General features: G+C 74.0%; 49 protein-coding genes (1 of these 49 running past the window's edge). 24 read left to right on the top strand and 25 right to left on the bottom strand.

Going from position 1 to position 56,642, the window contains the following annotated elements; translation table 11 throughout:
- The 4 genes from O4J56_RS09520 to O4J56_RS09505 form a co-directional block, all read right to left on the bottom strand.
- Positions 1–471, bottom strand: the 5' portion of a protein-coding gene (locus tag O4J56_RS09520) for a helix-turn-helix domain-containing protein (RefSeq protein ID WP_270685238.1). It extends 378 nt beyond the left edge of the window; 471 of the gene's 849 nt are visible here — the first part of the coding sequence; it begins with the start codon at positions 469–471; the stop codon falls past the left edge of the window.
- Between the two features lie 19 nt (positions 472–490).
- The gene (locus tag O4J56_RS09515; protein ID WP_270685237.1) at positions 491–1,015 is read right to left on the bottom strand and encodes a DUF6879 family protein; all 525 of its coding nucleotides are present in this window, start codon (positions 1,013–1,015) and stop codon (positions 491–493) included.
- Positions 987–1,229 (bottom strand): hypothetical protein, encoded by a 243-nt coding sequence (locus tag O4J56_RS09510; RefSeq protein WP_270685236.1) that lies wholly within the window; start codon positions 1,227–1,229, stop codon positions 987–989. Before O4J56_RS09510 ends, O4J56_RS09515 begins: the two co-directional genes overlap by 29 nt.
- Positions 1,230–1,901: 672 nt before the next feature.
- The gene (locus O4J56_RS09505) at positions 1,902–2,318 is read right to left on the bottom strand and encodes an ATP-binding protein (RefSeq protein WP_270685235.1); all 417 of its coding nucleotides are present in this window, start codon (positions 2,316–2,318) and stop codon (positions 1,902–1,904) included.
- A 176-nt stretch (positions 2,319–2,494) separates the two neighbouring features.
- On the opposite strand from O4J56_RS09505, the gene O4J56_RS09500 reads away from it, so the two are divergent.
- Both O4J56_RS09500 and O4J56_RS09495 read left to right on the top strand, forming a co-directional pair.
- Positions 2,495–3,358 carry a helix-turn-helix domain-containing protein gene (locus O4J56_RS09500; protein WP_270685234.1) on the top strand — a complete coding sequence of 288 codons (864 nt, stop codon included), beginning with the start codon at positions 2,495–2,497 and terminating at the stop codon, positions 3,356–3,358.
- Entirely contained in the window at positions 3,349–3,558 is a 210-nt protein-coding gene (locus O4J56_RS09495) for a DUF397 domain-containing protein (RefSeq protein ID WP_333563790.1), read from the top strand. The genes O4J56_RS09500 and O4J56_RS09495 overlap by 10 nt, the downstream gene beginning before the upstream one ends.
- Positions 3,559–3,855: 297 nt before the next feature.
- Here O4J56_RS09495 and O4J56_RS09490 read toward each other — a convergent pair whose 3' ends face one another.
- Positions 3,856–5,142, bottom strand: a complete 1,287-nt coding sequence (locus tag O4J56_RS09490) for an APC family permease (protein ID WP_270685233.1) — start codon at positions 5,140–5,142, stop codon at positions 3,856–3,858.
- Positions 5,143–5,244: 102 nt separating this feature from the next.
- Here O4J56_RS09490 and O4J56_RS09485 point away from each other — a divergent pair, with 102 nt between their 5' ends.
- The 3 genes from O4J56_RS09485 (at position 5,245) to O4J56_RS09475 (ending at position 7,305) form a co-directional block, all read left to right on the top strand.
- Positions 5,245–6,234: a helix-turn-helix domain-containing protein gene (locus O4J56_RS09485; RefSeq protein ID WP_270685232.1), complete on the top strand. Its 990-nt coding sequence runs from the start codon at positions 5,245–5,247 to the stop codon at positions 6,232–6,234.
- An 81-nt stretch (positions 6,235–6,315) separates the two neighbouring features.
- Positions 6,316–6,744 (top strand): DUF4333 domain-containing protein, encoded by a 429-nt coding sequence (locus O4J56_RS09480; protein WP_270685230.1) that lies wholly within the window; start codon positions 6,316–6,318, stop codon positions 6,742–6,744.
- 141 nt (positions 6,745–6,885) lie between these two features.
- Positions 6,886–7,305, top strand: a complete 420-nt coding sequence (locus O4J56_RS09475; RefSeq protein WP_270685228.1) for a nuclear transport factor 2 family protein — start codon at positions 6,886–6,888, stop codon at positions 7,303–7,305.
- Between the two features lie 40 nt (positions 7,306–7,345).
- Here O4J56_RS09475 and O4J56_RS09470 read toward each other — a convergent pair whose 3' ends face one another.
- Both O4J56_RS09470 and O4J56_RS09465 read right to left on the bottom strand, forming a co-directional pair.
- Complete coding sequence (locus O4J56_RS09470; RefSeq protein WP_270685226.1) at positions 7,346–8,365, bottom strand: hypothetical protein; 1,020 nt, start codon at positions 8,363–8,365, stop codon at positions 7,346–7,348.
- A gap of 61 nt (positions 8,366–8,426) precedes the next feature.
- Entirely contained in the window at positions 8,427–9,257 is an 831-nt protein-coding gene (locus tag O4J56_RS09465) for a crotonase/enoyl-CoA hydratase family protein (RefSeq protein ID WP_270685224.1), read from the bottom strand.
- Between the two features lie 169 nt (positions 9,258–9,426).
- Between O4J56_RS09465 and O4J56_RS09460 the strand changes: the two genes are divergently transcribed.
- Genes O4J56_RS09460 through O4J56_RS09435 form a run of 6 tightly spaced genes read left to right on the top strand, consistent with a single transcriptional unit; the run spans position 9,427 to position 16,923 of the window.
- Positions 9,427–10,989 carry an acyl-CoA synthetase gene (locus tag O4J56_RS09460; protein WP_270685222.1) on the top strand — a complete coding sequence of 521 codons (1,563 nt, stop codon included), beginning with the start codon at positions 9,427–9,429 and terminating at the stop codon, positions 10,987–10,989.
- Positions 10,979–11,932: a Zn-ribbon domain-containing OB-fold protein gene (locus O4J56_RS09455; RefSeq protein WP_270685221.1), complete on the top strand. Its 954-nt coding sequence runs from the start codon at positions 10,979–10,981 to the stop codon at positions 11,930–11,932. Before O4J56_RS09460 ends, O4J56_RS09455 begins: the two co-directional genes overlap by 11 nt.
- Entirely contained in the window at positions 11,929–12,939 is a 1,011-nt protein-coding gene (locus O4J56_RS09450) for a lipid-transfer protein (protein ID WP_270685219.1), read from the top strand. The genes O4J56_RS09455 and O4J56_RS09450 overlap by 4 nt, the downstream gene beginning before the upstream one ends.
- Positions 12,936–14,093 carry a thiolase domain-containing protein gene (locus O4J56_RS09445; RefSeq protein ID WP_270685217.1) on the top strand — a complete coding sequence of 386 codons (1,158 nt, stop codon included), beginning with the start codon at positions 12,936–12,938 and terminating at the stop codon, positions 14,091–14,093. Before O4J56_RS09450 ends, O4J56_RS09445 begins: the two co-directional genes overlap by 4 nt.
- Positions 14,093–15,691, top strand: a complete 1,599-nt coding sequence (locus O4J56_RS09440; RefSeq protein WP_270685215.1) for an acyl-CoA synthetase — start codon at positions 14,093–14,095, stop codon at positions 15,689–15,691. The genes O4J56_RS09445 and O4J56_RS09440 overlap by 1 nt, the downstream gene beginning before the upstream one ends.
- Positions 15,688–16,923 carry a cytochrome P450 gene (locus tag O4J56_RS09435; protein WP_270685214.1) on the top strand — a complete coding sequence of 412 codons (1,236 nt, stop codon included), beginning with the start codon at positions 15,688–15,690 and terminating at the stop codon, positions 16,921–16,923. Before O4J56_RS09440 ends, O4J56_RS09435 begins: the two co-directional genes overlap by 4 nt.
- Before the next feature lie 25 nt (positions 16,924–16,948).
- On the opposite strand, the gene O4J56_RS09430 is transcribed toward O4J56_RS09435, so the two are convergent.
- The 6 genes from O4J56_RS09430 to O4J56_RS09405 form a co-directional block, all read right to left on the bottom strand.
- A complete protein-coding gene (locus O4J56_RS09430) occupies positions 16,949–17,347 on the bottom strand; it encodes a DUF3592 domain-containing protein (protein ID WP_270685212.1) in 399 nt (132 codons plus the stop codon).
- 311 nt (positions 17,348–17,658) lie between these two features.
- Positions 17,659–19,977 (bottom strand): YhgE/Pip domain-containing protein, encoded by a 2,319-nt coding sequence (locus O4J56_RS09425; RefSeq protein ID WP_270685210.1) that lies wholly within the window; start codon positions 19,975–19,977, stop codon positions 17,659–17,661.
- Positions 19,978–20,718 (bottom strand): ABC transporter ATP-binding protein, encoded by a 741-nt coding sequence (locus O4J56_RS09420; RefSeq protein ID WP_270685209.1) that lies wholly within the window; start codon positions 20,716–20,718, stop codon positions 19,978–19,980.
- Between the two features lie 132 nt (positions 20,719–20,850).
- Positions 20,851–21,438 (bottom strand): TetR/AcrR family transcriptional regulator, encoded by a 588-nt coding sequence (locus tag O4J56_RS09415; RefSeq protein WP_270685207.1) that lies wholly within the window; start codon positions 21,436–21,438, stop codon positions 20,851–20,853.
- A gap of 104 nt (positions 21,439–21,542) precedes the next feature.
- Positions 21,543–23,696: a YhgE/Pip domain-containing protein gene (locus O4J56_RS09410; RefSeq protein WP_270685205.1), complete on the bottom strand. Its 2,154-nt coding sequence runs from the start codon at positions 23,694–23,696 to the stop codon at positions 21,543–21,545.
- On the bottom strand, positions 23,693–24,472 hold the full coding sequence (locus O4J56_RS09405) for an ABC transporter ATP-binding protein (protein WP_270685204.1): 780 nt from the start codon (positions 24,470–24,472) through the stop codon (positions 23,693–23,695). The genes O4J56_RS09410 and O4J56_RS09405 overlap by 4 nt, the downstream gene beginning before the upstream one ends.
- 210 nt (positions 24,473–24,682) lie before the next feature.
- Between O4J56_RS09405 and O4J56_RS09400 the strand changes: the two genes are divergently transcribed.
- Complete coding sequence (locus tag O4J56_RS09400) at positions 24,683–25,168, top strand: nitroreductase family deazaflavin-dependent oxidoreductase (RefSeq protein WP_270685202.1); 486 nt, start codon at positions 24,683–24,685, stop codon at positions 25,166–25,168.
- Positions 25,169–26,341: 1,173 nt separating this feature from the next.
- Here O4J56_RS09400 and O4J56_RS09395 read toward each other — a convergent pair.
- Positions 26,342–27,781 (bottom strand): GuaB1 family IMP dehydrogenase-related protein, encoded by a 1,440-nt coding sequence (locus O4J56_RS09395; protein WP_270685201.1) that lies wholly within the window; start codon positions 27,779–27,781, stop codon positions 26,342–26,344.
- 241 nt (positions 27,782–28,022) lie between these two features.
- On the opposite strand from O4J56_RS09395, the gene O4J56_RS09390 reads away from it, so the two are divergent.
- On the top strand, positions 28,023–29,033 hold the full coding sequence (locus O4J56_RS09390) for a CDP-alcohol phosphatidyltransferase family protein (protein ID WP_270685200.1): 1,011 nt from the start codon (positions 28,023–28,025) through the stop codon (positions 29,031–29,033).
- Positions 29,034–29,133: 100 nt separating this feature from the next.
- Here O4J56_RS09390 and O4J56_RS09385 read toward each other — a convergent pair whose 3' ends face one another.
- Positions 29,134–30,282, bottom strand: coding sequence for an acyltransferase family protein (locus O4J56_RS09385; RefSeq protein WP_270685198.1), 1,149 nt, complete (start codon positions 30,280–30,282; stop codon positions 29,134–29,136).
- 473 nt (positions 30,283–30,755) lie between these two features.
- Between O4J56_RS09385 and O4J56_RS09380 the strand changes: the two genes are divergently transcribed.
- Together O4J56_RS09380 and O4J56_RS09375 are read left to right on the top strand one after the other, a co-directional pair.
- Positions 30,756–32,753, top strand: a complete 1,998-nt coding sequence (locus tag O4J56_RS09380) for an amidohydrolase (protein WP_270685197.1) — start codon at positions 30,756–30,758, stop codon at positions 32,751–32,753.
- Between the two features lie 118 nt (positions 32,754–32,871).
- Entirely contained in the window at positions 32,872–33,672 is an 801-nt protein-coding gene (locus O4J56_RS09375; RefSeq protein ID WP_270685195.1) for a M48 family metallopeptidase, read from the top strand.
- 25 nt (positions 33,673–33,697) lie between these two features.
- Here the strand turns inward: O4J56_RS09375 and O4J56_RS09370 are convergent, their stop codons facing one another.
- The 3 genes from O4J56_RS09370 to O4J56_RS09360 all read right to left on the bottom strand — a co-directional run bounded on the left by O4J56_RS09370 (position 33,698) and on the right by O4J56_RS09360 (position 36,539).
- Positions 33,698–34,435, bottom strand: a complete 738-nt coding sequence (locus tag O4J56_RS09370; protein ID WP_270685193.1) for an SDR family oxidoreductase — start codon at positions 34,433–34,435, stop codon at positions 33,698–33,700.
- Positions 34,436–34,530: 95 nt separating this feature from the next.
- Entirely contained in the window at positions 34,531–35,001 is a 471-nt protein-coding gene (locus O4J56_RS09365; RefSeq protein ID WP_270685191.1) for a TIGR03618 family F420-dependent PPOX class oxidoreductase, read from the bottom strand.
- Positions 35,002–35,363: 362 nt separating this feature from the next.
- On the bottom strand, positions 35,364–36,539 hold the full coding sequence (locus tag O4J56_RS09360) for an MFS transporter (RefSeq protein ID WP_270685189.1): 1,176 nt from the start codon (positions 36,537–36,539) through the stop codon (positions 35,364–35,366).
- A gap of 55 nt (positions 36,540–36,594) precedes the next feature.
- On the opposite strand from O4J56_RS09360, the gene O4J56_RS09355 reads away from it, so the two are divergent.
- The gene (locus tag O4J56_RS09355) at positions 36,595–37,446 is read left to right on the top strand and encodes an AraC family transcriptional regulator (protein WP_270685187.1); all 852 of its coding nucleotides are present in this window, start codon (positions 36,595–36,597) and stop codon (positions 37,444–37,446) included.
- On the opposite strand, the gene O4J56_RS09350 is transcribed toward O4J56_RS09355, so the two are convergent.
- A complete protein-coding gene (locus O4J56_RS09350; protein WP_270685186.1) occupies positions 37,364–39,535 on the bottom strand; it encodes an elongation factor G-like protein EF-G2 in 2,172 nt (723 codons plus the stop codon). The two genes, O4J56_RS09355 and O4J56_RS09350, sit on opposite strands and share 83 nt — an antisense overlap.
- A 185-nt stretch (positions 39,536–39,720) precedes the next feature.
- Here O4J56_RS09350 and O4J56_RS09345 point away from each other — a divergent pair, with 185 nt between their 5' ends.
- From O4J56_RS09345 to O4J56_RS09335, 3 genes are all read left to right on the top strand, one after another.
- Entirely contained in the window at positions 39,721–40,779 is a 1,059-nt protein-coding gene (locus O4J56_RS09345; protein ID WP_270685184.1) for a CPBP family intramembrane glutamic endopeptidase, read from the top strand.
- A gap of 90 nt (positions 40,780–40,869) precedes the next feature.
- Positions 40,870–41,664, top strand: coding sequence for an alpha/beta hydrolase family protein (locus O4J56_RS09340; protein ID WP_270685182.1), 795 nt, complete (start codon positions 40,870–40,872; stop codon positions 41,662–41,664).
- A gap of 35 nt (positions 41,665–41,699) precedes the next feature.
- Positions 41,700–42,911, top strand: coding sequence for an MFS transporter (locus tag O4J56_RS09335; protein WP_270685180.1), 1,212 nt, complete (start codon positions 41,700–41,702; stop codon positions 42,909–42,911).
- Between the two features lie 55 nt (positions 42,912–42,966).
- Here the strand turns inward: O4J56_RS09335 and O4J56_RS09330 are convergent, their stop codons facing one another.
- The 3 genes from O4J56_RS09330 to O4J56_RS09320 form a co-directional block, all read right to left on the bottom strand.
- On the bottom strand, positions 42,967–43,932 hold the full coding sequence (locus O4J56_RS09330; RefSeq protein ID WP_270685270.1) for a coiled-coil domain-containing protein: 966 nt from the start codon (positions 43,930–43,932) through the stop codon (positions 42,967–42,969).
- 160 nt (positions 43,933–44,092) lie between these two features.
- Positions 44,093–44,668, bottom strand: a complete 576-nt coding sequence (gene def, locus O4J56_RS09325) for a peptide deformylase (protein WP_270685179.1) — start codon at positions 44,666–44,668, stop codon at positions 44,093–44,095.
- 18 nt (positions 44,669–44,686) lie between these two features.
- Positions 44,687–45,493, bottom strand: a complete 807-nt coding sequence (locus tag O4J56_RS09320) for a nucleotidyltransferase domain-containing protein (protein ID WP_270685177.1) — start codon at positions 45,491–45,493, stop codon at positions 44,687–44,689.
- Between the two features lie 719 nt (positions 45,494–46,212).
- On the opposite strand from O4J56_RS09320, the gene O4J56_RS09315 reads away from it, so the two are divergent.
- Both O4J56_RS09315 and O4J56_RS09310 read left to right on the top strand, forming a co-directional pair.
- Positions 46,213–46,896, top strand: a complete 684-nt coding sequence (locus O4J56_RS09315; protein WP_270685175.1) for a sirohydrochlorin chelatase — start codon at positions 46,213–46,215, stop codon at positions 46,894–46,896.
- Positions 46,897–46,963: 67 nt separating this feature from the next.
- A complete protein-coding gene (locus O4J56_RS09310; RefSeq protein WP_270685174.1) occupies positions 46,964–47,188 on the top strand; it encodes a hypothetical protein in 225 nt (74 codons plus the stop codon).
- Here the strand turns inward: O4J56_RS09310 and O4J56_RS09305 are convergent.
- Complete coding sequence (locus tag O4J56_RS09305; RefSeq protein WP_270685172.1) at positions 47,153–49,258, bottom strand: heavy metal translocating P-type ATPase; 2,106 nt, start codon at positions 49,256–49,258, stop codon at positions 47,153–47,155. The two genes, O4J56_RS09310 and O4J56_RS09305, sit on opposite strands and share 36 nt — an antisense overlap.
- A gap of 240 nt (positions 49,259–49,498) precedes the next feature.
- On the opposite strand from O4J56_RS09305, the gene O4J56_RS09300 reads away from it, so the two are divergent.
- Together O4J56_RS09300 and O4J56_RS09295 are read left to right on the top strand one after the other, a co-directional pair.
- Positions 49,499–50,428, top strand: coding sequence for an aminoglycoside phosphotransferase family protein (locus O4J56_RS09300; RefSeq protein ID WP_270685171.1), 930 nt, complete (start codon positions 49,499–49,501; stop codon positions 50,426–50,428).
- 169 nt (positions 50,429–50,597) lie between these two features.
- Positions 50,598–51,707, top strand: coding sequence for a glycerophosphodiester phosphodiesterase family protein (locus tag O4J56_RS09295; protein ID WP_270685169.1), 1,110 nt, complete (start codon positions 50,598–50,600; stop codon positions 51,705–51,707).
- Positions 51,708–51,714: 7 nt separating this feature from the next.
- Here O4J56_RS09295 and O4J56_RS09290 read toward each other — a convergent pair whose 3' ends face one another.
- Both O4J56_RS09290 and O4J56_RS09285 read right to left on the bottom strand, forming a co-directional pair.
- Positions 51,715–52,392, bottom strand: coding sequence for a response regulator (locus O4J56_RS09290; protein WP_270685168.1), 678 nt, complete (start codon positions 52,390–52,392; stop codon positions 51,715–51,717).
- A complete protein-coding gene (locus O4J56_RS09285) occupies positions 52,392–54,953 on the bottom strand; it encodes a sensor histidine kinase (RefSeq protein ID WP_270685166.1) in 2,562 nt (853 codons plus the stop codon). Before O4J56_RS09285 ends, O4J56_RS09290 begins: the two co-directional genes overlap by 1 nt.
- A 402-nt stretch (positions 54,954–55,355) precedes the next feature.
- Here O4J56_RS09285 and O4J56_RS09280 point away from each other — a divergent pair, with 402 nt between their 5' ends.
- Positions 55,356–56,075, top strand: coding sequence for a hypothetical protein (locus tag O4J56_RS09280; protein ID WP_270685164.1), 720 nt, complete (start codon positions 55,356–55,358; stop codon positions 56,073–56,075).
- Positions 56,076–56,642 lie beyond the last annotated feature (567 nt).

The raw sequence follows: 56,642 nt of genomic DNA, 5'->3' as shown, positions 1-56,642 counted from the left end.
ACGCGCCTCGACCGCCTGCTCTACATCGTCGGGAATGCCCCTGAAGGCTGTGATCGCCGACAGCAGCGCGGTGGCGTAGGCCGGCCGTTGGAGGAACCCGGGGACGATGTCGGGCGAGTAGACCCGGAAGCGGCTGGTCTGCCGATACAGGGGGTTGTAGGAGGCTTGGAGGCGTTGGAGTCCCGAGCGCTGCTTGCGCTTCCACTCCACATACATCGACTCGGCGCTGCGCGAGGCGGCGATGAGATCGGCGACCTGCTCTTCGGCCCCGCAGGCCCGGCACCAGGCACGGATATCGTCGTCAGAGGGAGGCGTGCGAGCATTCTCGAGCCGGGAGGTCTTGGCCTTGTGCCACCCGCACGCCCCGGCGAGCTGTTGTCCGGTCAGTCCCGCCTCGATGCGCAGTTCCTTCAGACGCTCGGCGACCGCGCGTCTGGCTTCAAGGGCGCTGGGCGAAGGGACTGAGGGCATGGCAAGAGATCAGCGCTGGTCAGACCTGGTAGTCCTCATGCGCAACCGCACGCTCCCACACAGAGTCGAACGCAGCCGCGCAAAGCTTGACCACGGCAGGATCCTCGACGATCTCGCAGCCGAGCATGGCCCCGTCGCCGCTGAAGTGATTCACGCGCACTACCCGGTCGTCGAAGAGCCAGAAGTCGTTGCCCGGGAACGCGATGTCGGTGGCGCGGCTCCGCGGCAGCCACCTGACCTGCTCGCCCGCGATCAGGTTGGCCTGGGTGATGAAGTGCTCGTAGCGGATGTACTCCGACACCGGCTCCGAGACCACCCGGGCACGGCGGACGGCTACACCTCGCGCCACGGCGTCGGCAACGGCCTGATAGTAGGGGTGCCACCAGGACTCGTGGTCCTCCCAGTCGGTGCGTCGGCCGTTCCGCCAGGCCTCGAAGTCCTCCTTCTCATCCCCGACCGCGTAGGCGTCGCGCATCTCCAAGTGCACGGCGCTGTGCGTGCTCTGGGCGAGCATGTCAGTGAAGGCGGGAACGTTCTGCCTCATCACAGGCCTTCCTCAGGGCATCGATCATCCGGGTCGGCATCCGAACGATGTCCTCGTGGGGAGGGACCGGACCTGCTGCCCGGCAGCCCTGCCGTGTGTCCGCATCGACCTTCCATCCCTGCAGAACGAAGTCGCCGGTGGCATCGTCGATGAAAACGCTGGGTGAGCCGTCCTTGCCGGATTCGGGGTCTTTACCGATGAACCGAAGCTGCATAGCGCCCTCTCAGTGGACGTGGGGGTTGCATCCGGTTGCACCGACCATCGCATCTCTCTGACAGTAGGTCAACGGAGGGAGGGGCCCTCTATCGCGTGGCAGTAGGCCGCGGCTGTGCCCGAGGAAGCGCCCTTTGCGTAGTCATATCGCCGGGTGCCCGCTTCGTGGCTTCGCCCTATTGGAAGAGTCCCAGAAGGTATGCCCCCAGCATCATCCCGAGGATCGAGCAGGTGTGGATGGATCTCCAAACGGGATCAGTCACGGGGCGTGCCAAGGAGATGGCGTGGGGAAGGGCGTTACGGTCGCGGCCTGTGCCGGTGGGCTCTGGAACGGGGCGTCCCGTGTGCCGGAGGGATCGCACGGTGCGGACGTCGCGGATGGAGGAGTCGCCATCCGGACCCAGCTCCGTCCTGAGCTGGGTCAGCCACTCCGGCAGCGAGGGATCGGCGTTGGACGGCCACGGCTCTGGGCGGGCCACCGACATCCGCTCGGGCATCGTCGCGGGGCGCGGTGTCGTGTAAGGGCGGGCGCGGTTGAAGCGGCATCCCTTGGGGGCAGCGAGGACGGCGCGTATGTGCGGATCGGTTGCAGTGCTCGGGACGTGGTCGGGGGAGGTCATCTTTGCTGCTTCTCTCTGCTGTGACGGGCGACGTGGGAAGGAGTGAACGCGCCCTACTTGAGGAGGACTTCGAACCACACGGTCCGGCCGGTGGGACCGGTGTGCGTGTCCCAGGCGGCGGCAAGGGCGTCGACGAGGCCGAGCCCCCGACCGCCGCGGTGCAGGCCGAGAGCGGCGGGGTGTGCACGGATCACTGGAACGCCCGGGCCGCCCTGGTCATGGACGCTTACGCGGAGGCGCTCGGCGTCCACGACGGCGATGACGGAGAAGAGGCCTCCCGGCATGCCGCTGGCGGTGTGGCGGATCGAGTTCGTCGCCAGCTCGCTGAGCAGCAGGCAGGCCGTGAACGCGGTGTCCGAGGTGGCGGCGTCGGCGACGAGGGCGCGCTCCAGCCAGCGCCGGGCGGCCGGGACCTGGTCGGCGAGGCCGTGGAAGGTCGAGGAGTAGGTACGCGGCAGGGGCAGGTCCATGGCAGGACACCTCCTGGGTGAGGCCCCGGTGACGTTCGGTGTCTGCCATGGTGGACGAGTGAATCGTCCAGTGCAATTCTCACTGAGAAAATGACTACGATGAGCCATGGCCTAAGTGGTCACTTCGGGCGGGAGACTGGCCCAACGCCACGTGAGCAGGGAAGGAACCCTCCCAGATGCCCCCAATCCAGGCTCCGACCATCAGACTCCGCCAACTCGGTCTGGAACTTCGGCGGCGCCGGGAGGCCGCCGGGTTGAAGATCGAGGATGCGGCGTACCACCTCGAGTGCTCGATCGCCAAGGTCAGCAGGATCGAATTGGCGAAGGCCAAGCCCCGGGTCCGGGATGTCCGTGACCTGTGCGAGCTCTACGGGGTGGACGGCAACGACCGGGACCTGCTCGTCCGACTGGCCAAGGACGCCCAAGCGCCGGGGTGGTGGGACGAGTACCAGGACGTCTTGTCGGCCCAGTTCGGCTCGTTCATGGGCATGGAGCACGAGGCGAACTCGGTTCGGTGCTACGAGGCCCTGCTCGTTCCGGGCATCTTTCAGACACGGTCGTATGCCGAGGCTGTACTTAGAGGGACACTGCTGCCGCCCCAGAACACCGAGACGGAGATCGAGAGGCGTCTGGAGGTGCGCCTGCACCGGCAGCGGCTCCTGGAACGAGAACCGCGGCCCCGAGTGTGGGCGATCTTGGACGAAGCCGTCCTTCGGAGGCCGGCGGGTGGGAGGGCGGTCCATCGCGGCCAGCTTGAGCGACTGCTGGCCGAGTGCGAGCGGGACGGCGTCGACCTCCAGGTCCTACCGTTCGAGCGGGGCGTGCACGCCGCCCTCGACGGTCCCTTCTATCTCTTCGGATTTCCGGCACCTGCCCACCCTGACGTGGTCTATGTAGAGTCCCAGAGCGGCAACTCCTATCTGGAGAAGTCCGGGAACGTCGCCCGTCATGCGCAGATGTTCAGTCTTCTCGCCGCTCAGGCCCTGGACCCGGATAGGAGTCGACGGTTCATTGAAGAGCGGATCGAGGAGTGCCAGTGAGCCAGGGCTTCGGCGACAGGGCGATCGGGTGGAGAAAGTCCTCCTACAGCCAGGGGGCGAGTGGATGTTTAGAGTGCGCGGCCGTCGGTGTGCGCGGGCGTGCGGTGCGGGACACCAAGAACCGCGACCTCGGGCATCTGGCCTTCGGGAATGGGGAGTGGGCGGCCTTCCTCAGGTCTCTCCAGACTGAGGTCTTCTAGGGCCTGGTGCGGGAGAGCGGCTGGGAGCGATCGGCTACGGAGGACTGCCCTAGAGCAGAACAGTGCCGGTGGCCCGAGCTGGAGGAGAGCGCGACGAGCTTCCTACGCGGGGCAGAGCACATCGACGCGGCACCGCTCGTCGAGTTGGCGGATGCGCTCGCCGACCTTGCGGCCGGCGCACTTCCTCCCGCTCCGACTGGGCGGCACTGGTACTTCGGGACTCCGGAGGGTCGGGTCCTCCTAGACGGATAGGCAGGCGCTTCGAACGTGCCGGTGGGCGCGCGGCGCGGCCCGCGATCATCTGTGGCCTCCATCCGCTTTCGCGACAGGCCTTGGGGCCGTCTTCCAGCGGAAGAGCAGGGCCACTGCCGCCACCATCACTGGGACCGCGATGTACTCGGCGGCGAAGGGGGCGATCGCCGCTGTCAGGACCAGTGCCGTCGCCGCGTGCGCGCGGGCCCGGCCCCTCAGGAGGCGCGCTCCTGACCCCATCCCCACCAGGTACGTCACCAGCACCAGCGACGCGGGGATTCCCACCAGCGCCTCGGTGCCCCAGCCGCCGGCCCAGCTGACCGCCAGGCCCGCCGCGCCGCCGCCGGCCACCGTCAACACGCCCGCCACCGGCACCCCGCGCGTGTCGCGACGGGCCAGGAACCCCGGCGTCCAGCCGTCGGAGCCGAGCGCGTAGGCGAGCCGGGAGAGGGAGGCGAGGAAGGTGTTCGTCGTCCCCAGGCTGATCACCGTCGCCAGCACCGCCGAGGCGACGGCGGCGCTGAACCCCAGCCCCGTCCCCAGGACCTCGCCCACCGCGACCCGGTCCACGGCCGGGTCGCCGTAGGTGCCCGTCCCCACCACCGCGAACGCGACCCCCGTGTACAGCACCAGCACGACCGCCACCGTCGCCACGGTCGCCCGCCGCATGTCCCTGCGCACGTCCCGGAACTCGCCCGCCAGGTGTGCCACCGCCTCCCACCCGGCGAACGCCAGGAACAGCACCACGGCCGCCTTCGCCACGCCCGACACCCCGTGCGGCGCGAACCCGGTGGGCCCGGTGAAGGCCTCCATGCCGACGTGCGGCAGCGCGGCCAGCGTCGCGGCCAGCAGCAGGAGCGCCACCCCTCCCGCCAGCGCCAGCTGCACCCGCCCGCTCAGCCGCATCCCCGCCAGGTTCGCCGCCGTGGCCAGGGCCAGGATGGCGCCCGCGACCACGTACGCGGCCCACGGTCCGGCGCCCAGCGCCGCCGCCACGTAGTAGCCGCCGGTCAGCGGAACGATCGTCTGCCCGAGCACACCGGCGACGAGGTAGAACCAGCCCGATAGGCCCCCCGCCGTCGGTCCGAACGCCCGGGCCGCGTAGGTGGCGATGCCCCCGGCGTCCGGGTACCGCGTGGCCAGCGCCGCGAACGTCGTCGCCAGCGGCAGCCCCAGCAGCCCCATGAACAGCCACGCCAGCAGCGACGCGGGCCCCGCCATCGTGGCCGCCTGCCCCGGCAGCACCAGGACCCCCGCGCCCAGCACGGCTCCGGTGTAGAGCGCCACCGCCTGCCCGAAACCGATGGTGCGCTCCGGCGCGATGGTGCTCACCCTCGTTCCTCCTCACCGGATCGCCCGGCCGCACGGGGGTCCCGGCGGCAGGAACCAGCCTCGGGGTTCCACCTGGGCCCGGCCAGTGGCAAGCTTGCCGATATGCGAACGGATCTTGCCGCCCACCGCGTCGCCGTCACGGTCGTCGAGGGCGCACCGGTCTTCGAGGTGTCGGTCGCGTGCGAGGTCTTCGGCATCGACCGTCCCGACCTCGCCGACCCCTGGTACGAGATGTGGATCTGCGCGGAGCGTCCCGACACCGCGCTCGCGCACGGCCTGGCCCTGCAAGAGGCCCACCCCCTCGACAGCGTCGTGGAGGCCGACACCGTGCTGGTCCCCAACTGCACCGAGGTGGACCGGGCGCCCCGCGAGCTGGCCGAGGCGGTGCGCGCCGCCTACGACAACGGGGCCAGGGTCGCCTCCATCTGCACCGGCGCCTTCGTGCTCGCCGCCGCCGGGCTGCTGGACGGCCGCACCGCGACCACCCACTGGATGCACGCCGCCGAGCTGGCCGCCGCCCACCCCAAGGTGCGGGTCGACCCCGCGGTCCTCTACGTCGAGGACGGCGGCGTCTACACCTCGGCCGGGACCGCCGCCGGGATCGACCTCTGCCTGGAGCTGGTGCGCGCCGACCACGGCACCGCGGTCGCCAACGCCCTCGCCCGCCGCCTGGTCACCCCGCCCCACCGGGAGGGCGGGCAGGCGCAGTACGTGGAGGCGCCCGCGCTCGCCCACGACGACACCCGCCTGGCCCCGCTCCTGGAGTGGGCGCGCTCCCGGCTCGCCGAGCCGCTCACCCTCGACGACCTCGCCCGCCGCGCCAACCTGAGCAGGCGCACGCTGGCCCGCCGGTTCGAGGACGCCCTGGGCGTGCCGCCGCTGCGCTGGCTGCTGTGCGAGCGGGTCCGCCGCGCCCAGCTCCTCCTGGAGACCACCGGGCTGCCCGTCGAGCAGGTGGCGGAGGCGAGCGGCCTGGGCAGCGCGGCGAACCTGCGCCGCCACTTCACCCGGCACGTGGGGGTCGCGCCGCTCGCCTACCGGCGCGCCTTCCTCGCCTCCCGGGAGCGGAGGGCGTCCGCGGCACGATCGTGACCTCGGCCGCAGGAACCGGAGGCCGCCTCTGTACGTCGCAGACGGTATACCCCATCAACGAAAGAGAGCAGGAGAACGGCCATGGCAGGAACCGTAGGCAGGCGCGTGGCGGCGGCGGGCGGGTTGGGAGCACTGGCGGTGCTCCTGTCCGCGGGCTGCTCGTTCAACGCCAGCGTCGGGGACATGGAGCCGGTCGGGAGCCCGGACGCCGAGCAGGAGAGCGGCGGTGACGGCGGCGGCGCCGAGTCCCCCGAGGCGGGCGGCGGCGACGCGGGTGCCGTCCCCGCGGACGAGGTCGCCCGGCAGGCCTCCGACACCCTGGCGGAGACCGTCGGCCAGACGCCCGACTCCCTGACCTGCCCCGAGGACCTTCCTGCCGAGGTCGGGGCCTCCATCCGCTGCGAGCTCACCGCGGACGGCCAGACCTTGGGCGTGACCGTCACCGCGACCGCGGTCGAGGGCACGAACGTCGACTTCGACGTGGTCGTCGACGAGACGCCCATGGGCTGACGCCCGAACCGGGGCCGGGTGAACAGCGCGACCCGGCCCCGTCGGCTCCGCCGCGCGGCGGAGCCGGCGGGGGATGGCGCTCGCCTCAGTGGTGGTCCATCATCGGTGCCGGAACCGGCGCCCCCTCTTCGAGGAGCCGACATGACCGACCCCGCGCCCGGCGGCGGCCCCCTGGACGTCCTGGAGCGCATGCTGCCGCTCCTGCGTGACAAGGACCTCGACGCACTCGCCGACCTCTACACCGAGGACGCGGTGCACGAACTCCCCTTCGCCCCTCCCGGTGCTCCCCGCCGCATCGAGGGGCGCGAACGGATCCGGGAGTACTTCTCCTCGACGCTGGCCCATGTCCCCCTGGAGTTCCACGCGTTCCACCCGGTCGCGGTGAATCCCGCGGCGGACCCGCAGGTGGTCGTCGCCGAATACGACGCCGAGGGCACGGCCCTTCCCACCGGCCGCCGGTTCACCGTCCGCTACCTGTGGGTGCTGCGCGTCGTCGACGGCCGGATCGCCGAATGGCGCGACTACTGGAACCCCGCGGAGATCATCGACCTGCAGGGATAGGCGGACGCCCCTCCTCCGGCACCGGACACATCGCCGGTGTTCAGCCGCTGTAGTCCCTCCAGTTCTGGCAGTTCAGCAGGCACGACGCCTCACCGATCAGTTCCCCGGGGCCGTCGATCCCGCGTTCCCCGATGGAGCGCGACAGGTCGACCAGGTCCACGCCCCAGGAGTCCGTCCTCAGGCGGGCCGCGCGGCCGCCTGGGAACTCCACGCGGGCCTCCCTCCACCCGCGCGGCCACTGGAGGCGGTGGTCGGCCTCCTCGCTGTCCAGGTGGGCGGCCCTCATCCTGGTGATGATGACGCCCTCCCGTAGCACGCACTCCTCCACCCGCACCGTGGTCGCCCGTTCCCCCGGGCCGCAGGAGAGGAGCCCGTCCGCCGTGATGCCCGACGCCTCCGGATCGGGGTCGGGGGGCGTGGTGCCCAGCAGCACCGTCCGGCCGAACCAGTCGCGGTAGACGAGTTCGGTGAAGCCGTTCTTTCCATAGGCGTGGGTGAACCGCCAGCCCCGTGCCTCAAGGACCGCGACGCTCGGGTACCCGGCCAGCCCGGCCGCCGCCTCCTCCTGCTCGTCCTGTGCCTCGACGTGGTGCATCCCGCCGCGCGCCACGAAGACCATCGCGACGGCCGCCGCCCAGGCGGCGTATCGGCGGTGGTCCATGTCGCGGACCCCCGCTCCGAGGACCATCGCGACGAACACCGCCAGGGCCGGCGCCAGGACGACGGCCGGTGCCCAGAGGGGGACCGGCGGATCCAGGACGTACTCGATCCCGAAGGGGGCGGCGCACGCCGACACCAGGCCGACGAGTCCGCCGACGGCGTAGGGGTGCTCCACACGGCGCCTCTGGAGGTGGGCCCCCGCCGCCAGCGCCACGGCGATCGCGGGGACCACGGCCCTCATCGCGAGCGAGTCGATCGTGGGGTCGTAGGAGGGCGTGAGGACGAAGACCCCCGCCGTGCCGAGGACCGTGGCCACGGCCGCGGCCGGCGTGTAGAGGAACGCCGTGACGGCGGCCTCTTTGACGGGGCCCTGAGCGGGGGCGCCGTGGGAGTCGGGCATGGTGGATCGGACCCGCCGCCGCACCGGGGCGTTCCATCGCGGCCGGATGCGGTCCGCGGCCCTACTCTCCCGTGAACGTCGGCGCGCGCTTCTCGGCGAACGCGCGGGCGCCCTCCTTGGCGTCCTGGGACGCCATCACCTCCCAGCCGACCGCGTCGCTGACCTTGAGCGCCTCCTCCTCCGGCATGCCCTCGGTCTCGCGGTGGACGCGCAGGACCGCCTGCACGGCCAGCGGGCCGCACGCGGCGATCCGGTGCGCCACCCGCATGGCCTCCTCCAGCGCACCCCCGTCCGGGACGACCCGCGTCACCAGCCCGATGTCCGCCGCTTCCCGGGCCGTGTACGACCGGCCGGTCAGCAGCATCTCCATCGCGTGCGCGTACGGGATCTGCCTCGGGACCCGGATCGCGCAGCCCCCCATCGGGAACAGGCCGCGCCTGGCCTCGTACAGGCCCAGCACCGCCCCCTCCCCGGCGATGCGCACGTCCGTGCCGACCACCAGCTCGGTGCCGCCCGCCACCGCCGGGCCCTCGACCGCCGACACCAGCGGCTTGGGCGGGCGGTCCTGCCGCAGCAGCCCCTTCCAGTGGAAGTCCTCGATCTCGGCCGCACGCGCCCGCACCCGCGGGTCGTCCGACGGGCGCCCCATCCCCTTGAGGTCCGCCCCGGCGCAGAACACCCCGCCCGCGCCCGTGAGCACCCCGACCCGCACCTCCGGCTCGGCCGCGATGTAGGCAAAGGCGTCCGCCATCCCCACGAGCATGTCCGTCGACAGCGCGTTGCGCGCCTCCGGGCGGTCCATCTCCACGGTGACGATGGGCCCCTGCCGGCGCACCGCGCAGTGGGGGGTGGACAGGGGGAGGAGGGGCGCTTCCGTCGGGTGTTCGGTCATGGGGCCTCCCGGTCGGCGGGTGGTGTCCGGGCCCGCGCCGACGCCGCTCCAGGGGCCCAGGTGAGAACTGATTCTAGATCGGAAAAACGCTGCTGGACACGGTCTAGCCACAAAAAGGAGAACGTGCTCTACTTTTCGGGGAGTCAGCGTCCGTGTGACGGAGGTCTCCATGTCGGACACCGCACCCCTCGGCTTCTGGAGGACCGCCCGCGCCCACCCCGACCGCCTCGCCTGCGTCGACCCCGACGGGACCGAGCACACCGCCGGAGCCCTCCTGGCCCGCGCGAACCGCCTCGTCCACGCCCTGCGCGCGCTGGGACTGCGCGCCGGCGACGGCGTCTGCGGCCTGACCCCCAACGGGTCGGACGGCCTCACCCTCTACCTGGCCGCGCTCCAGGCCGGCCTCTACTTCACCCCCGTGAACTGGCACCTCACCGGCCCCGAGGTCGGCTACATCACCGCCGACAGCGGCGCCAAGGCCCTCTTCGTCCACGAGCGCTTCGCCGAACAGGGCGTGCACGCCGCCGACGCCGCCCGCCTCCCCAAGGAGGCCCGCATCGGCTTCGGCGACGTCCCCGGCTTCGTCCCCTTCGATACCTTCACCGGCGGCCACCCCGACCGCATGCCCGAGGACCGCACCGCCGGGCAGACCATGCACTACACCTCGGGCACCACCGGCCGCCCCAAGGGCGTGCGCCGCGCGCTCAGCGGCCTGGACCCCGACGACGCGGCCGAGCTGGGCACCGCCCTGTTCGGGTTCTTCGGCATCGAACCCGGCCCCGGCAACGCCCACCTGGTCACCGCGCCGACCTACCACACCGCCGTCACCCAGTTCAGCACCACCGCCCTGCACATGGGGCACACCGTCGTCTACATGGACGGGTGGGACGCCGAGGAGTTCCTCCGCCTGGTCGAGCGCCACCGCATCACCGGCACGCACATGGTCCCCACCCACTTCAAGCGCCTGCTCCACCTGCCCGAGGAGGTGCGCTCCCGCTACGACGTCTCCTCGATGCGCTGGCTCGTCCACGGCGCCGCCCCCTGCCCCGAGGAGGTGCGCGCGGCGATGTTCGCCTGGTGGGGCGAGTGCGTCTACGAGTACTACGCCGCCACCGAGGGCGGCGGCACCGTGCAGCGCCCCGAGGACCGGCACGGCCACCCCGGCTCGGTGGGCCGCCCCTGGCCCATCACCGAGCTGCGCATCGTCGGCGACGACGGCCGCACCCTCCCGCCGGGGGAGACCGGCACCGTCTACATGCGCATGCTCGGCCCCGACTTCGAGTACAAGGGCGACCGCCGCAAGACCGACGAGGCCCGCCTCGACGGCTTCTTCACCCTCGGCGACATCGGCCGCCTGGACGAGGACGGCCACCTCTACCTCAGCGACCGCACCTCCGAGGTGATCATCTCCGGCGGCGCCAACATCTACCCCGCCGAGATCGAGAAGGAGCTGCTCACCCACCCCGAGGTCATGGACGCCGCCGTCTTCGGCGTCCCCGACGACGACTGGGGCGAGCAGGTCAAGGCGGTCGTCGAGCCCGCCGCCGGGTCCGAGCCCGGGCCGGAGCTGGCCGAGCGCATCCGCGCCCACCTGCAGGGCCGCCTGGCCCGCATGAAGCACCCCCGCACCATCGACTTCATCGCCCAGATGCCCCGCGAGCCCAACGGGAAGCTGCCCAAGCGCCGCCTCCGGGACCCCTACTGGGAGGGCCGTGAGAAGAATGCCGACTGAGCCCCCTGGGGCCGACCCCCTCGCCCCCCTCGTCGGAGCGCACACCGTCGCCTTCCCCGGCGGCTACACCCGTAGCACCGGGCCGGTCATCGGCCGGTTCCTCACCGAGCTGCGCGACGGCCGCCTGGTCGGGGTCCGCGCCGCGTCCGGGCGGGTGCTGTTCCCGCCCACCGAGTACGACCCCCGCGACGGCTCCCCGGTCACCGACGACTTCCCCGAGGTCGGCCCCGCCGGGACCGTCCAGGCCTGGTGCTGGGTGCCCGACCCGCGCCCCGCCCACCCCTTCGACCGCCCCTTCGCCTGGGCGACCGTGCTCTTCGACGGCGCCGACACCGCCCTGCTCCACGCGCTCGACATGGGTCCGGACGCCGGGGCCGACCCGCCCCGCGGCCTGCGCGCCGGGCTGCGCGTCCGCCCCCGCCTGCGCCCCGCCGGCGAGCGCACCGGATCCATCACCGACATCGCCTGCCTGCGCCCCGAGGTGACCGCGATCCGCGACACCGGCCGCCTCGACTACACCATCCGCGCCGACGCCGCCCTCACCCGGTACCTGGAGGCCCAGACCGAGGGCCGCATCATCGGCTCCCGCGCCCGCAGCGGGGCGGTGTACGTGCCCCCGCGCGACCTCGACCCCGCCGACGGCACCCCCGTCACCGGGGACGTGGAGCTGCCGCCCACCGGGACGCTCACCACCTTCTCGGTCAACCACGTGCCCGACCCCCGCGCCCCGCAGGTCCCCTTCGTCACCGGATACGTCCGCCTCGACGGCGCCGACGTGGACCTGCTGGCCCTGGTCAGCGGCGTCGACCCGGAGCGGGTCCGCCCGGGGATGCGCCTGCGGGCCGAATGGCTCCCGCCCGAGGAGCGCAGCCGCACCCGGCCGAGCATCCGCTGGTTCGTCCCGGATGAAGGAGCCGAAGCGGGGACGGGGGAGGCGCCGTGAGCGCCGCGGCCCCGGCCCGCGTCGCCGTCGTCGCCTACGCCGCCGAGGTGCACCCGGGCGGCACCCCCGCCGCCGAACCCGCCCTGGTCCACTGCGCCGTGACCGCCGTCCTCGACCAGGCCGGGATCGACCGCGCCGACGTCGGCTTCACCTGCTCGGGCAGCTTCGACTACCTCGCCGGGGCGCCCTTCTCCTTCGTCGGCGCCCTCGACTCCCTCGGCGCATGGCCGCCCATCAGCGAGAGCCACGTGGAGATGGACGCCGCCTGGGCCCTCTACGAGGCGTGGCTGCACCTCCTCAGCGCCGAACAGGGAGACAGCGGCAGTACCGGCAGCGGCGGCATCGCCCTCGCCTACGGCTTCGGCAAACCCACCCAGGGCTCGCTCCCCGACATCCTCGCGCGCACCCTCGACCCCTATTACCTGGCCCCGCTGGGCGTCGACGCCGACGACCTCGCCGCCCTCCAAGCGCGCGCGGCCATCGACGCCGGTGTCTGCGCCGAGGACGCGGCCGGTGCCGTCGGCGGCGCCCCACCGGCGGACGGCGCGGCCGCGGTCCTCCTGGCCACCGAGCCCGCCGCCTCCCGCATCGCCCGCGCGCGCGGCGTCCGCCCCGCCTGGATCACCGGCCTCGAACACCGCATCGACGTGCACAGCCCCGCCGCGCGCGACCTGTCCCGGTGCGCCTCCGCCGCGCAGGCGGCCGCCGCCGCGGGCGTCGACAAGGGACCCGTGCACGTCGCCGAACTCCACGCCCGCCACCCCCACGAGGAGGCCCTGCTGCGCGCCGCCCTCGGCCTGGGCCCGAACACCGAGGTCAACCCCTCCGGCGGCCCCATGGCGGCCGACCCCGTCATGGCCACCGGCCTGGTCCGCATCGGCGAGGCCGCGCGCCGCGTCGCCGACGGCACCGCCGACCGGGCCGCCGCCCACGCCGCCCAGGGCCCCTGCCTGCAGCACAACCTCGTCGCGGTCCTGGAGGCCGCACCGGAAGGAGGCCCCCGATGAGCCGAGCGGCCGCGGTGATCGGCGTCGGCCAGACCCACCACCGCAGCAGGCGCACCGACGTGTCCATCCCCGGCCTGGTGCGCGAGGCCGCCCTGCGCGCCCTGGAGGACGCCGGGCTGGGGTTCGCCGACATCGACGCCGTCGTGCTGGGCAAGGCCCCCGACCTGTTCGAGGGCGTGGCCATGCCCGACCTGTTCCTCGCCGACGCCCTGGGCGCCCGCGGCAAACCCCTGCTGCGCGTGCACACCGCCGGCTCGGTCGGCGGCTCCACCGCCATCGCCGCCGCCCAGCACGTGCGCTCCGGCGCCTTCGGCCGGGTCCTCGCCCTGGCCTGGGAGAAGCAGTCCGAGTCCAACGCCACCTGGGCGCTCACCGTCGGCCAGCCCTTCTCCGCCTCCCTCGTCGTCGGCGCCGGGGGCTACTTCGCGCCCTTCATCCGCGCCTACATCGAGCGGTCGAAGGCGCCCGAGCACGTGGGCTGGGAGGTCGCCGCCAAGGACCGCCGCAACGCCCTGCTCAACCCCTACGCCCACCTGCGCATGCCCGGCATCACCCCGGAGGCGGTCGCCGCCAGCTCCATGCTCTGGGAGCCGCTGCGGTACCTGGAGACCTGCCCCTCCTCCGACGGGGCCTGCGCCATCGTGCTCGCCTCCGAGGAGGCGGCCCGCGCCGCCCCCGGCCCACCCGCCTGGATCCGCGGCGCCGCCGTGCGCAGCGAGCCCATCGCCTTCGCCGGGCGCGACGCGGTCGACCCCCGGGCCGGGCGGGACTGCGCCGCCGACGTCTACGCCCAGGCCGGGGTGGACGACCCCCGCCGCGGCATCGACGCCGCCGAGGTGTACGTCCCGTTCAGCTGGTACGAGCCCATGTGGCTGGAGAACCTGGGCTTCGCCGGGCCGGGGCAGGGGTGGCGGCTGACCGACGGGGGCGCCACCGCGCTGGACGGCGACACCCCCTGGAACCCCTCCGGCGGCGTGCTGTCCACCAACCCCGTCGGCGCCTCCGGCATGATCCGCTTCGCCGAGGCCGCCCAGCAGGTGCGCGGGCGCGCCGGCGGCCACCAGGTGGAGGGCGCCCGCACCGCCCTCGGCCACGCCTACGGCGCCGGGTCCCAGTTCTTCGCGATGTGGATCGTCGGATCGGAGCGCCCCTGATGGAGTTCAACCTGGCCGACCTCTTCGAGGGCGTCGCCGCCCGCGTCCCCGACCGCACCGCGCTGGCCTGCGGAGACGAGCGCCGCACCTACGCCGAGCTGGACGCGCGGGCGGGACGCCTGGCCCGGGGCCTGGCCGCCGCAGGGGTGCGCCCCGGCGACCGCGTCGCCCAGTACCTGTACAACGGGCCACACTACGTCGAGGCGCTGCTGGCGGCGCTGAAGATCCGCGCGGTCCCGGTCAACGTCAACTACCGCTACGTCGCCGGGGAACTGCGCTCCCTGCTCGCCGACGCCGACCCCGCCGCCCTGGTGCACGACGCCGCCTTCGACGGGCGGGTCGCCGAGGCGTCCCCCGCGGCCCCCTCGCTGCGCTGCACCGTCCGGGTGCCCGACGGGTACGAGGAGGCGCTGGCCGCCGCCCCGGACGGGCCGCCGTTCCCCGCCCGCTCCGGCGATGACCTTTACATCATCTACACCGGCGGCACCACCGGCATGCCCAAGGGCGTCATGTGGCGCCAGGAGGACCTGTTCTTCGCCGGGCACGGGGGCGGCAACCCCGGCGGGGAGCCCGCCGCCACCCCCGGGCAGGCGGTGGAGCGGGCCGCCGCCACCGAGGGCGTGGTCATGCTGCCCGCTGCGCCGCTCATGCACGGCGCCGCCCAGCTCGCCGCGTTCATCACCTTCTGGGCCGGCGGCACCCTCGTGCTCGTCCCCTCCTTCGACGCCGCCGAGGTGCTGCGCGCGGTCGAGCGCGAACGGGTGCTGACCATGAACATCGTCGGCGACGCCATGGCCGCGCCCCTGGCCGAGGAGATCGAGCGCGGCGGGTACGACCTGTCCTCGCTGCTGGTGGTCAGCTCCACGGGGGCGATCCTGTCCGGGTCGGTGCGCGAGCGCCTGGAGCGCGCCCTGCCCGGCCGCATGGTGATGGACAACTACGGCTCCACCGAGACCGGCCTGGTCGCCTGGGGCGTTGCGGGGTCCGTCCCCGAGACCGGGCTGCGCTACCGGTTCGAGGACGACCGCATCACCGTGCTCGGCGCCGACCTGCGCCCCGTGGCGCCGGGCTCGGGGGAGGTGGGCACGGTGGCGCGGGCCGGGCGCGTCCCGCTGGGCTACTTCAACGACCCCGAGAAGACGGCAGCCGTGTTCGTCGATGTCGGCGGCGTCCGCCACACCCTCACCGGCGACATGGCCACGGTCGAGGCCGACGGCACCGTGGTGCTCCACGGCCGCGGGTCGGTCTGCATCAACACCGGCGGGGAGAAGGTCTACCCCGAGGAGGTCGAGGCGGTCCTCAAGGGCGCCCCCGGCGTCGGCGACGCGGTCGTCGTGGGCGTGCCCGACACCCGCTTCGGTGAACGCGTGGCCGCCGTCGTCGCCGCCCCCGACGGGGCGCCGCCCCCCGCCCCCGACCGCCTCGACGCCCACGTCCGCGCCCGCCTGGCCGGGTACAAGGCGCCGCGCCTGTACCGGATCGTCCCGCGGGTGCAGCGCTCGCCCAGCGGCAAGGCCGACTACCGCTGGGCGCGCGCGGCGGCCTCCGAAGGCCGCGGTCCCGCCCCCTCCCAGCCGAGGAAGGACGCACCCCCATGACCGCACCGAGCCCGCGCCCCGTCCCCGACGGCTTCGACTTCACCGACCCCGACCTGATCGCCGCCGGCGTGCCGCACGCCGAGTTCGCCGAACTGCGCCGCACCCGCCCGGTCTACTGGAACCCCCAGCCCCCCGGCCTCGGCTTCGACGACGGCGGGCTGTGGATCCTCACCCGCCACGCCGACGTGCGCGCCGCCTCGATCGACTCCCGGCTGTTCTCCACGCACGCCAACACCGCGCTGATCCGCTACTTCGAGGGCATCGACGCCGACGCCATGGACGTGCAGCGCAAGCACCTGCTCATCAACATCGACCCGCCCGACCACACCAAGCTCCGCAAGATCGTGCAGCGCGGCTTCACCCCGCGCGCGATCGAGCGCATGTCCGACGCCCTCGCCGAGCGCGCCGACCGCATCGCCGCGCGCGCGGCCGACAAGGGCGGCGGCGACTTCGTCACCGACGTCGCCATGGAACTCCCCCTGCAGGCGATCGCCGACCTCATCGGCGTGCCCCAGGAGGACCGGGGGCGGCTGTTCGCCTGGTCCAACGAGATGCTCGGCTACGAGGAGCCCGAGTACACCGTCGACCCGGCGGTGGCCTCGGCGCAGATCCTCGAATACGCCATGGCGCTGGCCGCCGAGCGGCGCGAGGCGCCCCGCAAGGACATCGTCTCGGCGCTGGTCAACGCCGACGTGGACGGGCGCGGGCTGACCGACGACGAGTTCGGCTTCTTCGTCATCCTGCTGGCGGTGGCCGGGAACGAGACCACCCGCAACGCCATCACCCACGGCATGCTCGCCTTCCTGGACCACCCCGGGCAGTGGGAGCGGTTCCGGAGGGAGCGGCCCTCCACCGCCGCCGACGAGGTGGTGCGGTGGGCCACCCCCGTGATCGCCTTCCAGCGCACCGCCACCGAGGACACCGAGATCGGCGGCGTGGCCGTGGAGAAGGGGCGGCGCGTGGGGCTCTACTACAGCTCGGCCAACTTCGACGAGGAGGTGTTCACCGACCCGTTCCGCTTCGACATCGGCCGCGACCCCAACCCGCACCTGGGCTTCGGCGGCACCGGGGCGCACTACTGCCTGGGCGCCAACCTGGCCCGGCTGGAGATCGACCTGATCTTCAACGCCATCGCCGACCGGATGCCCGGCCTGCGCGCGCAGGGGCCGCCCGAGCGGTTCCGCTCGTCGTGGATCAACGGCGTCAAGCACCTGCCGGTGCGCTACCGGTGAGCGGGACGGTGGGCGGACCGGGGCCTCACACCACCCAGTGCAGGTAGCCCAGGTACATCCCGACCAGGATGAGGACCGCGCCCACCACGGCGAACATGATGTGCACCCAGTTGCTCAGCCAGGGCGCCTCCACGATCCGCGCCACCTCGGGGCGGTTCGGGTGGTAGGTGACGGTCACCGTCTCGCCGTGCTTCGAGGCGGTCCACCCCGTGCTCTCGTGCTGGGCGTGGACCTCCTCGCCCAGGTGCGTGGTGAACCGCACGATCATCCGGGCGGTCGTGTTGGACTCGGCGTAGCCGACGATCTCGCCCTCGGCCCGCAGCCCGTTGCGCATCAGCAGGGCCGTCCACAGCGCGTGGCGGAAGTAGGCGTAGAGGACGGCCATGCCGGCGGCGATCGGCAGGAGGGGGTATATCTCGGCCACGGCGGCTCTACTCCACTGGGTCGGTCGGCACCAGGGCTCAGGCTAGAGCACGCGGCGGGCCTCCGATAGCCGTCCGCCCCGTGACACGCGCCCCGATCCGCCCTCCTCCGGGACGAGGTGGGCCCCGCCTTTCGTCGTAGGCGCGGATACGCTCCCGGGCCGATGCGGCGCCGCACCGCCCGTCGGTAGCGTCGGACACGGCCGATGGCGGGGAATACGGGGCCGCGCCGGAGGCCGCGCGGGGCCCGGCCGGGCGCGTTCGGGCCCGTACGGCGGGGCCGGAGTCCGTGGTGGGACCCGGCCCCTCACCGTCACAGCTCCAGCGCCGGGTGCAGCCGGGACATGGTCCACGTCCGCTTCCCGGCCACCGCCGCCCAGCCCAGCAGCAGCCCGGCCGCCGTATAGGCGCCCAGCACCAGGCAGGCGTGCAGCACCGCCTGCGGGTCGCCGCCGCTGATCAGGTGGCGGCTGGCGGTCACCGCCTGGTACATCGGCATGTACGGCGCGACGGCCTGGAGGAGCCCCGGGCTGGTCTGCAGCGGGTAGGTGCCCCCGGCCGAGACGATCTGCACGATCAGCATCACGAGCACGATGACCTTGCCGGGCGCGCCGAACTGTGCGTCCACCCAGTGCACGATCGAGGTGTAGGCGGCGGCCACCAGCACCAGGAAGGCGATGAGCCCCGGCCAGTGCACCGCGTCCAGCCCCAGCAGCAGGTGCAGGGCGGCGACCATCACCACCGCCTGCGCCGCCCCCAGGGCCAGCCCGGGGATCCAGCCGGCCACCGCCACCCGCCAGGACGGTGCGGTGGAGGCCAGCGCCCGGCCCGGGGCGGTCGGCAGCACCATGTACACGACCATGGCGCCCACCCACAGCGACAGGCCCAGGAAGAACGGGGCGAAGCCGGTCCCGTAGTCGGGCACGGGGTTGGAGGTGGCCGAGGCCAGCCGGGTCGGCGCGCTCATCATCGCGTCGCGGGCGCTCCGGGAGTCCTCGTCGAACACGGGGATCTCCTCGGCCCCGTCCCGGAGCCCGCCCGCCAGCTCGCCCGAGCCGTCCTCGAGGTCGCCGAGACCGTCGTCCAGGTCCCCGGCGCCGATGCGCAGCTCGGTGATGCCCTCGTCGAGCGAACCGGCCCCGGAGGCCAGGTCGCCCAGGCCCGAGTCCAGCTCGTCGGCGCCCTCCCGGAGCCCGCCCAGGCCGTCGGCGAGGTCGCCGGCCCCGTTCTCCAGGTCGCCGAGCCCGTCGTGCAGGTCGGCCGCGCCGTCCTCGGCGCCGGACAGGCCGTCGCGCAGCTCGCGTGACCCGGAGGCCAGCTCCTCCAGCCCCGAGGCGAGCTCGTCGACCTGCTCCCGGGCGTCCTCGGCGTCGTCCGCCAGGTGGGGCGCCTCGTCCTTCAGCTCCTGCGCCAGGTCCCGCACCGCGCGCGCGTCGTCGGCGATCCCGTCGATGCGGTCGCGGTGGTCCTCCACGTACCGGTCGGCCTCAAGGGCGAGGTCGATCCCCTGCTTGAGGGCGTCCCGCACCTCCGGGGGGATGTCCGGGTACTTCGCCGGGTCGTCGAGGTCCTCCTTGAACGCCTTGAGACGCGCGGTCTCCTCGTGGCAGATCTCGGGCAGCTCGTCCAGGGCGGTCGCGAGCGCGTCGGCGGCGTCGGCCACGTCCCCCGCGTCCTTCTCGATCTCGGGGGAGTGCTCCTTGAGGAGGGGGATCCACTCGTCGGCGAGCGCGTCGATCTCGTCAGCCTTGTCGTTCACCCGGTCCGAGGCGGAGGCGGCGCCGTCGGCCAGGTCGGCCGCGCCGGAGTGCAGCTCGCCCAGACCCGACTCCAGGTCGGCCGCGCCGTTCTCGGCGGTGGAGGCGCCGTCGGCCAGGTCGTCCGCGCCGTCCTTCGCGGTGGCCGCGCCGTCGGCCAGCTCGCCCGCCCCCTCCTCGGCGTCCGAGGCGCCGCCCGCGACCTCCCCGGCGCCGTCCTCGGCGTCGCCCAGCCCGTCGTAGAGCCGCCCGGAGCCGTCCTTGGCGTCCGAGGCGCCGTCGGCCAGCTGCCCGGCGCCGTCGGCGGCCTCCTCGGTCTTGGAGTGGATCTCGTTGAATCCGACGAACATCGCGTCCAGGTACCGGGAGACCGCGGACTCGTCGACCGCCTTCTCGATCTCGGTGAGCCCCATGGCCAGCAGCTCGGAGGCGATGTAGTTGGTGGCGTCGTTGTAGTGGACCTCCAGCCGCGCGCGCGTGGGGTCGTTCCCGGTGTCGGCGGGGGAGACCAGGTCGGCGCTGAAGTCCTCGGGGATGGTGACGGAGGCGTAGTAGCGGCCGTCGGCGACCCCGGCGGCGGCGTCGCGGGCGTCGGTGACCCGCCAGGCCAGGTCGCCGCGCTCGACCAGTTCGTCGGTGAGGTCGTCCCCGGCGGTGACGGTCTCCCCGTCGGCGGTGGCGGGTTCGTCCTCGTTGACCAGCGCGACCGGCAGGTTGCTCAGCTTGCCGAAGGGGTCCCAGAACGCCCACAGGTACATGCCCGTGTACAGCAGCGGGATGACCGTCAGGGCGCACAGCGCGGCGATGGTCAGCGGGTGGCGCAGGAAGGAGCGGGTCGACAGCCATCCCAGGCGCAGGGTGGGCAGGAAGCGCATCTAGGCCCCCTTGCGCGCGAACAGCTCCGACAGGTGGAGCGCGCGCTTGCGTGCGGGGCCGGTGCGCCTCTTCGGGCCTGTGCGCTCGGGGCGCGGCGGGCGGCGCAGGCGCACCACGGCGGTGTCCTCGTCCGCCCCGGCGGGGTCGCCGCAGGCGGCGACGACGGTCAGCCCGGTGTCGGCCAGCGCGCGCAGGGTCCCCCAGAACTCCCGGCGGTGCTCGTCGGTCAGGCCGTCGTCGGCGTCGTCGACCAGCAGCAGGCGCGGCTCCTCCAACAGGGCCAGCGCCACCCCCAGGCGGAGGCGCTCCAGGCCGGTGAGGTCCTTGGCGAGCGTGTGCGTGTCCAGGTCGCCGAGCCCCGCCTCTTCGAGGGCGGGGGCCACCGCCGACTTGGGGGCGGGGCGGAAGCGCAGGAGCATCCGCTCGGTGAGGTGCTCGGCGACGCGCAGCCGCTCGTCGAGGTCGTTGACGCCCTGGGACAGCCCCAGGGCGGCGATGTCGCGCACCTTCCGGGCGCGGCGGGGCAGTGGGTGCCCGTCCACGGCGAGGCGCCCGCCGGTGGGGCGCATTCGCCCGGCCAGGGCGAGCAGCAGCGCGGTGCGCCCGCTGCCCGAGTCGCCCGCGACGGCGGTCAGGGAACCCGGGGCGGCCTCCAGGCCCACCCCGGAGAAGACCGTTCCCTCCCCGGTGCGCAGCTCCACGTCCTCGGCCACCACCCGGACCCCCGTCGCACGGCGCATCCGCCCCCCTCGGTTCGCCTACGTCCGCCCTGGGCACGAGCCTGGGCACGGGGGCGGGCAGGGGGCAACGCGCCACGCTCGGACTTGGCGATGTCCGGGCGATATCCGGACGAAGCGCGCGCTCGGGCGGGGTCAGGCGCGCTCGGCGCGCAGGATGTCGTCGACCAGCCGCATCAGGACCGCGTGCACCTCCTCCAGCGGCCGGTCCGGGGCGAGCGTGCGCCACTCCAGGGCCGCGGTCAGCGCCATGCCGAACAGCGCCGACCCGGCCACCCCGGTGTCCAGGCCCGGGCGCATGCCGCCCTCGGCCCGCACCGCGTCCAGGAGCTCGGTGAACACGTCGATCGCCTGGCGCCGGATGCGCAGCGCGGTGGCCTCCCAGGCCTGGTTGGTGCGCCAGGACTCCGACAGCAGCAGCCGGGCCAGGTCCTCGTACTCGGCGATGAACTGCAGCTCGGCCCGGATGAGCCCGGACAGCGCCTCGCGCGGCGGACCCGCCGCGCCCTCCCGGAGCATGGCGGCGAACCGGTCCACGCCCCATTCCAGGAAGGCGGAGAACAGCTCGTTCTTGCCGCCGAAGTTGTAGTAGACGGTGCCCTTGGCCAGGCCGGCGCGCTCGGCGATCCGGTCCACGGTCACACCGTCCAGGCCGTGGGCGGAGACCTCCTCCAGGGTCGCCTGGAAGAGGCGCTGCCGGGTGGCCTCGCGTCGCGCGCTCACGGGTCGCTCCTGCGTACGGGGGATGGGTGCGACCGCCATTATCCCGCCTTCCCCGGGCGGAGGCGCCGGTCGCGGCGCCCCCGCCCGACGTGTCAGAGGACGCCTCAGAGCTTGAGCGCCGGGTGCAGGGCGCTCATCGTCCACATCCGCTTGCGGGCCACTGCCAGCCAGGTCAGCAGCCCGAAGACCACGGTGTAGGCGGCCAGCACCCCGCACGCCTGCACCACCACCGTGGTGTCGCCGCCGCTGATCAGCACCCGCAGCGCGGAGACCACCCAGCTCATCGGCAGGTAGGGGGAGATCGCCTGGAAGAAGCCCGGGCTGGTCTCCACCGGGTAGGTACCCCCGGCCGAGGTGAGCTGGAGCATCAGCAGCACCAGCGCCAGGATGCGCCCGGCCGAGCCGAAGCGGGCGTTGGCCCACTGCACGACCGCGGTGTAGGCGGCCGTGGTCAGCAGCAGCAGGCCGACGGTGGCCGGCCAGCGCTCGGCCTCCAGCCCCGGGTACAGGTGCAGCGCGGCCAGGCTGATGCCCACCTGGGCGGCGCCGATCGCCGCCGCCGGGACCCACCCGGCCAGGGCGATCCGCCAGGACGGGGCGGCCGAGGCCAGCGCCCGCCCGGACATGGGCGGCAGCACCATGTAGATCATCATGGCGCCCACCCACAGCGACAGCGGGATGAAGAAGGGGGCGAAGCCGGTGCCGTACTGGGGGGCCTCGTTGGCGATGTCGGAGCTGAGCCGGACCGGCTCGCTCATCATGTCGCCGCGGCCCTCGCGGTCCTCGGAGTCGAAGGTGGGGATGGCGTCGGCGCCCTCGTCGAGACCGGCGGCCAGCTCGCCGGAGCCGGACTTGAGCTGGCCCAGGCCCTCATCGAGCTCGTCGGCGCCGTCGTCGAGTTTGCCGATGCCGTCGTCCAGCGCGTTGGCGCCCTCGTCCAGGTCGCCCGCGCCGCCGGAGGCCTCCTCCAGGCCGTCGCGCAGGTCGCGGCTGCCGTCGGCGAGCTGCTGCAGGCCCTCGTCCAGGTCGTTGATCTTGTCCTGGGCGTCCTCGGCCTTGTCGGCCAGGCCGGGGACGGTGTCGGCGACCGTCCCGGCGATGCCGGCGACCTCGTCGGCCTTGGCCTTGACGGTGTGGATGCGGTCCCAGTTGTCGGCGACGAAGCCGGCGTAGTCCGCCCCGGTGTCCGCATACGTCTGCGCGTCGTTGAGCAGTTCGTACATGGCCGGGTCGGTGGTCTGCAGGTCCGGGTCCTCCTCCAGGCGGGCGGCGACCCGATCGGAGAAGGCGCGTGCGTCGGCGGCGTCCTGCTGCACCTGCGTGGGCTGGTCGGGGAGCCCGTCCAGGGCCTCGGAGAGGGCGTTGGCGGCCGTCTGCGCGTCCTCGGCGGCGGTCTGGATGTCCTCCTCGTGGTCGCGCAGGTAGGGGATGGCCTCGTCGGCCTTGGGATTGAGCTGGTCGGCGGCGTCGGAGACCTGCTGGGAGGCGGTGCCCAGGCCGTCGGCGAGCGTCTTGGAGCCGTCGTAGAGCTGGTCGATGCCGGTGCTCAGCTCCCCGGTGCCCGAGGAGAGCTGGGAGGAGCCGTCCTTGGCGTCGTCGAGCCCGTTGCTGAGCTGTTCGGAGCCGTCCTTGGCGTCGGCGTTGCCGTCGGCGATCTTCCCGGCGCCGTCGGCGGCCTCCTCGGTCTTGGAGTGGATCTCGTTGAAGCCGAGGAACATCTTGTCCAGGTAGTCCGCCACGGCGGTGCTCGCGGCGGCCGCCCGCACCTCCTTGAAGGCGGAGGTGAGCAGCTGGCGGACGGTGAAGCCGTTGGCGTCGTTGAAGTCGGCCTGGAGCATGGCGGGGACCGGCTCGGCGCCGTCCTCGTCGGGGGAGGCCAGGCGCTCGCTGAAGTCCTCGGGGATGGTGAGCGAGACGTAGTAGCGGCCCTGGGAGACGCCCGCGGCGGCCTCGTCGGCGTCGACGACCTTCCAGTTGAGGTCGCCGCCCTCGAGCAGTTCGTCGGTGATCTCGTCGCCGGCGCTCAGCTCCTCGCCGCCGACCTCGACCGGCCGGTCCTCGTTGACCAGGGCGACCGGAAGGTTGCTCATCCGGTCGAAGGGGTCCCAGAAGGAGGCCAGGTACAGGCCGGAGTAGAGCAGCGGGACGATGCTGAGCGCGACGATGGCGGCGGTCGTCAGGCGCGCCCGGAAGAACGAGCGGACGGACAGGCCGCCCAGGCGGAGCGAGGGGAGGGCCCGGGGCTTCCGGAGCTTCACGCGGTCTCCTTCGCGGAACGGTTCGGGGAGGCGGCGGGGGAGGCGTCTGCGGGGGCGTCGTCCTCGCCGTCGGCACGGGGGTCGACGACCGGCAGGCGCCCGGCGTGGTGGCGCCCCTCCGGCGGTGGGCCCGCCTCGCCGATCTCGACCACGTCGGCCAGGCCGCGGGCGGCCTCGGCGTCGGCACAGGCGGCGACGATGGTGGGCCCGGTGTCGGCGACGGTGCGCAGCCGCTTGAAGAAGGCGCGCCGCTGTTCGGGGCCCAGACCGGTGTCGGCGTTGTCCACCAGCACCAGGCGGGGCTCGTCCAGCAGGGCGAGCGCCACGCCCAGGCGGCGCGTCTCGGCCATGCTCAGGTCGCCGACCAGGCGCTGGGTGTCGAGGCCGTCGAGCCCGGCGGCGGCCAGGGCGGGGCCGGTGATCGAGCGGGGGGCGGGGCGGAAGCGCATGAGCAGCCGCTCGCGCAGGTGCTCGGCGACGCGCAGGCGCTCGTCCAGGTCGTTGACGCCCTCGCAGAGGGCCAGGGCGGCCATGCCGCGCACCTTGCGGGCGTTGCGGGGCAGCTTGTGGCCGTCCACGGCGAGGCTCCCGGAGGTGGGGCGCATCCGGCCGGCCAGGGTGAGCAGCAGCGAGGTGCGCCCGCCGCCGGAGTCGGCCCGCACCACGGTGAGCGAACCGGGGGCGGCGTCCAGGTCCACCCCCGCGTATACGGTCCCCTGGCCGGTCCGCAGCCCCAGGCCCTGGGCCTGGACCCGCGCCCCCGTCGCCGTGCGCATGCCGGTGCCTCCCGTGCGTGTTTTTGCACTGACTGGTCAGTTCAAAAATACTCCGGTCGCTGGGCCGGGAGGGTGCCTCGGATGGTGGAATGCGTCACGGCGCACAGGGCCGGAGTTCCCGAGAAAGCGGCCGAATCGGGCCATCGCGGACATCTTGACCGTGCACAGGGGAGGCGGCGTAGCCTCGGCCCCGACCCGATCGGAGGATCCATGGACTCCACGAGGCCCCCCGGCCTGGACGCGCCCTCGACGCTTCGCGCCCTCAAGGCGGTGTCCCGGCTGAACGCGGCCCTCTACCGCGCCACCGACGGGCGCGTGGGCGGCCGGTTCCGGGCGCACCGGGGGTTCCCGAAGGGGATCCCCGTGTGCTTGCTGACCACCCGCGGGCGCAAGAGCGGACGGCTGCGGACCGCGCCGCTGCTCTATCTGGAGCTGGAGGAGGGGACCGTGGCGGTCGTGGCCTCCCAGGGCGGCACGGCGCGCAACCCCATGTGGTACAGGAACATCCTCGACGAGCCCCGGGTGGTGTTGCAGACGGGCGCCGAGATGACCGTGCGCCGCGCCCGCACCGCCACCCCGGAGGAACGCGCCGAGCTGTGGCCCCGACTGGTCGACCTCTACCCGGAGTACGCGGACTACCAGTCCTGGACCGACCGCGAGATCCCGGTGGTCCTCCTGGAGCACACCGGAAGGTAGGGCGACGGGGCCTCGGGGCGAGCGGGGCGGTTCCCGGTTCCTGCTTGCCGACCGGCAGGTTCCTCGCGGTCCGGGTGGCCGGGCGGCTGACTGGTACCCCGCTTCAGGGCCCGGCCGGACGAAAGGCCACCGGAGTGTGAGGTCACTGGGCGGCGACGACGAAGGAGGGTGGCCCTTCCGGCAGCGCTGTCGACCGTCCGGCGTGCGCATGGTCACCGTGATGGGCAGCGACGGCGACAGTGGGGCGGTTCCCGGGCCCTGCTTGCCGTCCGGCAGGTTCCTCGCGGTCCGGTGGTGCAGTGGTGGAAGTGTGCGGTCGCCCGCGCTCGTGGCGGCCGCACCCCGGTTCCCCCTGCCCGGCGATGATCTCGACAAAAGTGCTGCCAAAACCGCGGGAATGACAGCACTTCCGTCGAGATCATCGCCACAGGCCCTAGCTGCGCCCGGTATGCCCGGTATGGGCTCGCTCGGACCCCGCCTTCCGGGTGCCTCGGGTGCTCTGGGGGCAACTTGGGTGGTGAAAACGACACCTGATCTGCATAAAAGCGTCGATTTCACGACGCAGGATCGCCAAGGGTCTCGTGTTTTGCCCGATATGCCCGGAATGTTCTGGCCTTGAGAGTCCTCATGCGGCCTTGTCTGCGGCCCGGGCGACGAGTGATGCCCCGAACGCGCCCGGCGGGCCGCCCCGGTCTTCTCGCACGGTCCCGGCGGCCGCCACGAACGCGAACGACCACCCGCCCATCCCTGCCGCGCCGCCTACCCGGACCGAGAGGGGCCTGCCGCCCGGCAGGCGGGGGCGGGGAACCGCCCGGCTCACTCCGTCGCTGCCATCAACGCCGACCACTCACACGCCGGACAGACGACAGCGCTGCCGGATGGGCCGCCGACTTCTTCTCGTCGCCGCCATCCCGCTTACGCCCCGGCGGTCCGCCGCCCGGCCGGGGCCCGGGAGCGGGGTACCTGCTCAGCCGCCCGCCCACCTGGACTGCGAGGGGCCTGCCGCCCGGCAGGCAGGGCCGGGGAACCGCCCCCTCTCGCCGTCGCCGCCATCAACGCCGACCACTCACACGCCGGACAGACGACAGCGCTGCCGCATGGGCCGCCCGCCCCCCTGTCGCCCGGAGACGACGAGGCCCCGGCGGCGCCGTGCGCCGTCGGGGCCCCCGCCTGCTACCAGCTCGTCGGGACCGGCTTGCCCTCGGTGAAACCGGCGGTGCTCTGCACGCCCACCGTCGCGCGCTCGGCGAACTCCTCCAGGTTCGACGCCCCCGCGTAGGTCATCGAGCTGCGCACGCCCGCCACGATCTCGTCGATCAGGTCCTCGACGCTGGGGCGCTCCGGGTCCAGGTACATCCGGCCCGTGGAGATGCCCTCCTCGAACAGCGCCTTGCGGGCCCGGTCGAAGGCCGAGTCCTCGGCGGTGCGCAGCCGCACCGCCCGGGCCGAGGCCATGCCGAAGCTCTCCTTGTACATCCGCCCCTGGGCGTCGCGCAGCACGTCGCCCGGGGACTCGTAGGTCCCGGCGAACCAGGAGCCGATCATCACGTTCGAGGCGCCCGCCGCCAGGGCCAGCGCCACGTCGCGCGGGTGGCGCACCCCGCCGTCCGCCCACACGTGGGCGCCCAGCTCGCGGGCGGCCTGCGCGCACTCCAGCACGGCGGAGAACTGCGGCCGCCCCACCGCGGTCATCATCCGCGTGGTGCACATGGCGCCCGGCCCCACGCCGACCTTCACGATGTCGGCCCCGGCCTCGACCAGGTCCCGGGTGCCCTCGGCGGTGACCACGTTCCCGGCCACCACCGGCACCGACGGGTCCAGCCCGCGCACCTTGCGCAGCGCCGCGAGCATCTTCTCCTGGTGGCCGTGGGCGGTGTCGATGACCAGGGTGTCCACCCCGGCCTCGAGCAGTTCGGCCGCGCGCCCGGCCACGTCGCCGTTGATCCCCACGGCCGCGGCGATGCGCAGGTCGCCGTCGTGGTCCACGGCCGGCTCGTACAGGGTGGCGCGCAGCGCGCCGGTGCGGGTGAGCACGCCCACCAGCGCGCCCTCGGCGTCCACCACCGGCGCCAGCCGGTGCCGGAAGTCGTGCAGCGTCTGGAAGGCCTCCTTGGGCTCGGTGCCCTCCCGGATCGTGAGCACGTCCCCCGACATCACCTCGTGCAGCTGGGTGAAGCGGTCCTGGCCCACGCAGTCGGCGTCGGTGACCACGCCCAGCGGGCGGCGGTCGCCGTCGATGACGATCACGGCGTTGTGCGCCCGCTTGGGCAGCAGGTTGAGCGCGTCGCCGATGGTGTCGGACGGCCCCAGGGTGATCGGGGTGTCGTGGACCAGGTTGCGCCGCTTGGTCCAGGTGATCACGTCGGTCACCACGTCGATCGGGATGTCCTGCGGGATCACCGTGACACCGCCGCGGCGGGCCACCGTCTCGGCCATCCGCCGCCCGGCGACCGCGGTCATGTTCGCGACTACGATGGGGATCGTCGTCCCCGTCCCGTCACCGGTCGACAGGTCCACGCCCAGCCGCGAGCCCACGGCGGACCGCCGGGGGACCATGAACACGTCGCTGTAGGTCAGGTCATGCTGGGGTACCTGGTCGTTCAGAAAGCGCACGCCACTACCTCGGTCGATGCTGTCCGGGGCCGACCGGTCGGGTCAGTGCCCGGCCGAATCCCGTCTTACTTGTCAATTATGACCGCGCCGATTGGAAGACCCGACACCGCGTCTGGGATGATCTTCCGGCCCGAACCGACCTCCCCTCCCGCAGGCGCCCTCCCGCAGGGGAATCCTCCGCCGCGGACGGACCGCCGCCGGAGCCGACACGCGGCGCCGGGGGAGGCCCGCAGGAGAAGAGATGACGACCTTTACCCTCGCCGACGTCCGCGAGCGGACCTATAAGAGCCGCGACGCCTGGTGGACCGTCTTCCTGGTGGACCCGCTCGCCTCCCGCCTGGTGGTGTGGACGGCCAACCGCACGGACATCACCCCCAACCAGATCACCTTCGGCGCGGGGGTGCTGGGCGCGGGGTCGGCGGCGGCCTTCGCCATGGGCTCCTGGCCGTGGCTGGTGCTCGGCGCGGTGCTGTTCCATCTGAGCTTCGTCCTGGACTGCATGGACGGCAAGATCGCGCGGCTCAAGGGGACCGGGTCGGTCTTCGGGGCCTGGGTCGACTTCGTCTTCGACCGTATCCGCTTCTTCGGCTGCATGATGGCGCTGCTCGTCGGCCAGTGGGCGGTCACCGGCCAGGCCGTCTACCTGCTGCTGGCGCCGGTCGCCGTGTTCGTGGACCTGCTGCGCTACCTGAACGGCGCCCAGGTCGCCAAGACCCGCCAGAGCATGCGGGAGAAGCTGCGCGAGGCCGCGGCCGGGCGCGAGGTCGACGCGGACGTCGCCGACCCGGAGAGCACCGATCCCTCCGGCGGTGCCGCCGCCGAGCCCGAGGACGGCGGCGAGGAGGGCGGCGAGCGCGTCGTCTTCATGGAGGAGGCGCTGCGCGAGGACCCCTCCCTCGACCGCGAGCAGGTCTACGCCCGGGCCCGCGCCGAGGGCGCCCGCGTGGTCGACGTGCACGCCGGGTTCAGCGAGCGGATGGGGTGGTACGAGCGGCTGCGGCGGTCGCTGCTGCGCAGCCGGGTGCGGCCGCACCTGTTCAGCGGCATCGAGTTCGAGATGTTCGTGTGCGTGGTCGCGCCGCTGACCGCCGTCCTGTCGGCGGTGTGGCCGGGCACCACGCTCATCGTCGCGGTGACCGTGCTGTCCTGCGCGGCGCTCCTGGCCTTCGAGCTCGCCATCGTCTACAAGCTGTGGATGGCCACCCGCGACTTCACCCGGGAGCTGGCCCGGCTGCAGCACAGGCGGGCATGACGCGGGCATGACGCGCGCACGATGAAGGGGCGGGGCCGTTCGGCCCCGCCCCTCTTCTACTCATGGACCGTCCGGGTCGCGCGGGTCGCCCGGGTCGTGCTCAGCGTCCCCCGGGGAGCGGCAGCGTCGGTGTCGGCCGTTCCTCCCGGTCCCGCCGCAGGATCCAGTCCAGCTTCGGTTCGACCAGCCAGCCGGTGGCCTTGCGCACCCACCCCGACATCAGCACGAACGTCAGCCCCAGCCCCAGCAGCCCGGTGACGACGAACGATCCGTGGCCGCCCAGCGCCTCACCGGCCCAGTCGAAGTAGCCGAACCCTTCGGCGATGCGGATGACCAGCCCGTGCAGCAGGAACGCGTACATGGTCAGCGCGCCGTAGCGGGTGAACCACGTCTTGGCCCGCGGGGTCAGCGACAGCACCGCGATGGTCAGCGAGAACGCCAGCACCATGAACACGATCCGGCCCGGGATGCCCACCGGCAGCAGCTCCATGTCCCGGTCGGCCAGGCTCTCCCGCCAGTACACCCACTCGCGGCTGAGCTGCTCCAGGTACAGGTAGCTCATGGCGGCGGTGACCACCACGACCCCCACCGACCAGGCCCGCACCCAGCCCGACTTGAGCAGGTCCAGGTGGCGCTGCTCCATCAGCAGCCCGGCCACGAAGAACGGAAGCAGGCTGACGATGCGCGACATCCCCAGGATGTCGCCGGTCGCCACCAGGCCCCCGGCCAGCGAGACGGCGACCGCCACCGCCATCGGGTAGCGGATGCGCTTCCACAGCGGGACCGTCAGCCGCCACACGAACAGCGCCGCCAGGAACCAGGTCAGCCAGAGCGGCTCCAGCGGGCCGTCGGGCAGCTTGCGGTCGACCGACAGCGACTGCAGCGCGTACACGCCCCAGAAGATGAGGTAGGGCGCGGCGACGGTGGTCAGCAGCTTGTCGATGCGCCGCCCCGAGCCGTCCTGGGACTTCGACAGGTACCCGCTGATCAGCACGAACGCGGGCATGTGGAACAGGTAGACCCAGAAGTAGACGGTTTCGCCGATGCGCGTGTCCGTCGCCGGCTCGATCGCGTGCCCCACCACGACCAGCACGATCAGCAGGAACTTGGCGTTGTCCAGCAGGGCGTCGCGCTTGGCCGGTGCGGGGCGCCGCGGCGCCGCGGCGTCCGTGCCGCCTGCGGCGGCCGGTGCGGCGGGTGCGGCAGAGGCGGCAGGGGTCTCGTCGGGGAGTCGGGTCGTCGAGGCCACGGGGTCTCCGGGTCACCTTCTCGGGGCGTGGGAGTCATGGGAACGGCCGCCCGCGCGGGGTGCGGCCGGGGCTCCACGGCGCGGCCGGACGCCGCGGGCGGTGAAGCTGAGAATCCTGGGAGAACTCTGAGCAGGCACCTTACCTGCCGTGGGACGGACACGGCCATACCCGGGGGTGTGCGGCCGTGTGCGGGGGAGAGTAATTCCAGGTCGCAGTCGCCCGCAAGGGCCCATCGAGGGGGCCGGTTCCCGGCGGCCGATAACGTGACGATAACACTCGACCGTCCCCGGTGCACCCGAACCTGGGTGATCTCACATGAACCCCGCGGCGGTCCGCGCCCCCGCGCGGCGGACCGCGGGACCCACCCCGCGTTTGAGTTCACCCGGACCGGACGAGAGAATCGGCGGGCGGGCGAGGTGCCGGTGACCTGTGCCGTCCACCGCCGGTCCGCGGATCACGGAAACGGAAGGCGGTGGAATACGTGCCGCACGCTGTCGAACCCACCCGCGCCGCCCAGCACGGCGGCGCCGTCATGCGCCTCGTCGACGAGGTCTTCCCCCCGGTGGAGGGCTTCTACGTCGACCTGCACAAGAACCCCGAGCTGAGCCACCAGGAGTTCCGCACGGCCAGCGCGGTCGCCGAATGGCTGCGCACCGCCGGATACGAGGTGCACACCGGCGTCGGCGGGACGGGCGTGGTCGGGCTGCTGCGCAACGGCGACGGGCCCACCGTCATGCTGCGCGCCGACATGGACGCCCTGCCGGTCGAGGAGAAGACCGGGCTGCCCTACGCCAGCACCGCCCGGGGCACCGACACCGACGGCTCCGACGTGCCGGTGATGCACGCCTGCGGGCACGACGTGCACACCGCCTGCCTGGTCGGCGCCGCCGACCTGCTGGCCCAGGCGCGGGACCGCTGGCACGGCACCCTGATGGTGGTCGCCCAGCCCGCCGAGGAGCACATGGACGGCGCCGCCGGGATGCTCCGCGACGGCCTCTACACCCGCTTCGGCCGGCCGGACGTGGTGCTCGGCCAGCACGTGGGGCCGCAGCCCGCCGGGATGGTCAGCCACCGGCCCGGGGTCATCCTGGCCGCGGGCGCGGTGCTGCGGGTGAGGGTGCACGGGGTCGGCGGGCACGCCTCCCGGCCGCACACCACCGTCGACCCGGTGGTCATCGCGGCCAACATCGTCACCCGGCTGCAGACGGTGGTCGCCCGGGAGATCAGCCCGGGGGAGATGGCCGTGGCCACCGTCGGCGTGCTGCGCGCCGGGACCAGGGCCAACATCATCCCGGACGAGGCCTACCTGGAGATCAACACCCGGGCGCTCAACGACGCGGTCGCCGAGCAGCTCCACGAGGCCATCCGGCGCATCGTCAAGGCGGAGGCGGCGGCCTCCGGCGCCCCGCGCGAGCCCGACGTGGAGGTCGTGCTGCGGGCCGAGCTCACCGACAACGACCCCGAGCACACCGCCGAGGTGATGGCCGCCCACCGCGCCTACTTCGGCGAGGACTACGTCCTGGAGATGCCCGAGCCGTTCACCGGCAGCGAGGACGTGGGCGAGTTCGGGCTGCCGGGGGACCCGAACCCGGTGCCGTACGTGTTCTGGTTCATCGGCGGGACTCCGCACGACGTCTGGGAGCAGGCGCCGGGGCAGACCCCTTACGAGAAGCTGTCGGCGCTGCCCAGCAACCACTCGCCCTTCTTCGCGCCCGACCGGGAGCCCACCCTGCGCTCGGGGCTGGCCTCGCTCACCGTGGCGGCCCTGACCTACCTGGGGAACGAGGCCGACGCCCCGGCGGCGGCGCCGACCGGCGGGCAGGTCCCGATGTACGCCGAGCCCCCGCAGTCGGCTCCGACCGAGGGCGTGCCGTCGTTCGCGCCGCCGCCCCCGCCCGCACCCGAGCCGGCGCCGTTCGAGGCACCGTTCGAGCCCGCGCCGTACGAGCCCGCACCGTTCGACGCCGCGCCGGAGGAGGCCCCGGTCTCCACCCAGCAGGCCGACATGGACGCGCTGCTCGCCATGGGCGATTCCGCGCCCTCCGAGCCCGGGCCTGCGCCCGCTCCCGCCCCCGCGCCTGCTCCTGCGCCCGGAGGGGAGGAGCAGTGGGACCTCGGGTCGGCTCCGCCGCCCCCGGCACCCCCGGGGCCCGAGGGCTACCCGGCGGACCCCTACGCACCTCCGGCGGAGCCTTACGCCGAGCCCTACGCGGACCCGTTCGGGGCCCCGCCGCCGCAGGCCCCGCCGCCCCAGGGACCGCCGATGGCCGCCCCGCCTCCGCAGGGGCCCCCGGTCGCCGCGCCGCCGCCGTCGGGCCCGGCCGTGTCGGCGCCGCCGCCCAGCGGCGAGCCCTTCGGCGACGCGCCGCCGCCCTCGGGCGAGCCGTACCGCGAGCCCGAGCCGTACCGGGACCCGCGGGGCGACGACGTCCGCGATGGCGGTCATGAGGATCCGCCGCAGCGCTTCTGACAGAGGGGGCGCCTACCGGCCCGTGGCCGGGGGGCGCCCCTTGCGCGTTCCTTGCGCATTCCCCATGTATCCGCGCGGACACAGAGCGGGCGCGGCTCGCGCGCCCAGAATGGGGGACATGGCCAAGCGGTGGTTGTGGGGGGACCGGCGGCGCGCCCGTGAACTACGGCATCCCTGGGAGAACCCGCTCCTGGGGTTGTGCGTCTCGGTGACCGTTCTGGCGGTGGTCGGCGCCGTCACGCGTGCGCTCGGGGGTGACACCGGCGAGCCGCTGATGCTGCTGGCGATCCCGGCGTTCGTGTTCTTCGCGCGCGGGCAGCTCTACGCCAAGCAGCGCGTCAACGGGGTGCGGATCACCGAGGACCAGTTCCCCGAGGCGCACCGGATGGTGCGGGAGGCGGCGCACGCGTTCGGGATGGACAAGGTGCCCGACGCCTATGTGGTCCTGGGCAACGGGCAGATCAACGCCTTCGCCTCCGGGCACGGGTTCCGCCGCTACGTGGCGGTCCACAGCGACCTGTTCGAGGTCGGGGGCCGCCTGTCGGACTCCGACGCCCTGCGGTTCGTGATCGGCCACGAGGTCGGGCACATCGCGGCGGGGCACGGGTCGTTCTGGCGGCAGTTCGGGGTCTCGGTGGCCAACGTGATCCCCGGCATCGGGGCGACGCTGAGCCGCGCGCAGGAGTACACGGCGGACAACCACGCCTACCTGTTCTGCCCGGAGGGCATGTACGGCCTCCGGGTGCTGGCGGCGGGCAAGTACCTGTACCGGTCCGTCGACTTCCACGCCATCGCGGCGCGGGGCGGCACGGACAACGGCCTGTTCGTGATGCTGGTGAACTTCCTGTCCACGCACCCGGTGAACACGTGGCGGTTCCAGGCCCTGGCCGACCGCTCCCGCCCGGGGCGGGTGTTCTGAGCGGGAGCGGTCCTTCCGGTGCCGGTCACCTCCCCGCCAGGAACTCCTCGAATGTGGGGCCGTCGACGGCGTTGCCGGGCACGAGGTTGTCCCCGGCGCGGAAGGCGCGCACCGTCTTGCCGAACAACGGAAGGGGCGCGACGGGGCGGGCGCGGTAGGCGCGCGCGAGATCGGCCATGGTGCGGATCTCCGGGCCGCCGAGGTCGGGGACGCGCCCGGACTCCCCCTCCTCGGCGAGGGCGGCCATGCGCTCGGCCACGACCCGCACGTCGACCGGCTGGAAGCGCACCCCGGAGAGCACGGCGGTGACCGGCAGCGCGCGCTGCGCGGAGAACATGCGGGCGATCAGGTCGTGGAACTGGGTGGTGCGCAGGATGGTCCAGGGCAGGCCGGAGTTCTTCACCACGTGCTCGGTCGCGAGTTTGGTGCGGTAGTAGGACAGGGGGATCGTGTCGATGCCCGCGATCGAGATGTAGATCAGGTGCGGCTTGGCGCCCCCGTCCCGGGCGGCCTCGGCCAGGAGCCGGGTGGTGCGCACGTCGTCACGGCCGAGCGTGGTGGCGCAGTGGACGATGGTGTCGACACCGGACACGGCCTCGGCGACCCCGTCGCCGGTCCGCAGGTCGCCGACGACCCTCTCCGCCTCCCCGGAGGACCCCGGCCGCCGGCTCAGGACCCGCACCTCCCGCCCGCCTTCGAGGACCCGCCGAACGACCGCCTTACCGAGCGTCCCCGTACCGCCGGTGATGAGAATCTTCTCCATACCCACAAGACACCGGTGAGCTCAGGGCTGTGACAACGACCGCCGCACCGGCGCTCAGAGGAGAGCCCGGTCGCCGTGGGGGAGGGCTACGGGGGTCACCGGAGCATCGGGGCTCCGATGTCCAGGGCCGTTCCGTACAGGCGCGCCACCGGCAGGCGGATGACCAGGCGGCGCTCGGCCACCAGCCGTTCCAGGAACGCCTGCTCGCCCTCGGGGCGCTCCTCTTCGGGGACCATCGCGAGCAGCTCCCTGCCGACGGCGTCGCCCGGTGTCCGGGTCGTGTCCGACAGCTCGGCGTCGCCCTCGGCGACCGCGAACGTCCACACGTCCCCGCCCAGCACGTGCAGCGACGCGCGGGGATCGGCCGTGATGTGGCGGACCTTCAGCCGGTCGGCGGTGGTGGAGAAGCGCACCAGCCGTGCCTCGGGGTCCCAGGTGTAGACCATGGTCGACATGTGCGGGTGCCCGCTCCGCTTGACGGTCGCGAGCGTGCCGAACCGCTGCCCGGAGAGCAGGTCGGAGAGCTCGTCGTCGGAGAGGGAACGGGGGGTGGGTCGATCGCTCATGCGAACGCCAACACCGCCCTCCCGGCGGGCATTCCGGTCCGGGCCGGAGGCCGCCGCGCGGACGGGGCGGCGGTGGTGCCGCCCCGTCGCGCTCTCAGGCGCTCCGGGTCACGGGTTGGGGGCCCGTGATGGGCCCTCCTGGCCCGGGAACCGGCGCGGGGTCTCGTTGTCGGGCGCGTTGGCGGGGCGGATGGACATGCTGGCCCTCGGCTTTCGCTTCGGTGCCCGCGCCGGGATGTCCGGGGACCGGGGACGGTCCGCGGTTCGCGGGACTACGGGGTCGATCGCTCAGGAAGAAGGCGCCTCCATGAAGATGTGACGCAGCGCGCCCCGCTTTGGTCGTGGCCGTGACCGGACAGCCCTCACCGGGAACCGGGCCGCGCGGGCACCGCCGGTTCCCGCAACCGCCGGACCGCCAGCCAGCTCAGCAGGGGGAGTGCGATCAGCGGCACCAGCGCCGCCTGCAGCGACGCGGCGTCGGCCACCGCCCCCACCGCCGGGCTCGCCACCCCGCCCACGCTCACCGCCAGGCCCAGGGTGACGCCGCCCGCCGTGCCCACCCGGTTCGGCAGGTAGTCCTGGGCGAGCGTGACCTGCAGCGAGAACGGCACGTACAGCGCCCCCGACGCCGCCGCGACGAAGACCAGCATCGCCGGGCCGGGCACCAGCACCGTCCCCGCCACCGCCACGATGGCGCACAGGTAGGCCCACCGCACCACCGCGACCCGGTCCCGGCGCTCGGCCAGGCGCCCGCCGACCACCGTGCCCACCGCGCCGCCGCAGTAGAGCAGGAACAGCGCGGCCGCGCCCACCGCCGCGCCCCCGCCGACGCGCTCCTGGGCGTACAGCGCGATGAACGTGCTCAACCCGACGTAGACCACCGACCGCAGACCCACCGCGGTGGCCAGCCGCAGGAACGAGCGGACGTCGTCCGGCCGGGACGGCGCGTCGGCGCCGCGGGTTCCCACGCCCCGCCCGTGCGCGCCGCCCAGCCTCCGGACCGCCGCCGCGCACAGCAGCGCCCCGATGACGGCGGGCAGTCCGAGCAGCGGCGTCCCCGCCAGGCCCGCCCCCGCGACGACCGCCGTCACCAGTACGGGCGCGACCGCGAACCCAACGTTGCCGCCCAGCGAGAACCACCCCATCGGCGTGTGCCCGCCCCGCGCCGCGATCCGCGCCACCCGCGCCGACTCCGGGTGGTAGGCCGCCACCCCCACACCGCTCAGCGCCACCGCCGCCAGCACCGCCCAGTACCCCTCGACCACCCCGACCGCCGCGATCCCCGCCCCTGCGGCCAGGGTGCCCGCCGGGAGCAGCCACGGCGCGGGACGCCGGTCGGTCAGCGCGCCGAACAGCGGCTGGGCCACCGACGACAGCAGCGACGCGGCGAGCACCACCCCCGACACCGCCGCGTACCCGTACCCCCGCTCGGCGGCGAGGAAGGGCACCAGCGCCGCCACCGCCCCCTGGTACACGTCCACACAGGCGTGCCCCGCCGACAGCAGGAGCACGGCCCGGTCCTTCGAGATCGTCGACACGGCCCCCATGCTCGTCGGCGCCGCGCCTGTCGGGCTTCCGATAATCTGCCGAACGATGCCGCAGATCCGCCACGAGCCCGTTCCGCCCACCAGCGTGCGCCTGCTGCCCCCGGGCGGCGGCATCGACGCGCACCGGCACGACGGGCACCAGATCGCCTACGCCGCGCGCGGGGTGGTGGCGGTGACCACCGGCGCGGGCGCCTGGATCGCCCCCGCCGACCGCGCCATCTGGGTCCCCGCGGGCACCGTGCACGCCCACCGCGCCCACGGCGGGGTGGAGCTGCACCTGGTCGGCCTGGACTCGGGCGAGGACCCCCTCGGCCTCGACACGCCCGCGGTACTGGCCGTCGAGCCGCTGCTGCGGGAGCTGATCCTGGCCTACACGCGGATGCCCGACGACGGCGCCGCGGAGCGCGCCCGCCTGCGCGGGGTCCTGTTCGACCGGCTCAAGGCCTCGCCGCAGCGCCCGCTCCACCTGCCCGCCCCGTCCGACCCGCGCCTGCAGCAGGTGTGCGCGCTGCTGCGCGAGGACCCCGCCGACGGGCGCACCCTGGCCGAGCTGGGGCGGCGAGTGGGGGCGGGGGAGCGGACGCTGTCACGCCTGTTCCGCGCCGAGCTGGGGATGAGCTTCCCGCAGTGGCGCACCCAGGCCCGGCTGTACAAGGCGCTGGTGCTGCTGGCCGAGGGCGCGCCGGTGACCGCGACGGCCCACGCCTGCGGCTGGTCGTCGGCGAGCGCCTTCATCGACGTCTTCAGGAAGGTCTTCGGGCACACCCCCGGGGCCCACCACGGCGGGGTGGGCCCCGGGGGGCGGTCCGGGGTGCTCAGCCGCCCGCCGCGGCCTCCTCGCGGAACTTGCGGGCCAGGTTCGCCGGGAGCGGCTCGTGCCGCAGGTAGCGGCGGCTGAACGAACCGGTCCCGTGCGCCACCGACCGCAGGTCCACCGCGTAGCGCACCGTCTCCAGCTCCGGCACCTCCGCCTTGACCAGGGTCCGGCCGCCCTCCACCGGCTCGGTGCCCACCACCCGGCCGCGCCGCGCCGCCAGGTCGCTCATCACCGCGCCCACGTAGGCGTCGTCCACCAGCACCGACAGCTCGTCCACCGGCTCCAGCATGGCGGTGTCGCCGTGCTCGGCGGCGTCCCGCAGCGCCAGCCGCCCCGCCTTCTGGAACGCCATGTCGGAGGAGTCCACCGAGTGCGCCTTGCCGTCGTAGAGCGTCACCCTCAGGTCCACCAGCGGGAACCCGGTGCGCCCCCCGCTCTCCATCTGCGCCCGCACGCCCTTCTCCACCGACGGGATGAACTGGCGCGGCACCACCCCGCCGACGATCTCGTCGACGAACTCCAGGCCCGCCCCCGACGGCAGCGGCTCGACCCTGATCCTGCAGATGCCGTACTCGCCGTGCCCGCCGCTCTGCTTGACGTTGCGCCCCAGCCCCTGCGCGGGGACGGTGAAGGTCTCCCGCAGCGGGATGCGCACCTCGCCGGTCTCCACCTCCACCCCGTACCGGGACCTCAGCCGGTCCAGGGCCACGTCCAGGTGCGCCTCCCCGGTGCACCACAGCACCATCTGCCGGGTCTCGGCGTTCACCTCCACCTTGAGCGAGGCGTCCTCGGCGGACAGCTTCGCCACCGCCTGCGCCAGCCGGTCCTCGTCGGACTTGGCGGCCGCGCGCAGCGCCACCGGCAGCAGCGGCTCCGGGAACGACCACGGCAGCACCGTCATCGGGCGGTCCCGCCCCGACAGCGTGTCCCCGGCCTCGGCCGCCGACAGCTTCGCCACCGCGCAGATGTCGCCCGCCACCGCCTTGCCGGCCGGGAGCAGCCGCCGCCCCATCGGCACCGACAGCGCCCCCACCCGCTCCTCGGTGTCCCGGTCGGGCCGGTCGCGGTCCTCGGGGCTGCGCCCGGACACGTGCACCGACTCGTCCGGGTGGAGCGTGCCGGAGAACACCCGCACCAGGCTGACGTGGCCCACGTAGGGGTCGCTGACGGTCTGGAGCACCTGCGCCAGCAGCGGCCCGTCGGGGTCGCACTCCAGCCCCTCCACCGGCCGCCCCGAGGAGTCCACGGTCTCGGGCGCGGGGCGCTCCACGGGCGACGGCGTCGACCGGGGCAGCTCCTCCAGCAGCTCGGCCACGCCCGGCCCGTGCACCGGCGAGACCGGCAGCACCGGGTGCAGCCCGCCGCGCGCCACCGCGGTCTCCAGCGAGGCGACCAGGCGGTCCGGGTCGAGCTCGCCGCCCTCCATGTAGGCCTCCATGAGGACCTCGTCCTCGCTCTCCTGGATGACCTCCTCGATGAGCCCGTTGCGCAGCTCCTCGGCGTGCTCGGCGACGTGTTCAGGGATCGGGCCGCCGGTCGCGCCCGGGTGCGGCGCGTCGGGCCCGTAGTCGAAGTACCGCCGGGACAGCAGCCCCACCAGGCCGGTCAGCACGCGGTCGTCGCCCTCGCCGGTGTAGACGGGCAGGTAGGCCGGGGTCACCCCGGCGCCGAGCTCCTGCCGGAACTGCTCGACGGTGGCCGCCACGTCGGCGCGCGGGTGGTCGACGCGGGTCAGGGCGACCGCGCGCGGCATCCCGGCGGCGGCGCACTCCTCCCACAGCAGCCGGGTGCGCGGGTCCACGCCGTCGAGGGCCGAGAGGGTGAACAGGGCGGCGTCGGCGGCGCGCAGCCCCGCCCGCAGCTCGCCGAGGAAGTCGGCGTAGCCGGGGGTGTCCACCAGGGTGATCTTCAGGCCGCCGGCCGACAGCGGGGCGGTGCTCAGCCCCACCGACCGCTTCTGCCGGATCGCCGCCTCGTCGTGGTCGCCGACGGTGGTGCCCTCCTCCACCCGCCCGCGGCGGTCGGTGGCCCCGGCGGCGTGCAGCAGGGCCTCCATCAGCGTCGTCTTGCCCGCTCCGCTCGGGCCGACCAGCACGACGTTGCGGATGTCCGCGGGCCGGTCGGCCTCGGGTGCCCTGCCGGTGGTCGCTGGTCCGGATTTGTCCGCCATGCTTCCCAACCTTCTCTCGCCCGCTGGGTGTGATCCAGGACACTTCCCACCGTCGCCCGAGCGGCCCCATATCACAAGGGGGTGTCGGCGCGTCGAACCGGGGGTGTCGCCGGAGTGCGGGCGCGGGCGGGCGGAAAGATCCGGAATGTGCCGCAAAGGGGCGGGCATCTCCTAGGCTGAGCCCCGTGCCGTGGTCCGAGAGCATTCCTCAGTTCAGTCTCGTCGGGACGATCCTGGCGGTCGTCCTGCTGGTGTACGCCGCGGTGGGCGAGCCCGTGCTCGGCCGCTTCGCCTACCGGAGGGTCTCCGCCGCACGCGAGCGCGACCCGCGCGCCCTCGTCCGCTTCTACGGGCTGACCCTCGGGGTCCAGTGGGCCTGGGCGGCCGTCATCGCCGCCGCCGTGCTGCTGTCGCCCGGGGTCTCCTGGGGCGACCTGGGCCTGCGCGCGCCCTCGGCGTGGGGGCCGCTGATCGCGGCCGGGCTCGGGTTCGCCCTGGCGCTCGGGGTGATCTGGGTGCTGTCCCGGGCCTCCCGCAGCGGGCGCCCCGGGCCGGCCCTGGCCCCCTCGGCCGAGCCGGGAGGCGACGTCATCGCGGGCCTGGCCCCGCAGACACGCGGGGAGCGGCGCACGGCCGCCGCCCTGGCCGTCACCGCGGGCGTGTGCGAGGAGCTGCTCTACCGCGGCCTGCTCACCGTGCTCGGCGTCTCCTTCGGCCTGCCGGTGTGGGCGGCCGCCGTGCTGTCGTGCGTGCTGTTCGCGGTGGCCCACCTGTACCAGGGGTGGTGGGGCCTGGTGGGCCCCGGCGTGCTGGGGGCCCTGTTGACGGTGCTGTACCTGGGGACCGGGAGCCTGCTCTTCCCGATCCTGCTGCACGTCGCCGTGGAGGCCCGCTCGCTGCTGTTCACCGGGCGCGGCAGGCGCCACGCGGGCCGCCGCGGCGGGCACCGGGGGAGGAAGGGGCCCACCGACGCCGCCCCCGAGGATGAGCCCTACGACGAGGAGCCCTACGACGAGGAGCGGTACGAGCCGGAAGGGCGTGAGCAGTATCACGATCCCTACCGCGCTCCTGGACCTGCGACGGCGCCCGCGCCGATGCCGGGCCCGCCGCCCGCACCTCAGCCCGGCCCCTGGCCGGGGCAGCCGGGCCCCTACGGCCCCGGCCCCCAGGGCCCGCCGCCGGGCCCCCAGGGGCCGCAGGCGCCGCCCTACCGCCCCGGCGACGGCGGGTGGCCGCCCCGCTAGCCTCCACCGCCACAGGTGGTGCACGCCCTCCTTGCGGGACACAGGCCCCCACGACCGCCGATTCCCGAACCGGTCGGGCACGATGGTGGGGTGACCGACGCACCGCTGCGAACCGCCTTCCTGAACCTGCCCGAACGCCGGATGCTCACCACGTCCGACGGCGTGCCCATCGACACGGTGCTGCTCCGCGGCGCCCCCGGCCGCACGTCCGCCGTCGTGGTCGCCAACGGCTTCACCGGCACCTGGCGCAGCCCCGACACCCGGATGATCGCCCAGCGCCTGCTGGCCGCCGGGGACGTGCTGCTGTTCGACTTCCGCGGGCACTACGGCTCCGGCGGCCTGTCCACCGTGGGCAACGAGGAGGTCCACGACCTGGAGGCCGCCGTCGCCCACCTGCGCGGCCTGGGCTACACCGACATCGCCACCATCGGCTTCTCCATGGGCGCCGCCGTGGTGGTGCGCCACGCCGGGCTGCACGGGGGCGTCGGCGCCGCCGTGTCGGTCAGCGGCCCGAGCCGCTGGTACTACCGGGGCTCGCGGCGGATGCGCCTGCTGCACTTCGGGGTCGAGCGCGCCGCCGGGCGCCTCTTCCTGCGGACCGCCCGGCGGGTGCGGGTCACCGACCGGCACTGGGACCCGGTCCCGCCCGACCCCACCGAGATGGCCGCGCACGTGGCCCCCGCGCCGCTGCTGGTGGTGCACGGGGACGCCGACGCCTACTTCCCCCTCGAACACGCCCGGCGCCTGCACGAGGCCTCCGGGGGCCGCGGTGAGCTGTGGATCGAGCGGGGGATGGGCCACGCCGAGCGGGCGATGACGCCCGACCGGGCCCAGCGCGTGGCCGACTGGATCGCCGCCAACCGGGTCCCCGCCGAGGCCCTGTAGGCCCCCACCGGGAACCCGATGGCTACCATCGTCGGATGAATTCCCCAGTCGCGGCCGGAGCCCCCGGCGGGGCGACCGGCCTGCGCGGGCGCCCGTTCCGGCTGCTCATGGCCGCCACGGTCGCCAGCTTCACCGGCTACGTCCTCATGCTGCCCCTGGTCCCGCTGTGGGCGGTGCGGCACGGCGCCTCCGAGGCCGGGGCGGGCGCCGCCACCGCCGTGTTCATGGGGGCCACCGTCGCCGTCCAGCTCTTCATGCCGTGGCTGCTGGGCCGGGCCGGGGGCTATCGCTGGGCCTTCCCGGTCGGCGCCCTGCTCATCGCGCTGCCCACGCCGCTGCTGCTGCTCAGCGGCGGGCTGGGGCCGGTGCTCGCGGTCAGCGCCGTGCGCGGCGCCGGGTTCGGCCTGTTCAGCGTGGCCGGGGCCGCCCTGTCGGCGCGCCTGGTGGAGCCGCGCGAGATCGGCCGCGCCGCCGGGTACTACGGGCTGGCCGTCGGCCTGCCCCATGTGGTCTTCCTCTCCACCGGCGTCGGCGTCGCCCTCCAGCTCGGCTTCGCCCCCGCCTTCTGGACCGCGACCCTGCTGCCTCTGCTGGGCGCCGCCGCCTCGGCGTTCATCGGTCCGGGCCGCGGGGCCGGGGGAGGGGGCGCGGCGGCCGCCGCGCCGGCCCCGTCGCGCCGGGAGCAGGCCGCGGCGATGGCGGTGCCGCTGGCGCTCATGCTCGCCGCCGCGGCGGCCGCCTCCGGGTTCCTCACCTTCCTGTCCATCCCCCTGGAGCGGATGCCCTGGGCGGCCGCGGCGGCGCTGCTGGGGTACGGGGCCGGGTCGGTCGCGCTGCGCTGGGCCGCCGGGGTGGTCAGCGACCGCACCGGGCGCCCGGCCCTGCTGGTCCCGGGCACGGCCGCCTCCGCCGCCGGCGCCGCCCTGGCGGCGTGGGCGCTGTGGAGCCCGGTCCCCGACGGCGCCGCGGGCTGGCTCGCCGTGGCCGGGGCGACCCTGTTCGGCGCCGGGTTCGGCGCGGCGCAGAACGACACCATCACCGTCATGTTCCGGCGCGGCGGCCCCGGCGCCTACGGGACCGCCAGCGCGGCGTGGAACATCGGGTTCGACGGCGGCACCGGCATCGGCGCGGTCGCCCTCGGCTGGGCGATCGGCGCCGCCGGGTACGGCCCGGCCTTCCTCGGCGCCGCCGCCGTGGTGCTGGCCTCCGTGCCCGCCGCCGCGCTCACCGCGCGCACCCGCACGTGACAAGGCCCTCCCCGCGCGGTGCGCGGGGAGGGCCCCGGTCGGCCGGCCACGGGCCTCAGAACGACGAGATGTGCACGTGGTCGTAGTGGTTCTGGGTGACGCTGCCGCGGTCCTCCATCTGCTTCCACCCGGCGCCCGGGTTGCGGGAGTCCCAGATCTTCTGCTCCCAGATGACGTACTTCACGCCCAGCCGGTCGGCGTTGTTCTGCGCGTAGTTCGCCACGCTCTGCCCGATCTGCTGGTTCTGCCCGCTCGGCATGGCCCCGCCCGCGCTCATCATGAAGTCGCAGGCCTGGCCGGTGCCGTGGTCGTCGGCGCTGGACCGCACGCACCCCACCTCGTAGGGGAGGTCGAAGTTGGCGATGATCTCGTCGCGGATCGCCGCCATGCGCGGAGTGGCGCCGTCGAAGCCCCAGCCCTTCAGGCGCTCGGGGACCGGGCCGCCGCCGGTGCCGCCTCCGCCGGAGGAGCCCTCCTCGGGCGGCTCGGGGACCTGCTCGGCCTCGTAGCGCTCGATGCGCTCCTTGATCTCGTCCTTCTTGTCCTTGAGCTCGTCGACGACCTCTTTGGCCTCGTCGTACTTGGCGTCGGCCTTCTCGGAGGCCTCTTCGAGCTCGGCCTTGGACTCGGTGAGGGCCAGCAGCCGCTCGCCGTTGTTGTGCGACACCTGCCCGGCCATGGCGGCGTTGCCGAGGGTCTGCTCGGGGTCGCCGCTCAGCACGACCTCCATGGCGGGGTCGATCCCGCTGCCCTTGTACTGGGCCGCGGCGAGCTCGGTGACGTTCCCGCGGGTCTTCTCGTACTGCTCCTCGACCTCGTCCAGCCGCTTCGCGGCCTTCTGCGCGGCGGCCTTGGCCTCGTCGTAGACGACGAGTTCTCCGTCGAGCTCCTCCTCCAGGTCGTCGGCCTCGGCGTTGAGCTCGTCCAGGCTCGGCTCGTCGTCGTCGGCGTAGGCCGAGGGGGCCGTCAGCAGGAGGGCGGCGGATGCGGCGGCGCCGATGAGCGTGGCGCCCGCGCGCACACGGGTCGAACGTCTGTGGATTCTCACTTCAGGGATCTCCGTCGGGGAGGGGCTGCGTCCGGCCTCGCAGGGGCGCTCAGCGGGAGGGGCGGCTGAGGCCAGGGGGCCGCGCGATGCTGCGCCACACCATACGTGATCCCGCCGTTATCCGCCTAGTGGGTCAGCCGGTGCCGCCGAAGGCGCTGGGCAGCCGCCCCGGCTCGGGCCCGGACGCCGGCGCGGCGGAGGCGGGGGCGCCCGCGGGCAGGAACCAGTCGGAGCGGCGCACCTCGCGCAGGGCCCGGCGCCGGGTGTCCTTGTCGAGCCGGTCCAGGTAGACCATCCCGTCGAGGTGGTCGGTCTCGTGCTGCAGGGCGCGCGCCATCAGCCCGGACCCGCGCACCGTCACCGGCTCGTTGCGCAGGTCCACCCCGCGCACGGTGGCGTGCATCGCCCGCCGGGTGGGGAACCACAGCCCCGGCACCGACAGGCAGCCCTCCTCGTCGTCCTGGACCTCCTCGGACAGCTCCGTGATCTCGGGGTTGATCACGTAGCCGAGCCGCCCGTCCACGCGGTAGCTGAACACCCGCAGGCCCACGCCGATCTGCGGCGCGGCCACCCCGGCGTGCCCGGGTTCGTCGACGGTGTCCAGCAGGTCGTCGACCAGCTTTCGGGTGTGGTCGTCGAACCGTGTGACCGGGGAGGCCGGGGAGACGAGGACGGGGTCGCCGAAGCGGACGATGGGGCGCTTGCTCATGCCCCAAGCCTATTGCGCTCAGGCGGCCGAGGGCTCCAGAGCGTCGTCGATGACCATCTCGATGTAGTCCAGGGCGGCGCGGCGGCGCTCCAGCGCGTTCTCGAACAGCGGGGGCAGCTCGCTGCCGCGGCGCACCCGGAGGCACTCGTTGACGATCCTGTGCCAGCGCTCCGGGAAGGCGTGCAGGGCGTACATCCCCGCGCCGGACTTGGACGTGATCTCGCTCGTGCGCAGGGTGAAGTGCAGCCGCGAGACGCTCAGCACGCTCCACGACGGGGCCAGCGAGCCCAGCGCCGCCAGGCCGCGCGGGGTGAGCAGCCGCCCGGCCTTGGCCCGCCAGCGGCGCCACTGCTCCTCCAGGTTGCCCAGGGACCAGGCGCGCAGGCTCTCGGTCTGGTCGCACACGGCCAGCTCCACCGGCGCCGGGCCGCGCACCGCCACCCCGCGCTCGGCCAGCACGTGCCAGGTGACCGGGTTGACCTCGGCCCGGGTGGAGGTGCGGAACCGACCGCCGACCACGGCGGGCACCGGGCCGCAGGACGCCGGGTCGCGGGTCAGGTCCTCCCAGGTGAGGTGGACCCCGTTGAACTGGGGGCGGTGGATGCGCGCCCGGGTGGCCCCGTGCGCACGGCGCAGCGCGGCCCGCTCGTCCGGGGTGGGCGCCTCGTCGGTGACGACCACGAAGTCCACGTCGCTGGTGTGCGGCCGGAAGTCCCCGAGCGCCACCGACCCGGTCAGGTACAGCCCCCGGACCAGGCCGGGCGCCTCGGCGTCCGCGTTCCGCAGGAACTCGTCGGCCAGCGCCTGCACACGCGGGTGGATCATTACGGGGCACTCCAGATCTGCTCGGGATGGGAGAGGGGGCGCTCGGAGGGGAGCGCGCCGCGTCCCTCCACGTCACGGCATCAAGTCTGAGCAACGCGCGCACCGATGGCAAGTGATCACGCCGCATCAGCATCCTGTCCCCCCACGTCAGGAGGTGTACGGCTGTGTCGCCAAGGTGGTGCGCTCTCCCTTGACGCAGGCCGTCCGCCCGTGCTAGAGGCGGCGTTTCCGGGATTGCACGAGAGAAATACGGCCGCGACCCGCCCGGACGCTGCGGTGCACGGCCCGATGCACGTTCATTTCCCGTTTCGTCATACGGATAATCGCGAAAATGCTCGTGGAAGGTTTGTCGCGCACGTTCCCAGGGGTATTCACGATTTCCCTGATGATTCCCTGGAGCCGTGCGCCGTGCGATACGGGTTCTTCTCTGGAGAGCTTGTCGGATCGGCGTTCCGGAGTAGCCTTCATGGTTCCGGCGCCGACGGCGCCCGTGCTTCTGACGTGCTCTGGAGAGAGTGGAGAGGAAGGCGTGGAATCCCATTCGGAGAATAGCGCGATCCGGGCTATCGTCCCAGCGTCGCCCTCCCTCGACCCGCGTTGCGATGCGCCGCCGCGCCGCGCGTTATCACGCGCGTAACACCTGGTCACCGGAGCGAAACCGCCGAGCCCTAGCATTCGGGCGACGGGCCGGCGCCATGGCGATCGAAATGGAGGCGGTAATGGTCCCCACGATGGTCCTCGTGGCCGACGACGCGAACGACTCCCACCGCGCGCGCTCCCTGCACGACCTCGCCGACGCCGTCGCGGGGCGCGGCGAGGCGCCGGTGGTGCCCGCGTTCGGTTCCCGAAAGGAGGTGCAGCGCGAACTCGACGCCGTCACCGGGCCCAAGGTCGTGGTCCCCGCCTACGTCGCCGGCGGCTGCGTGGACAGCGCCGGGCTCTACGCCTCGCTCGACCTGGGCGCGGACGCCGAGGGCGGGGTGTGCGCCACCGCGCCCCTGGGCGCCGTGCCCTCCCTGGTCGCCGACCTGGCCGGGCGGCTGGCCCGGCGCGGCTGGGAGCCCGGCGACGGGGTGGTGCTGGCCGCGGACGGCGGCGAGTCCGCGGAGGAGCGCCAGGCCGTCGCCGAGGTCGCGCGGATGCTCAGCCGCCGCCTGAGCGCGCCGGTTCAGGTCGGTTACCTGACCGCCTGGGCGCCGACCGTGGCCGACGCGGTGGAGCGGCTGCGCTCCGCCGACACCGGCCGTGTGGCGGTCGCCGTCTGGCGGCTGGTGGCCGACGCCGACTCCGACCGGCTGCGCGCACTGGACGCGGTGGTCACGCCGCCGCTCTGGCCCTCGGAGAACGTGGTCGACACCCTGCTGGCCCAGCACCGGGCCGCCACCGCCCGCCTGGCGGTCTGAGCGGTCCGCATCCCCCGGAACGGGCGCCGCGCCTGCGCGCGGCGCCCGTTCGGGTAGGTTGGCCCGCATGATGGCCGTCTCCCTGCTCTTCATCGTCGCGATCGTGCTGGTCGTCCTTCTGGTCGTGGGCGGAATCGTGTTCGCGGTCGTGGCCGCGTCCCGGAGGTCGTCGCCCCCGCCGCCTGGGCCCGGACAGCCGTACGGACCCCCGCCGCCTCCGCAGCAGGGGCCCGGCCAGGGGCCGCCCCCCGGTCCGTCAGGACCCGGGCCGCAGGGGTACCCGCCGCAGTAGCTGGGCGTTGAGCGCCACCACGATCGTGGACAGGCTCATCAGCACCGCGCCCACCGCCGGGGGGAGCACGAAGCCCACGGGGGCCAGCACCCCGGCCGCCAGCGGCACCGCCGCCACGTTGTACCCGGCCGCCCAGACGAGGTTCTGCACCATCTTCCGGTAGCTCGCCTCGGACAGGGTCCGCACCGACAGCACCCCGCGCGGGTCGTCGGAGGCCAGCACCACCCCGGCCGACTCGATCGCCACGTCCGTCCCGGCCCCGATGGCCACGCCCACGTCCGCGCGGGCCAGGGCCGGGGCGTCGTTCACCCCGTCGCCGACCATCGCCACGGCGTGCCCGCGGCCCTGCAGGTCCCGCACCACCGAGTCCTTGTCGTCCGGGCGGACCTCGGCGAAGACCTCGTCCACGCCCAGCCGGGAGGCGACCGCGTCGGCCACGTTGCGCGCGTCCCCGGTCACCATGGCCACCCGCACCCCGCGGGCGTGCAGGTCGCGCACGGCCTCGGCGGACTCCGGCCGCACCTCGTCGGCCAGCGCCAGCGCCCCGGCGACCGCCCCGTCGGCGATCACGTGCAGCACCGTCGCGCCGGCGGACCGCCAGTCGCGGGTGGCCTGGGCCAGCGCCGCGGGCTCGGACAGCCCCCGGTCGGCGAGCATCCCCGGCCCACCCACCGACACCTCGGTGCCCCCGACGGTCGCGTGCACGCCGCGCCCGGTCTCGGAGCGGAAGCCCTCGGCCCGCGGCACCGGTCCGCGCTCCCCGGCCGCCCGCACGATCGCCTTGGCCAGCGGGTGCTCGGAGTCGGACTCGGCCGCCCCGGCCAGGGCCAGCACCTCCTCCTCGGTGCGCCCGGGCGCCGCCGCGGTGCCCGAGACCGCCGGGCGGCCCTTGGTCAGCGTGCCGGTCTTGTCGAACAGCACCGTGTCCACCTGCCGCATCCGCTCCAGCGCCAGCCGGTCCTTGACGAGGATCCCGGCCCGGGCCGACTTGGCCGTGGAGATGGCGATCACCAGCGGGATGGCCAGTCCCAGGGCGTGGGGGCAGGCGATGACCAGCACCGTCACGGTCCGGGTGACCGCGTCGGAGGGGGCGCCCAGCAGCGACCACACCACCGCGGTGACGATCCCGGCGCCCAGGGCGAACCAGAACAGCAGGGCCGCGGCGCGGTCGGCCAGCGCCTGGGCCCGGGAGCGGGACTCCTGGGCCTCGGCGACCAGCCGCTGGATCCCGGCCAGGGCGGTGTCCTCGCCGACCGCGTCCACGCGGACCCGGATCGCCGAGTCGGTGGCCACCGTCCCGGCGACCACGGCGGCGCCGGGGCCGCGATGCACGGTGCGCGACTCGCCGGTGATCATCGACTCGTCCATGGCGGCGCCGCCCTCGGCGACGGTGCCGTCGGCGGGGACGCGCCCGCCCGAGCGCACCAGCACGGTGTCCCCGGTCCGCAGCTCCGCGACGGGCGCCTGTTCGACCGCGCCGTCGGGGCCGATCCGCTCGGCGGTGTCGGGCAGCAGCTCGGCCAGGGCCTCCAGGGCGCCCGAGGCCTGCCCCAGCGCCCGCATCTCCAGCCAGTGGCCCAGCAGCATGATCACCACCAGCAGCACCAGCTCCCACCAGAAGTCGAGCTCCGGGCCGACCGCGCCGAGCGAGGACAGCAGGCTGGAGCCGAAGGCGACGGAGATCGCCATCGCGACCAGCGTCATCATCCCCGGGCGCAGGGAGCGCAGCTCGGAGACGGCGCCGCTGAGGAAGGGCCAGCCGCCGTAGACGAAGACGGCGGTGCCCAGCAGAGGGGGGACCCACATCAGCGGGTTCGGCACGGTGTAGCCGAGCCATCCGGCGATCATGTGGCTGGTGAAGACCACGGGGACCGACAGGGCCAGGCTGAGCCAGAAGCGGTCGCGGAAGACCTTGGCGTGGTCCCCGTGCCCGCCGTGCCCCGCGTGTCCGCCATGGCCGCCGTGGTCTCCGTGTCCGGCGTGCTCCCCGTGGCCGCCATGGCCGCCATGGCCGTGGTGGTCCGCGTGCGCCACGCCGCCGTGGGCGTGTTCCTCGTGGTCGGCCGCCATGTTCCGCCTCCATGGGGTGTCGTCCGGCTCGTCCGTACGGCTCCTTTATACCCCTAGGGGGTATCGGTATGTCAAGGGGTGGTGCGGCGCATGGGGGTCGGGGGTATAGAGCGCGGGGCGCGGTGGGTAGGACTCCCCGCGACGCCGTCCGGAACGGGGGCGTTCCACGGTCAACCGCGGCGTCAAGGGGGGCGACATCAAACCCGGAGCACGGGGCGTACCGATCCCTAAGGTGGACCCATGAGCTATGGCACAGCGCAGTTGGTCGACGACAGGCAGCGACAGCGGCTGTTGCGCAGATTCGGCGGCGGCGCGGCAGGGTGGCTGGACGAGCTCCCCGAGCGGGTGGACGCGCTCGCCCGCGAATGGGACCTGACCGTCGACGGACCCGCCCCCCACGGGCGCACCTCGGTCGTGCTGCACTGCACGCTGGCCGACGGCTCGGCCGCCATCATGAAGGTCTCGCCCGACCCGGGCCTGGGCACCTCCGAGGCGCGCGTGCTGCGCCTGTGGGAGGGCACCGGCCGCGTCCCCCGGGTGTGGGGCGTGGACCAGGCCCGCGGCGCCCTGCTGCTGGAGGCCATCGGCGAGGGCCGCACCGTCGCCATGGGCAAGCGGGTCCCGCCCATGCGCGAGATCGGCGCCCTCATCGCCGACCTGCACGCGGTTCCCGTCTCGCGGCAGGAGCGGATGGAGCTGAACCCGCTCGTCAACCGCATGCAGTTCCTCTTCGACCAGTGGGACCGGATGCGCGCCGAGGGCCCCGCCGCCGACCTGGTCCCCGCCTCGCTGCTGCACCACGGCCACGCCTGGGCGCGCGCCCTGGCGCACGGCGCGAGCGAGGAGGAGCGCGTCCCCCTCCACGGGGACCTGCACCCCGGCAACGTCCTGGACGGTGGGCCCGAGCGCGGCCTGGTCGCCGTCGACCCGCGGGCCTGCCTCGGCGACCCCGCCGCCGATGGCATCGACTGGGTGCTGTGGCGCACCCAGGGCTGCGACGAGGCGCGCGCCCGGGCCGCGGAACTGGCCGGCGCCATGGGCGTGCCCGCCGAGCGGCTGATGGACTGGTGCCGCGCGGTGGCGCCCGTCTACGCCGTGGCCCTCGCCGACCGCGGGCGCGCCGAGGGCGACCAGTTCGCCTTCCTCATGGAGCTGGCCGACGGCGGCTGAGGCGCGACGCCCGGTAGGCGGCGGACGGCGGCGGGTGGCCACAAGCGGACCGCCCATTTACTTTTCCGGTGTGCGTGGGTTTTCGTTCAAGCCGAGTGAAGCCCGGCGACGCACGGGTGCGGAAACGTCCCATGGCGCCCGTGCACCACCCGCGGACATAAGGAGACCCATGCCGCGCACCCCCAGATGGATCGCCCTGGCCACCACCGCCGCCACCGCCGGAGCGCTCTTCGCCTCCGTGCAGGCCCCCGCGGCCGCCGCCCCCGCCGAGCGCCCGGCCCCGGCGCCCGCCGAGGGGTCGCTGGTGGACGAGCCCTGGGTGATCGCCCACCGCGGTGCCTCCGCCTACCGCCCCGAGCACACGCTGGCGGCCGAGAAGCTGGCCTACAGGATGGGCGCCGACGTCATCGAGCCCGACCTGGTGCCCACCAAGGACGGCCACCTGGTGGTCCGGCACGAGAACGAGCTGAGCGGCACCACCGACGTGGCCGACCGGCCCGAGTTCGCCGACCGGCGCACCACCAAGACCATCGACGGGCGCAGCGTCACCGGCTGGTTCTCCGAGGACTTCACGCTCAAGGAGATCAAGACCCTGCGGGCCGTCGAGCGCGTGCCCGACATCCGCCCGGACAACACCCGCTTCGACGGCGCCTTCACGATCCCCACGTGGGAGGAGGTCGTCGCGCTGTGGGAGCGCAAGACCCGCAACCCCAAGTACCGGGACGTCAAGCTCATCCCCGAGCTGAAGCACGGCGCCTACTTCGACTCCATCGGCCTGGACACCGAGGAGGCGCTGGCCGAGTCCCTGAAGGAGCACGGCCTGGACGGCGAGGACGCGCCCGTCATCGTCCAGTCCTTCGAGCCGGAGAGCGCGCGCGAGGTGGACGAGCGGGTCGACACCCCCGTGGTGCAGCTCATCGGCTCCGGGCAGCAGGAGCTGACCACCCCCGAGGCGCTCGACGGCATCGCCGAGTACGCCGACGCCATCGGCCCCGACCTGCGCTGGGTGCTGCCCATCGGGGAGGACGGCCGCGCCGGGGAGCCCACCGCCCTGGTCGCCGACGCCCACGAGCGGGGCCTGCTCGTCACCCCCTACACCCTGCGCAGCGAGAACGGCTTCCTGCCCGAGGGGTACCGCACGAGCGACGACCCCACCGCCTACGGCGACTACATGGACTACTACACGGCCGTCCTGCGCACCGGCGTGGACGGGGTCTTCTCCGACAACCCCGACCACCTGCGCGAGGCCCGCGACGCCTACCTCGACGAGCGGGCCTGAGCCCCGCTCAGCCGCTCTTCTCGAAGCGGTAGCCCATCCCCGCCTCCGTGATCAGGTAGCGGGGGTGGGCGGGGTCCGGCTCCAGCTTGCGCCGCAGCTGCGCCATGTACACGCGCAGGTAGTTGGTCTCGCTCTGGTAGGCCGGGCCCCACACGTCGTGCAGGAGCTGGCGCTGGCTCACCAGCCGCCCGGCGTTGCGCGCCAGGATCTCCAGGATGTGCCACTCGGTGGGGGTGAGCCGCACCTCCCTGCCCTCCCGCTCCACCCTCTTGGCGCCCAGGTCCACGGTGAAGGCGTCGGTGGCCACCACCGGCGCCTCCTCCACGTGCACCGAGCGCCGCTGGGCCGCGCGGATCCGCGCCAGCAGCTCGTCCATCCCGAACGGCTTGGTCACGTAGTCGTCGGCGCCCTGGTCCAGGGAGCGCACCTTCTCGCTGGCCGAATGGCGCGCCGAGAGCACGATGATGGGCACCTGCGTCCACCCGCGCAGCCCCTCGATCACGTCGCCGCCCTCCATGTCGGGCAGGCCCAGGTCGAGCAGGACCAGGTCCGGGGGGCTCTTGGCGGCCGCCTGCAGGGCCGAGGCCCCGTCGAAGGCGGTGTCCACGTCGTATCCCCGGGCGCGCAGGTTGATCCGCATGGCCCGGATGATCTGGGCGTCGTCGTCGACGACGAGAATCCGCATCAGGCGTCCTCGGTTTCCGGTTCGGGCCCCGCGCCCTCGGGGGCGGCGGAGCGCAGGGTGAAGACCATCGTCAGGCCGCCGCCGGGGGTGTCCTCGGCGGCCAGGCCGCCGTCCATGGCCTCGGCGAACCCGCGGGCCACGGCCAGCCCCAGGCCGATGCCGGTGCCGCGGGGGGCGTCCCCGAGGCGCTGGAAGGCCTCGAAGATCCGCTCCTTGTACTCGTCGGCGACGCCGGCGCCGTGGTCGACGATGCGCAGCTGCACGGCGCCCTCGTGGGCGCTGGCGGCCACCCGCACCGGCGGCCCGCCGGCGGGGGAGTGGCGCACCGCGTTCTGCAGCACGTTGGCCACCGCCCGCTCCAGCAGGCCGGTGTCCACCCGCACCCGCGGCAGCGCGTCGGGCACGTCCACCTCCACCGCGGACGGGGGCACCCCGATGAGCGCGGCCGGGACCACCTCCTCCAGGCCCACCTCGCGGATCTTGGGGGTGACCGTCTCGGTCTGCAGGCGGCTCATGTCCAACAGGTTGCCCACCAGCCCGTTGAGCCGGTCGGTGGACTCCTCGATGTTCTCCAGGAGTTCGCCGCGGTCCTCCTCGTCCAGGTGGATCTCGGGCGAGCGCAGGCTCGACACGCTGGCCTTGATGGAGGTCAGCGGGGTGCGCAGGTCGTGCGAGACGGCCGCCAGCAGCGCCGTGCGGATCTTGTTCCCGGCCGCCTGGCGCCGCGCCAGTGCGGCGTCGCGGGCCAGCCGCTGGCGCTCCAGGGCGATGCCGATGTGGCTGGCGAACGCGCTGAGGATCTGCCGGTCGGCGGCGGGCAGCACCCGCCCGCGCAGCGCCAGGGCCAGCGAGTCGCTCACCGACACCAGGGCGTCGGCCTCGTCCGGGGTGGCGCACGGCGCGTCGCCGTGGCTCTCCACCAGCGACCAGGTGCCGTCGTCGCGCTGCTCCAGCAGCGCCACGGAGCGCTGGGCGAACGTCTCGCGGATGCGGACCAGCAGCGCGCGCAGCGGGTTCTCCGAGGCCAGCACGCTCCCCGCCAGCAGGGAGATGGTGGAGGCCTCCGAGCGCGCGCGGGCGGCGGCCAGGGAGTGGCGTTTGGACAGGTCCACCACGAACGCCACCAGCACGCCGACGAACACGAACACCCCCAGTGCGAGAGCGTTGTCCGGCTCGGCGATGGTGACCCGGTACAGCGGCGGGGTGAACAGCACGTTCAGCAGCATGCTCCCCCAGACCGCCGAGACGATCGACGGCCACAGTCCGCCCACCATCGCCACCCCGACGGTCGCGATGAGGAACAGGAGCAGGTCGGTGGTGAGCCCCAGGCCGTCGAACGGGGGCAGGTGCAGCACGCCCGCCAGCAGCGGCGGCAGCAGCACCGCCATCGCCCAGCCCCAGGCGGTGCGGGCCCGGCTGATCGACCCGCGCAGCGGCGGTAGCAGCCCCCGGCCGCTGCCGACCTCCTCGTGCGTGACGATGTGCACGTCGATGTCGCCGGACTCGCGGGCCACCGTGGCGCCCACGCCGGGGCCGAACGCGTGCTGCCAGGCGCGGCGGCGCGAGGAGCCCAGCACGATCTGGGTGGCGTTCACCCCGCGGGCGAACTCCAGCAGCGCCGTGGGCACGTCGTCGCCGATCACCTGGTGGTAGGTGCCGCCCAGCTCGGCCAGCAGCCGCTTCTGCCGCAGCAGCGCGTCGGTCGCCACCCGGGCCAGCCCGTCCCCGGCGGCCACGTGCACCGCCATCAGGTGGCTGGGCTGGGGCTGGCCGCCGCGCAGCCGCGCCGAGATGCGCGCCGCCCGCCGGATCAGCGTCTCGCCCTCGGGGCCGCCGGTCAGGGCGACCACGATGCGCTCGCGCGCCTCCCAGGTATGCCGGATCTTGTGCTCGCCGCGGTAGCGGGCCAGGCCCTCGTCGACCCGGTCGGCGACCCACAGCAGCGCCAGCTCGCGCAGGGCGGTCAGGTTGCCCTCGCGGAAGTAGTTGGACAGCGCGGCGTCGACCTTCTCGGCCGGGTAGATGTTGCCGTGCGACATGCGGCGCCGCAGCGCGAACGGCGACATGTCGCACAGCTCGATCTGGTCGGCGCGGCGCACGATCTCGTCGGGGATCGTCTCGCGCTGCCGGGTGCCGGTGATCTGCTTGATGACGTCGTTGAGCGACTCCAGGTGCTGGATGTTCACCGTGGAGATGACGTCGATCCCGGCGTTGAGCAGCTCGTCGACGTCCTGCCAGCGCTTGGCGTTGCGGCTGCCGGGGACGTTGGTGTGCGCCAGCTCGTCGACCAGGGCCACCTTCGGTGCGCGCCGCAGCGCGGCGTCGACGTCGAACTCCTCGAACACCGCCCCGCGGTGCTCGACGCGTCGGCGCGGCAGCGTCTCCAGGCCCTCGGCGAGCGCGGCGGTGCGGCGCCGGCCGTGCGTCTCGACGAAGCCGATGACCACGTCGGTGCCGCGGTCGGCGCGTCGGCGGGTCTCGCTGAGCGCGGCGTAGGTCTTGCCGACCCCGGGCGCCGCCCCGAGGTAGATCCGCAGTCGTCCTCGTGTCACACCATCCATTGTGGGTGATTTCGCCTGGTCTTCCACTGCTGGCCGGCCCGGCGGGGCCGCGTGCCCTCGGGGACCGGAACCGGCCGATTTGCCATTGAAGGGGGTGTCCGGGGAGGAATCGCCGCATCTTAACGGGGCCCTGATGGCCGCCCCGGCGACCTTGACGGGGCGTTGACGCCGTCGTGGGGCGGGGAGCGCCGGTTGTACGGTGATCCACGTCCCGAACGTTCGGGCGTTCCCCCGTCTTCCCCCCGAGGAGTCCCCACGATGTCCGTCGGTCCCCCCAATCCCCCGAACGGCCCGCAGTTCCCCGGAGCGCCCGGCGGGCCGGCCTTCCCCGGAGCGCAGGGCGGCCCCACGCCCCCGCCGCCCGGTGGTATGCCCCCGGGCGGGATGCCCCCGGGAGGCGGGATGCCCCCCGGTGGTATGCCACCCGGCGGGATGCCCCCGGGCGGGGCGCCGCAGGGCGGCAGGCCCAACCGGGGCATGCTCTTCGCCCTCATCGGCGGCGGTGCCGCGCTGGTCCTGGTCGTCGCCGTCGTCGCGGTGGTCCTGGCCACCCGGACCGGCCCCGCCTACGCGTCCCTGCCCGGCTGCGACGACATCCTGCCGGAGGACGCGCTGGCCGGGATCGGCGACCTCGAAGGGGCCGACGTGGACGAGGAGACCGGGGGCGCCTTCGGCGAGGACGAGGACATCGTCGGAGGGCTGATCTGCACGGACGGCGGCGGCGGTGAGGACCTTCCGCGGTTCAACGTGAGCATCGCGCTGTACGACCCCGCTACCCGCGAGCGCGACTACCGGCAGCTGGAGCGCGAGTTCGAGCGGGCGACCGAGGACTACGACGACATCCTGGCCGGCGAGATGGAAGCCGACGACGAGGACTACCTCTCCGAGCCGCTGGAGGAGCTCTCCCTGTCGGTCGGGGACGACCGGCGCGGGTACCTGATGTCGGACGACTACATGACCGAGGACGTGGAGTACGGCGTCGTGTACTTCCGGATGTCCAACGTGTTCGCGATCGTCAGCTACTACGGCGAGGACGAACCGGTCGAGGAGAAGGGCGACGCGGTCGTCGACCTGGCCCAGGAGGTCGCCTCCGGCCTGAAGAGCGAGGCCACGCGCGTCTGACCGGCCGCCCTGCCCCGCGTTGCCCTGGGGAGGTACGCCCCTGAAAAGCGTGGCCTGGGCTCCGGGTTCAGGGTCTTCGCGGTGAGGGGTGGCGGGCGGTGCAGCCGGGAGAGGGCGGTCGGTGCTTCCGGCCACGTTGTCGGCCGTCAGGCGTGTGCGTGGTCACCGTTAATGGCAGCGACGGCGAGAGCAGGGCGGTTCCCGGTCCTTGCTTGCCGTCCGGCGGGTCGCTGGTGGTCCGGGAGGGTGGGCGGCTGCGCTGGTACCCCGCTCACGGGCCCCGGCCGGGCGGCGGCCCGCCGGAGTGTGAGCGGGATGGCGGCGACGACGAAGGTCGGCGGCCCTCGCCGCAGCGCTGTCGGCCGTCCGGCGTGTGCGTGGTCACCGTTGATGGCAGCGACGGCGAGAGCAGGGCGGTTCCCGGTCCTTGCTTGCCGTCCGGCGGGTCGCTGGTGGTCCGGGAGGGTGGGCGGCTGCGCTGGTACCCCGCTCACGGGCCCCGGCCGGGCGGCGGCCCGCCGGAGTGTGAGCGGGATGGCGGCGACGACGAAGGTCGGCGGCCCTCGC

The sequence above is a fragment of the Nocardiopsis endophytica genome (assembly GCF_027706725.1).
GTDB lineage: Bacteria > Actinomycetota > Actinomycetes > Streptosporangiales > Streptosporangiaceae > Nocardiopsis_A > Nocardiopsis_A endophytica.
This window is presented reverse-complemented; position numbering and strand designations above follow the sequence as displayed.

Coding starts and splice junctions, on each gene's coding strand:
- O4J56_RS09515 (WP_270685237.1), bottom strand. CDS start 1,015: ATGAGGCAGAACGTTCCCGCCTTCACTGACATGCTCGCCCAGAGCACG.
- O4J56_RS09510 (WP_270685236.1), bottom strand. CDS start 1,229: ATGCAGCTTCGGTTCATCGGTAAAGACCCCGAATCCGGCAAGGACGGC.
- O4J56_RS09505 (WP_270685235.1), bottom strand. CDS start 2,318: ATGGACCTGCCCCTGCCGCGTACCTACTCCTCGACCTTCCACGGCCTC.
- O4J56_RS09500 (WP_270685234.1), top strand. CDS start 2,495: ATGCCCCCAATCCAGGCTCCGACCATCAGACTCCGCCAACTCGGTCTG.
- O4J56_RS09485 (WP_270685232.1), top strand. CDS start 5,245: ATGCGAACGGATCTTGCCGCCCACCGCGTCGCCGTCACGGTCGTCGAG.
- O4J56_RS09480 (WP_270685230.1), top strand. CDS start 6,316: ATGGCAGGAACCGTAGGCAGGCGCGTGGCGGCGGCGGGCGGGTTGGGA.
- O4J56_RS09475 (WP_270685228.1), top strand. CDS start 6,886: ATGACCGACCCCGCGCCCGGCGGCGGCCCCCTGGACGTCCTGGAGCGC.
- O4J56_RS09470 (WP_270685226.1), bottom strand. CDS start 8,365: ATGCCCGACTCCCACGGCGCCCCCGCTCAGGGCCCCGTCAAAGAGGCC.
- O4J56_RS09465 (WP_270685224.1), bottom strand. CDS start 9,257: ATGACCGAACACCCGACGGAAGCGCCCCTCCTCCCCCTGTCCACCCCC.
- O4J56_RS09460 (WP_270685222.1), top strand. CDS start 9,427: ATGTCGGACACCGCACCCCTCGGCTTCTGGAGGACCGCCCGCGCCCAC.
- O4J56_RS09455 (WP_270685221.1), top strand. CDS start 10,979: ATGCCGACTGAGCCCCCTGGGGCCGACCCCCTCGCCCCCCTCGTCGGA.
- O4J56_RS09445 (WP_270685217.1), top strand. CDS start 12,936: ATGAGCCGAGCGGCCGCGGTGATCGGCGTCGGCCAGACCCACCACCGC.
- O4J56_RS09440 (WP_270685215.1), top strand. CDS start 14,093: ATGGAGTTCAACCTGGCCGACCTCTTCGAGGGCGTCGCCGCCCGCGTC.
- O4J56_RS09435 (WP_270685214.1), top strand. CDS start 15,688: ATGACCGCACCGAGCCCGCGCCCCGTCCCCGACGGCTTCGACTTCACC.
- O4J56_RS09425 (WP_270685210.1), bottom strand. CDS start 19,977: ATGCGCTTCCTGCCCACCCTGCGCCTGGGATGGCTGTCGACCCGCTCC.
- O4J56_RS09420 (WP_270685209.1), bottom strand. CDS start 20,718: ATGCGCCGTGCGACGGGGGTCCGGGTGGTGGCCGAGGACGTGGAGCTG.
- O4J56_RS09405 (WP_270685204.1), bottom strand. CDS start 24,472: ATGCGCACGGCGACGGGGGCGCGGGTCCAGGCCCAGGGCCTGGGGCTG.
- O4J56_RS09400 (WP_270685202.1), top strand. CDS start 24,683: ATGGACTCCACGAGGCCCCCCGGCCTGGACGCGCCCTCGACGCTTCGC.
- O4J56_RS09390 (WP_270685200.1), top strand. CDS start 28,023: ATGACGACCTTTACCCTCGCCGACGTCCGCGAGCGGACCTATAAGAGC.
- O4J56_RS09375 (WP_270685195.1), top strand. CDS start 32,872: ATGGCCAAGCGGTGGTTGTGGGGGGACCGGCGGCGCGCCCGTGAACTA.
- O4J56_RS09370 (WP_270685193.1), bottom strand. CDS start 34,435: ATGGAGAAGATTCTCATCACCGGCGGTACGGGGACGCTCGGTAAGGCG.
- O4J56_RS09365 (WP_270685191.1), bottom strand. CDS start 35,001: ATGAGCGATCGACCCACCCCCCGTTCCCTCTCCGACGACGAGCTCTCC.
- O4J56_RS09355 (WP_270685187.1), top strand. CDS start 36,595: ATGCCGCAGATCCGCCACGAGCCCGTTCCGCCCACCAGCGTGCGCCTG.
- O4J56_RS09350 (WP_270685186.1), bottom strand. CDS start 39,535: ATGGCGGACAAATCCGGACCAGCGACCACCGGCAGGGCACCCGAGGCC.
- O4J56_RS09335 (WP_270685180.1), top strand. CDS start 41,700: ATGAATTCCCCAGTCGCGGCCGGAGCCCCCGGCGGGGCGACCGGCCTG.
- def (WP_270685179.1), bottom strand. CDS start 44,668: ATGAGCAAGCGCCCCATCGTCCGCTTCGGCGACCCCGTCCTCGTCTCC.
- O4J56_RS09320 (WP_270685177.1), bottom strand. CDS start 45,493: ATGATCCACCCGCGTGTGCAGGCGCTGGCCGACGAGTTCCTGCGGAAC.
- O4J56_RS09315 (WP_270685175.1), top strand. CDS start 46,213: ATGGTCCCCACGATGGTCCTCGTGGCCGACGACGCGAACGACTCCCAC.
- O4J56_RS09310 (WP_270685174.1), top strand. CDS start 46,964: ATGATGGCCGTCTCCCTGCTCTTCATCGTCGCGATCGTGCTGGTCGTC.
- O4J56_RS09305 (WP_270685172.1), bottom strand. CDS start 49,258: ATGGCGGCCGACCACGAGGAACACGCCCACGGCGGCGTGGCGCACGCG.
- O4J56_RS09300 (WP_270685171.1), top strand. CDS start 49,499: ATGAGCTATGGCACAGCGCAGTTGGTCGACGACAGGCAGCGACAGCGG.
- O4J56_RS09295 (WP_270685169.1), top strand. CDS start 50,598: ATGCCGCGCACCCCCAGATGGATCGCCCTGGCCACCACCGCCGCCACC.
- O4J56_RS09290 (WP_270685168.1), bottom strand. CDS start 52,392: ATGCGGATTCTCGTCGTCGACGACGACGCCCAGATCATCCGGGCCATG.
- O4J56_RS09285 (WP_270685166.1), bottom strand. CDS start 54,953: ATGGATGGTGTGACACGAGGACGACTGCGGATCTACCTCGGGGCGGCG.
- O4J56_RS09280 (WP_270685164.1), top strand. CDS start 55,356: ATGCCCCCCGGTGGTATGCCACCCGGCGGGATGCCCCCGGGCGGGGCG.